This is a genomic window from Paraburkholderia franconis, assembly GCF_009362735.1.
GTDB lineage: Bacteria > Pseudomonadota > Gammaproteobacteria > Burkholderiales > Burkholderiaceae > Paraburkholderia > Paraburkholderia franconis.
The window spans coordinates 172016-228354 of record NZ_WHNP01000001.1 but is presented as its reverse complement, the minus strand read 5'-3'; the positions used below and the strand labels follow the sequence as shown (position 1 = coordinate 228354).

Genomic DNA, 56339 nt, shown 5'->3' with positions numbered 1-56339 from the left:
CATTCAGCCAGTCGAGCCTGTTCCTCGACTTCCTCGCGGGCAACCAGACCTACGAATGCACGCCGTGGGGCAACCCGGCGCGCACCGTGTTCGGCTGGCAGAAGCCGTGCTATCTGGTCGGCGAAGGTTACGTGAAGACCTTCAAGGAACTGATGGAAACCACCGACTGGGACAAGTACGGCACGGGCAACTATGAGAAGTGCGCGGACTGCATGGTCCACTGCGGCTTCGAAGCGACGGCCGTGATGGACACGGTCTCGCATCCGCTGAAAGCGTTCAAGGTCAGCCTGACGGGCGCGCGAACGACGGGCGAATTCGCGAAGGACATCCCGCTCGACAGGCAGCGTCCCGCCGAATACGTGTTTTCGCGTCACGTCGAGATCAAGCTCGAAGACATCAAGCGCGCGGGCACGGGCAAAAAGGTGCAGACGTCAGCAGCCGCGTTGAACTGAATCTGATCGAGGCCGCATGAAAAAAGAGCGCAACGGTTCAAACCGTTGCGCTCTTTTTGTTCGTGCTTCGCCGCGTGGGCCTCGCCGTGCGGCGCGCGAAGCTATGCGATCAAGGCAGTTTGTCAGCCGGCGCTGCGCGCGTTGTGCTGCGTGAGGAACTTGATCAGGCCGTCGACGCCGCCCTTCGACAGCTGCTCCTGGAACTGCGTCTGATACACCTGGATTAGCCACGCGCCCATCATGTTGATGTCGTAAATCTTCCAGCCGTTCGCCGTTTTTTCCAGGCGGTAGTCGATTGAATCGTCGCCGCCGTTGCTCAGCACATGGGACTGAACGACGGTGTCTTTTGCATCGGCCGACGCGTTCGCTGGCTGGAAGCGGAACTTCACATCCTGATCGCGCAGTTGCGACAGCGATGCGGCATAAGTACCGACAAGCAGTTTCGTGAATTGCTCATACAGTTGTTTTTGCTGTTCGGGCGTCGCCGTGCTCCAGGCTTTACCGACTGCGATGCGCGTGGTGCGCTGGAAGTTCGTCGCGGGCACGAAATGTGACTCGACCACTTGCGTGATCTTCTTCATGTCGCCACCGCGTGCCTGCGGGTCGGCCTTCATCGCATTGACCGTGCCTTCGACCGCGCTCTTCACGATCGCATCAGGCGCGCTTTGTGCGAAAGCCGCGGTGGAGACCACGGCGGCCGCCAGAAAAGCAGAGATATAACGTTTCATACGCTCATCGGGACAATTGAGAATGACCCCGCGCGGAACAGGCCGCTTCCGCCGCGGGGGTACGGGCCAGTATACCGGCTTTGACGGGCCGCACTGCGTTCGCTTACGCGACCTTGCGCCGGCCGCGTCGGTATACTTGTGCCCTCTGCCAATAACACCAATCTGACTAGGTCCCGCTCGCGTACATGCTGAAGTCCTCAATCGTTCGCCTCGTTGTCTGGTCGGTGCGCCGTCCGCTGCAGGTCATCGGGCTGTCGCTCGTGCTCGCCGTGCTGAGCGCCATCTATGTCGTTCATCACTTCAAGATCAATACCGACACCAGCCGTCTCGTTGAGAACGATGCGCAATGGTCCGCGCTGGAAAAGCAGATCGACAAGGCCTTCCCCGATCGCGGACAAACGCTGCTCGTCGTCGTCGAGGCGGGCGCGCCCGAATACGCGAACGCCGCCGCCAACACGCTCGCCACGGAACTGCAAAAGGAAACGAAGGAGTTCGTCGCGGTATCCCAACCGGGCAGCGGGCCGTTCTTCGAAAAGAACGGCTTGCTGTTTCCTTCCGTCAGCGAAGTGCAATCGACAACCGGGCAGCTCGTCAAGGCGCGTCCCCTCATCAACTCGCTCGCGCACGATCCGAGCCTGACGGGTCTTGCGGGCACGCTGACAACGAGCCTGCTGTTGCCGCTGCAGATCGGCCAGGTGAAGCTCGCCGACATGAGCAACCTGCTGTCGCGCAGCGCGACCGTGATCGACCACGTGCTCGCCAACGAGCCCGCCGTGTTCTCGTGGCGCGCGCTCGTCGACAAGGACGCGGCGAAAGTGCCCGCGCGCGCGTTCATCGTGGTGCAGCCCGTCGTCAACTATGCGGCGCTGCAAGCGGGCGCGCATGCGTCGGAAGAGATTCGCAAGACGGCCGCATCGCTCGATCTCGATGCGCAATACGGCGCGCGCATCCGGCTGACAGGCGAGCAGCCGCTCGCCGATGAAGAGTTCGCATCGGTGCAGGACGGCGCGGAGATCAACGGCATCGCGACGTTCTTCGTCGTGCTTGGCATTCTGTGGCTCGCGCTGCGCTCGGGGCGCCTGATCTTCGCCGTGTTCGTCACGCTGTTCGTGGGCCTCGCGATCACGGCCGCGCTCGGCCTGATGATGGTCGACGCACTGAACATGATTTCCGTCGCGTTCATGGTGCTGTTCGTCGGGCTCGGCGTCGACTTCGGCGTGCAGTTCGGCGTGAAGTATCGCGAGGAGCGCAATCGTGACGACCGGCTGGCGGCCGCGCTCATTCACACCGCCTACAGCATCGGCGTGCCGTTGACGCTCGCCGCCGTCGCCGTTGCCGAGAGCTTCTTTTCGTTCCTGCCGACGGCTTATCGCGGCGTGTCGGAACTGGGCAAGATCGCGGGCGTCGGCATGTTCGTCGCGTACGTGACCAACATGACGCTGCTGCCCGCGCTCATCAAGGTGCTCAATCCGCCGGGCGAACCCGAGTCGCCAGGCTTCAAGTTCCTTGCGCCTGTCGACGACTTTCTCGACCGCAATCGCACGCCCGTATTGATCGCGACGGCCTTGGCGATCATCGGCGCGTCGCCGCTGCTGCTGCATCTGCGCTTCGACTTCAATCCGCTGCACCTGAAGGACCCGAACACGGAGTCGATGGCGACGCTGATCTCGCTCAACGACGCGCCCGAAGCCGCCGTCAACAACGTGCGCGCGCTCGCGCCTTCGCTGGCGGCCGCGGACACGATCGCCGCGCGGCTCTCGAAGCTGCCGCAAGTCGGCCGCACGACGACGCTCTCCACGTACATTCCCCCCGACCAGCCGCAAAAGCTCGCGCTGATTTCGGCGGCCGCCCAGCAGCTGTTGCCCGCGCTCACGCAAAAGCCCGCGCCGCCCGCCACGGATGCCGTGCGCGTCGCCGCATTGAAGCGCTGCGCGAACCAGCTCGCGCTCGCCTCCGAGGATCACCCCGGCCCCGGTGCCGCCGAAGCGAAGCATCTGTCGGATACGCTGACCAAGCTCGCCAACGCCGACGTCTCGACACGCGACCGCGCCGAACGTGCAATGTCGGAACCGCTGAAAATCTCGCTGAACCAGCTGACGGCCCTGCTGCAGCCAGCGGAAATCACGCGCGAGAACGTGCCGAAGGACATTGCGGACAGCTGGGTATCGAAGACGGGCCAGGCGCTCGTCGAGATTTCGCCGAAGGTGCCGCCCGGCACCGATCCCGGCGACGACGTGATGCTGCGCAACTTCGCGAAGGCCGTGAAGACGGCGGAGCCCGGTGCAATCGGCGGGCCGATCTCGATCCTGCATTCGGCGAATGTGATCATTACGGCGTTCCTGCAGGCGGCCGCGTGGGCGATCCTGTCGATCACGGTGCTGCTGTGGCTCACGCTGCGCCGGTTCGGCGACGTGCTGCGCACGCTCGTGCCGCTGCTGGTGTCGGCTATCGTCACGCTGGAGTTGTGCGTCGCGTTCGACATGCCGCTGAACTTCGCGAATATCATCGCGTTGCCGCTGATGCTCGGCGTCGGCGTGGCGTTCAAGATCTACTTCGTGATGGCATGGCGCCGGGGACAGACGGGCCTGCTGCAATCGAGTCTCACGCATGCCGTGCTGTTCAGCGCGGCGACCACGGCGACGGCATTCGGCAGTCTGTGGCTGTCGCACCATCCGGGTACATCGAGCATGGGACGGCTGCTGGCGCTGTCCCTTGTCTGCACGCTGACAGGCGCTGTGGTATTTCAGCCAGTATTGATGGGCAAACCGCGCGCTCGCCGCGCACTGAAGAAACAACAAGGATAGCCGCATGAAGATGCGAACAGCCGCGCTGGCACTGGCCACCGCGAGTCTTGCGACGGGGTGTGCAACGGGACCGGACCGGAAGCCCGGCGACCCGCTCGAGCCGATGAATCGCGCGATTTTCACTTTCAACGATGCACTCGATCGCACCGTCGCGGTGCCGATCGCGAAGGGCTATCAGAAGGTCACGCCGCAGCCGCTGCGCCAGGCGATCAGCAACTTCTTCTCGAACCTCGGCGATCTGGATAACTTCGCCAACAGCCTTCTGCAATTGCACATCAAGGACGCAACGGAAAGCCTGATGCGCTTTGCGATGAACTCGACGTTCGGCATCGGCGGCCTGATCGATTTCGCGACGCCTGCCGGCCTGCCGAAGCACAAGCAGGACTTCGGCCTGACGCTCGGGCGCTGGGGCGTGCCGTCGGGTCCGTATCTGGTGCTGCCGCTCTTCGGGCCGAGTTCGTTCCGCGACGGCCTCGGCTATTTCGTCGATTTCCGCGCGAATCCGATGACGTATCTGGACGCGGAGTACAAGTACCCGCTGTACTTCCTGCAGTTCGTCAGCGTGCGTTCGGATCTGCTCGGCGCGACGACGCTGCTGGAACAGGCCGCGCTCGACAAGTACTCGTTCGTCCGCGACGCCTACACGCAGCAGCGCCGCTCGCTGCTGCGCAGCGCCGGCGCACCCGCTTCGAATCTGCCGAACTATAGCGAGCCCGAGGATTCGGGTGCGGAGGCGCCTTCGGGGGCATCGGGCGTGGCGCCGTCGACTGTTCCGGGTGCGGCGCCCACCGGCTTGCCGAACTACGAAGCCCCGGGCAATGCCGCGCCGCCGGAAGGCGCATCGGGCGCAGGCGGGGCAAAGCGGACGCCGCCCGCCAATGACGACGGCCTGCCCAACTACGAAGATCCGGGCGACACGTCCGCGCCGCCGCCCGCCTCGACGACGGCGCCCACCGACGGTACGCCCGCGCCCTCTATGTCGAACCCGTCGGGGGCAGCGCCGGGGCAAGGCGCGGCTCCCGCTGCAAAGCAGCCGGACGCGTCGCCGTCACCCTCGTCCTCACCCGATAAGTCCCCTTCGCAATAAGCCGCTTTTGTTTTTTTCCTGTGGATGCAAAAAATCCCCAGCTGGTCACGCAACCAGCCGGGGATTTCTTGTGTAATCGACTCAGCTAGCCGAGAAGGATAACGGCGATCAACCGCAACCGTCGCGCCGCGCGTCAGTGCGCTGCGTCCGCTTTCTGATCGACGGCATCGACCGCTTCGGCATCTTCCGAAGCCGCAAGCATCGCTGGTTGATGCTGCATCGCGCGCAGCTTTTCGCTGTAGCGCTCGAATGCCTCGTCGGCGTAGCGGATCTTTGTGCGGCCGTGCGGCGCCGGAAGGCCGTTTTCGTCGAGATTCACGAACACCATCTTTTCGACGGTCAGGATGCTCTTGCGCGTGATCTTGTTGCGCACTTCGCAGCGCAGCGTGATCGACGTCGTGCCGAAATGGGTCGCCTCATGCCGAGTTCGATGATGTCGCCCTGCCGCGCCGAGCTGACGAAGTTGATCTCGGACATGAACTTGATCACGACGAGCTGGTTGCCTAGGGAGACGTCTCGGTGCTCGGACTGAATCACGCTCCACGTGCTGGCCGCGCAGGACCTACACGGTATCCTGCCGATGAGAGAATCGGAGTGAATCATGACGAAAAGGAGCTTCATGCAAAGCGTCGGCGATGCGCTGGCCGGCGTTGCCGCCACCTGGCGAACGCAGCGCAGCTTTCGCATCCAGGCAGGGTTCGCGGCCGCATTACCTCTGGTATTGGTTTGGTTACGGCCGCCGCTTGTGTTTTCGGCGCTATGCCTGACGATGGCCGTGCTGGTCCTCGCGGCCGAGCTCTTCAACACAGCCCTCGAAAGACTGGCCGACCACTTGCATCCCGAGCATCATCCTGCAATCGGTGCAGCCAAAGACTGTGCTGCGGGAGCCGTGCTACTCGTCTGCGCAGGCGCCGGTCTCGTCGGAATACTCACGCTGGTTGTCGTGTTTGCGGAAGGGTAGCGCTTGTCTGCAGTCCTCTGGCACAACGAGAGCGGCTTCGTACGGAGCGGAAACGGTATTCATCGCCTTCGGCATGCTCGTGCTCATGGGGGTTGGACAAGACACTTGGCGACAGCATTGCTGGCCGCGAGTCCGGCGTGGTTGACGGCCTTCACAACGTCGCTTTAAGCAACCAGACGCGGATTTTACTGGTCCGGGCACGAAGAGGACTGTAGTTTCGGCCGTCCTCCTCCGGGCGATGGTTTGAAGCCCGTTCAACTGAAATATCCGGTTTCAGAACTCACATGCTCATGGTCAACAATGCGTGCGTTTGCGGCGTTGAGGAAATGAACGGCGAGAAGCCGTTCCGCCAACTGAACGCAAAACTATGGAGCCGACCATGAAAAACAGGAACGAGCAGTCCCTGCGCTGGCAGGTGGAAAAGTGGCTGGCACCCGTTCCTGTGGCACCGGTTCATGTCACCAGGTTCGGTCACACGGGATGGCGCGGGCGCTGTGTGCGCGTCGAGACTTCGTCGTCAGTGGGAGCGTACGCGTTGTTCTTCTTCAGGCGCGGTGACGGCAGTTGGTCAGTGCTCCCGTCCACTGCCGACATGCGGAAGTTGACCACAGAGCACTCTCTCGTGCCGGTGACGGCCGTCACCTGTTGAGGTGGCACTTCGTCCTCACTTCGTCCTTTTTGGTGCTGCACTGCACCTGCCGGACACGAGGTGGTCGACTCCCAAGCGACCACCTTCATTATCTGACCGCCTGGATACCCGACGGAACGGCCATTTCGGTTTCGGGCCCGCCAGGTCCGAGGTATAAATATGTGCCGGGCTTCGCGGAGTTTTCAGTGACGCTGTCGTCGGTGAGGTGGCCTCGCGTGAGGTGGGGTGGACCCTACCCGCCTGCATCCCGGGGGGCGCAGCGATGTTCGGGCAAAAGGGGCTCGCCTGCTTCTCCGTGCCGGCAATCTTGTGGTCGCCACCGAAATGACCTTCACCCCGGGATTGAACGAAGAGCACACGTAGTCAGCCTGCGGCTAGCTGAAAAGACGAGGCAGTAACTGCGGTCGACCGCGCATACAGCCGTTTGCAGCATTCGCTGTCCTCGGCGTGCACGGTCATCCGGAATTTCATCCTTGTGCATCTACAATTGACGATGGTCCCCCACAGTCGCACCAGAATGACCAACCGGAGAGAGTGCTTATGCATGAGCTTTCCGCATCTTTCGCCGTCAATCGCGTCCAGCGCGCGGGAGCGCTGGTGACGGAAAAGCTCGACACCCGTGCGCGTCGTTCGCCGGACCTTGCCGCGGAAATCGAGGCGCTGCACGCGCTCGCCCAGGCGCTGAACGCACCGGGTTCCGCCATGCTTCAGACGCTCGTCGGCACGGCGCTCAAACTGTGCGCTGCTGGCAGCGCCGGCATCAGCCTGCGTGACCACAACAGCGGCAATGCTTCCGCATTTCGCTGGGTAGCGGTTTCGGGCCGCTGTGCAAGCCTCGTGGGACTCCCCGTTCCATCCGACAGCCCTGCCGGGGTCACGCTTGAACTGGGTGCGCCCCAGCTGTTCGATGCTCCCAAACGCCAGTTCGACTGCCTGGCCCGCGTCGCTCCAGACGTGACGGAAGAACTGGTTGTGCCAGTTCCGGGCTCGCCCGAGCCATGGGGCGCGCTGTGGGTCATGTCCCATGACCCTGACCACCGCTTTGACGGCGAGCACCGGCGCATCCTGACGAGCCTCGCAGATTTTACGTGCGCGGCATTGACCGTCACGCAGGCCAGAGCCGACGCCGAGGCGCGGGCCAAAGAAGCCGAAGCGGCACGGAACGCATTTGCTGCCAATGAAGCGCAAAAGGACAGTTTCATTGCGACCTTGGGCCATGAGCTGCGTAATCCGCTCGGCCCGATTGACAGCGCGCTTGCGGCGGCGCAAAAACTGGCGACCGACAACCCGGCAGTGCTATCGGCGCTCGCAGTCGCCGACAGGCAGGTGCGGCAGTTGAAGCGGCTTGTCGGCGACCTGCTGGACGCGTCCCGCATCCGGCACGGCAAGCTGTCTGTCCGTCCCGCCTACGGCCTGCTTGGCGACATCGTGAAGGACGCGATGGCGGCCGTCGCAGAAGAGGCCGTGCGACGCCAGCATCAACTGCATGTGACGCTGCCGTCCTATCCGGTGACGGTCCTTGCCGACGCGGCCCGTCTGACGCAGGTTATCTCGAACCTGCTGGGGAACGCCCTGAAATACACTCCATCGGGTCACGGCGAAATCAGCCTGCAGGTCGACGCGCCCGACACTGCCACGATACCCGCACATGACTCAACGCCCCGGGAAGCCATTATCACGGTGCGAGACAACGGAATGGGCATCGAGTCCGGGCTGCTGCCCCACGTCTTCGAGATGTTTGCCCAGTCCGCGTCGGCTCGCAGGCAGGGCGGAGGCGGTCTGGGGCTTGGCCTGCCCCTCGTCCGGTATCTGGTCAATGCTCACCAGGGCCAGATTGCCATCGCCAGTGACGGCGAGGGCAAGGGTACCGAGGTCGTCGTGCGCCTGCCCATCGTCTGCCGAAGCCAGGGTGAGCATCTTGCGCCCACCAGCCACGGAATAGCACCGGCGCGCATCCTGCTGGTGGACGACAGCGCAGACACCACCGAGGCACTGGCGACCCTCCTGGCGCTCGACGGTCACGAGGTGAAACGCGCGGGCAGCGGACTGGAAGCGCTATCGCTGGTGGAATCGTTCACACCGGACGTCGCGTTGATTGACATCAGCATGCCGGGCATGAACGTGCACGAACTGGCGTGGTGCCTGCGCCAGCTCGCGCAGTGCGCGTCGACCCGGCTGGTCGCGCTGACCGGATACGCCACGGCGGACTCTGCGACCGAAGGTGTGGAAAGCGAATTTGACTGTTACCTCATCAAGCCGCCTTCGCTCGAGGACCTGGCCGACGTCCTCCGCAAATAACCCGACTGCGACTGTCATCCGTTTCCTGAAGCGTACCGGGACAGGCTGTGCCTGCATCGTGACGCGTTGCCTCGCGCAGGAGCCGAAAAAGCCAGGCGCCGCAGGCTAGCTGGAGCTCAAATTATCGCGGGCGCGTCGGGGCGAAGTGATGCCGTGCGCCTCCTGCAGTAGCCGCTCGATGGCATCAAGCAGTCGCCCTATCGGCGTGGGCTTCCTCAGGAGGACGTCCCACAGCGGTTCTGTCGGACAGGGGCGCTGCTGCGCATGTCCGCAAGCCGGCGACAGGTCGCTTTTACACACCAGCATTCGAAATCTTCAACTCGGCTATCCGGGTCCCTGTCAGCAGTCGAAAGGCAACCGGCCGAGGCACGCCAGCTCCCGTCGCGTGGCTCATCGGGAGCAGAAAATCTAGAACAGAAAGCGTCGGACATTCTTGACGTGTTTGACTCAGAATCCGAGGCCGAGCACCTCGCTCTGGAATGGACACGTGCATGGGTAGATAACCAGGGCCGAAGAAAGGAAACTGGTGTGCCGACGACAATTCCGCACCAACCTGGTAGCCCGCAATTTGGCAGTTACGTCCGCCAAAATATCTGCTGCGACCCAGCGAAATTCGCGCGATACCGAAATTGCCCGCCTCGCCTCCTCGCGGGTTCTTCACCGATGGATGGCCCGCCACTGCGGGCTTTTTTTCTCAGACCGCGGCAGTCTCGCTCACGCATCGGCAATCGCATTGGACTCTGCGAAGAGTGCACCAGGCTTCAGGGTTGCTTCGCTGACAACGTCCGGGAGAATTTCGGTCAATGCGGAGGCGCAGTGGCAATCGAGCACTACCGCTGCGAAAAGTGCAGAAGCTTCAAGGTTCGGTAACTTCGCGGGTGTTCAGCTGAACAAATCTGCACGACGACTTCCGAGGCTAGACATTGGGCACACCTCGCGACCTGACGCGTCGAGCACGCCCGACATGAGCGAGTCTCGAAGCCCGATGACGGTGGTCACACGGTCGCGGGTCAAGATACTCGAGGCGCTACTGCATAGAAATGCGCTTGGTCATACATACGGCGCTCGCTGGACATAGCATTGAGAATTGCGTCGTTTGCTTGACGGCAAGCGGCACAGATTCGCGACTGACCAACTGATACGCATTGCCCTGAAAGAATAGGCTTGCCGTGTTCGTGAGCAGGTACAGCTCTTCAATGCCCTCTTGCCTTGCAGCGTTTTCCACTGCGGTAACGAGCGCATGGCCTATCCTCGCCCCGCGAGCATCCGCCACGACAGCGAGTGAACGCAGCAGGCCAACCGGACCATATGTCTCGATTCCCACGCATCCAGCAATCGCATCCCCGTCGTTCGCGGCCACCAGAAACTGTATGGGCGCTGTGTCCGATACGTCCTCGACTGGAAGACTGCACCCAGCTAGCAGCTCTCGTATCGCCTTCATGTCTTCGGGGCGAGCACTACGAATTTTCATGTCGAGGTCATCCATTGGAATTCAATCGTTGACGAGCGTGTGAGAGCCGGGATGTTGCAGGCACACTCTAGCGCGTCGCGCAGAGCGCATGGCAAGGATAAACGCCCCTGCCGACATCGAGGACACCAGCAGAATCACCCATTCGACCGGGACGTATCTTTGCTCGATGCTCCATATGGCCGCAGCCGAAATCGGTGCAATCCCTTTCGCGATGTTTGACGGCATCGAAAGCAAACCGCTGACTCCTCCATATCCTTCTGTCCACATCACATCCTGCACAATGGTCCCGCGCAGTATCGTCATCATGCCGTTGGCGCCGCCATACAGAAGCGCAAAGAGAATCAGCAAAATCGGCGAAGTGCTCGCAAGCAGGAGTACCACCACCGATAGCGGGAACACGGTCGTCACGACGATGCCAACGACAGCAGGCCTGACATTGCGGCCAACGGTAAACCAGAGGGCTCGCGCAACCACCTGGGCCGGTCCGATGAGGGCCATCGTGGTCAGAATCACTGCGTGTGACACGCCGCGTTCTGTCATCAACGGTACGAGATGGAATGTCAAAGCCGCGAAGGTCGCGTAGTACGCAGTGAAACACACCGCGAGCCCCCAGAAGGTCGGCGTTCGCAGCGCGCGGCGCGTTGATGCCCGATTCGTCTCTTTCAGCCTGAGCCGGTCGTCGGCTGGTGTCGAATGACCGCTGCCTCCGCGTATCGCCGCCATATGTATCGGTAGCGCGATGACGATGTTGCACGCCGCGAGCGCGACCAGCGCGCCACGCCACTCGAACCAGCTGACCAGGCCCTGCGTCAACGGGATAAACACGGTACTGGCGAAGCCAGCCACCAACGTGATGAGCGTTATCTTCGTTCGGAAGGTTGCAGGATAGTCCCGCGTCACGATGGCGAACACCGGGTCATACAGCGTGGCGGCCATCGCGATACCCAGACCCGTCCAGACAATAAAGAGGGTACTCAGGGATTGCGCCTGCGACCACAACAGCAGCATTGCAGCGGACAGAAGGGAGCCGGCCACCATGATTTTCCGGCCATGACCATGGTCAATCAGGGCACCAAGAGGATACGCGGCAAGCCCCGAAACCAGCAGACCCAGTGACAGCGCTGCGTTGGTCTGCGTGCGCCCCCAGCCCATCGACTGTTCCATAGGAACAACGAAGAGCGAGAAGGCGTAATAGACCGAACCCCACGAAACCAGTTGTGCGACGGCGAGCGCCGACGTTGCAACCACGCCGCATCTTTCCGGCTTCGGCGCGCGGTTACGCCCGTCGAAATTCGTGCTGGACGTCAATTCGTCGAACTCCCGAACAGTTCCAAGTTGTACTGCTTTCAATTGTACTTGCAATTTCTCGATATTTCCATAAACTTGGAAATATCAAAGATTGACCCAGACTTTCACCAACCATGACCCTGTCCCGCTCTACCGAGTCCTCACTTCCCGCAGCCAAACCTGAATTCCTGGATACGGCAATTGCTGCGCGTCTTGGCATGCCGGACGCCGAGCCTGTGCGCATCCTGCTGCTGTACGGCTCTCTCCGCCAACGTTCGTATTCACGACTGCTTGTCGAGGAAGCCGCTCGTCTGCTTCAGCTCTTCGGCGCAGAGACGCGCGTCTTCGACCCGCGAGACCTGCCATATCCGGATGCGGTCGAAGGCAACGGCCATCCCAAAGTCAAGGAATTACGCGACCTGTCGGTGTGGTCTGAAGGACAGGTCTGGTGCAGCCCGGAACGTCACGGCACGATTTCCGGCGTCATGAAGACACAGATTGACCAGTTACCGCTGTCGATGGGCGGCATTCGTCCCACTCAGGGGCGAACGCTCGCCGTCATGCAGGTTAGCGGCGGGTCGCAGTCGTTCAACACGGTGAACCAACTGCGTCAGCTGGGCCGGTGGATGCGCATGTTCACCATCCCCAACCAGTCGTCAGTCGCGAAGGCGTACGAGGAGTTCGACGAGGAAGGCCGCATGAAGCCGTCCTCGTATTACGACCGCCTGGTCGATGTGATGGAGGAGCTTGTGAAGTTCACGTTGCTGCTGCGCGGCAGGTCGGACTATCTCATCGACCGCTACAGCGAACGTGTGGAAGCAGGACGGCCGCTTGACCCCACGACGGACCTGGCATCGCTGGCGATGGGGCTTGGCGAATCGGCTCCTTCGCAGGAAGACATTGAGTAAAACCTATGGCCACCATCGATTCGAAATCAGCAGTCAAGGCGCTTGCGGCACTGGCGCAGGAATCACGCCTTGCGACGTTCCGGCTACTGGTTACAGCAGGTCCTGTGGGCATGAGCGCGGGTGCTATCGCCGAAGCGCTTGGACTCCCGTCGCCAAGTCTTTCATTCCATCTGAAAGAGCTGAGCTACGCGGGCCTGATTGAAGGCCGGTCGCAGGGGCGACACGTTATCTACAGCGCCAGCTACAGCAACATGCAGGCGCTTATCGATTTTCTGCTCGAGAACTGTTGCGCGGCTCAACAGGAATGCGGCTGCGCATCGAACGCAACGGAGGCGTAAATGAAGCGATTCCATGTGCACGTCATAGTCCCGCAGCTCGACGAGAGCGTGCGGTTTTACAGCGGGCTCTTCGGTGCCGAGCCCACGGTGCTGAAAGACGATTACGCCAAATGGATGCTGGAAGACCCGCGTGTGAACTTCGCCATCTCCGCCCGGGACGGGGAAGTCGGGGTGAATCACCTCGGCTTCCAAGTGGATAGTGACGAAGAACTGAGTGCGTTGCACGAGCAGGTCACGGCTGCGAACGTCAACCTCATTGAGCAGCGGGGGGCGCAATGCTGCTACGCATCGTCCAACAAATACTGGAGCCAGGACCCTGCTGGTGTCCCGTGGGAGACGTATCACACGTTGGACGACATCCCGCTATTTGGCATGGATAGCCATGACGCGGCAACCACAAAGGAAGCGTGTTGTGCCCCAGCTACTGCCTCAATTCCCGCGACCATCGGTCGGTCAGTCCGCTGCGGCTAACCCGGTGATTTCGCGTTTAACGCCCGACACATAGTTGAGCGGTTGAGGGAACGTCGACAGCAGGAGGCACCGGCATGTGAATACTGCTGCCGACACGGATCGGGACAGGCTGCTTCAGGCCGTCACCGGCTTGCACTTCACCTTCTTCTTTGGTGCGCAGGCTGCAGACTCCACACCCTGGCAGCAATTCTCGGTCAGAAAGGAAACCAGGTCGTTCATCTGGTCGATTTCTGGCGCGTAGTAGACAAACCGTCCCTCCTGGCGTGAGGAAATGAGGCCGGCGTGTGTCAGTTCTTTCAGATGAAAAGACAAGGTCGCACTGGCCAAGTCGAGCTGCTCCTGAATGACACCCACGCTCAGTCCATCCGGACCGGCTGTCACGAGCAGTCGAAAGATACCGAGCCGCGTCGGCTGGGCTAACGCAGATAGGGCTTTAATGGCGTCTTTTTCCTTCATGATTCGAACGTCGTGGAAACTAAGCGACGATTCTAAACCTATTGAGATAACGGTGGCACGACGGGTTTTTTGGGTGGGATGGTGTTCTCGCCGCACGGCGATGGAATGAAGAGACGGCCTTGCCGAGCCTATGACGGCCGCCGTACGGTTATGCCGCGCTATCAATGCGTGTCGTAAGCGGCACCCGGGTCAGCCGATAGCCGCTTCCACGTACTGTCTCGATGACAGCGTCGTATCCGAACGGTCGAAGCGCTTCTCGTAGCCGCTTGACATGCACGTCGACAGTCCGCTCCTGAATGTAGGTGAGGTCACCCCAGACGTGTTCGCGAACAGTGTCCCGGCTGTGAACGCGCTCTGGGTGGCGAAGAAATGCAGAAGATTGAACTCAGTCGGGCCGAGCGGTACCTGAAGTTCGTGACCTTTATCATGCACGTACGCACGGTGCGTTGCCGGATTCAGTGTCAGCCGGTCGATTGACACCGGGTCCTCCGCAGAGGGCAATTGCCGGCGCATGACCGCCTTGATGCGCGCAACCAGTTCCTTTGGTGAGAAGGGCTTCGCCATGTAGTCGTCGGCGCGCGCATCGAGCCCGTACAACGTGTCTTCTTCCTCTGTCCGGGCAGAAAGCATGATGCAAGGCTTGTCGCACATCGACTATTCCATTATATTGGAGATGTCGATATATAAACCTGCCGGCACCGAACCCAGCTGGAGAACTCCGTGACTGAACAGCGCAAATACAACGTCCTCTTCCTGTGCACGCATAACTCTGCACGTTCCATCCTTGCGGAAGCAGCGCTCAACGCGCGTGCTGGCAACCGGTTTGTCGGGTACAGCGCCGGCAGCCACCCAGGTGCAGGACCCAATCCGTTTGCGCTGGAACTGCTGCGCTCGCTGGATATTCCGACGGACGGCCTGCACAGCAAGAGCTGGGACGAGTTTGCAAAAGATGGCGCCCCGAAAATCGACTTCGTCATCACAGTCTGTGACGACGCTGCGGGCGAGGTGTGCCCGATTTGGCCGGGGCATCCGGCAAAAGCCCACTGGGGGGTGGCGGACCCCTCAAGAGCCGAGGGTGGCGACGATGAAAAGCGTGCCGCGTTCCATCGTGCGTACGCTCAACTTTGCAGGCGGATTGACATGTTCACGAATCTGCCGCTCGACAACCTCGAGCATGGCACCTTGCAGCACGAAATGCAGAACATTGGCACGTCCCTGCGTGAGAAAGGGGAGTAACGCGTCCGCGTCTAAAACAGAGGATGACATGAACGACAAGGTCTACAACGTGCTGTTTCTCTGCACGGGCAACTCGGCGCGAAGCATACTGGCTGAGGTTCAGTTGAATGCACTGGGCGGCGGACGCTTCAAAGGCTACTCCGCTGGCAGTCATCCAAAGGGGAAAATCAATCCGCTGACGCTGAAGCTTCTGCAGCAGATGAGAATTCCGACCGAGGGACTTCGGAGCAAGTCATGGGATGAATTCGCGACCCCGGAAGCGCCCGTGATGGATTTCGTCTTTACCGTATGCGACGCCGCAGCCGGCGAGCAATGTCCAGTATGGCCGGGTCAACCCGTTACGGCACACTGGGGTGTCCCGGACCCGGCCGCCGTGGAAGGCTCCGACGACACGAAAATGCGCGCCTTCAAGGATGCTGCGGCTACGTTGCGCAAGCGAATTGAACTCTTCAAGAGCCTGCCGCTGGCATCGCTCGACCGCCTCGCCATCAAGAAGGAAGTCACTGATATCGGGAAGTCCGTGCCATGAGATTGCGTCAAGCTGTCGTCGCCGAGTTCCTTGGCTCAGCCCTGCTTCTCGCGACGGTCGTTGGTTCCGGCATCATGGGTGAGCGGCTTGCCAGTGGCAACGTCGCAATCGCCCTTCTTGCCAATACGCTGGCCACAGGCGCAGGTCTCGTAGCGTTAATCGCCACATTCATCAACATCTCGGGCGCGCACTTCAACCCGTTGGTGACGCTCGCCGAAGTCTGCCTCGGCAAACTGCGCTGGAAGCATGCGGGAGCGTATATCGCAGCACAGGCTGTCGGCGCAATCGCGGGAGTAATAGCTGCTCACGGGATGTTCAACCTGCCCCTGATAGAGACCTCGCATCATGTGCGAACGGGGCTATCGCAATGGTGGAGCGAGGTCGTCGCGTCGTTCGGCCTGCTCACCGTCATTCTTAACGTGGCGAAGCGGCGTATCGAATTTATTCCGGCAGCCGTAGGCGGCTATATCACCGCTGCCTACTGGTTCACGGCATCGACCTCGTTTGCCAATCCTACTGTCGCCATCGCGCGTTCGCTTACGGACACCTTTGCGGGCATCCGGCCCGTCGATGCGCCGGGCTTCATCGTGAGTGAACTGGTCGGCGGTGCGCTCGCAGTTCTTCTGTTTCGTTGGATGGAGCAGGCGCATGTGCTGCCGGGAACCACTGCCGCGACCGACCATAAGGCAGATGCGACCGCTGGCGCTGCGCGGCAGCATGACGAGCCGGCAAAGCAGACGGACGAGGCGTAACTCGGGTATCCGGGCTCCTGTTGACTCGGCGCAAGCGCTTTCCGTCGCGGCGCTCTAGCTTATACGGATTGACGAAGCCGCCACTGACATTCTGTGCAACGTGGATTCAAGTCACATGAGCGCGTTCGTTCGTGAACCCGGACGCAACCTGCCGCAGTTCACTGACATCTGTCCGCAGAAGCGCGCCTGTGTCTGGAGACCGCCGAATCCTCACTACCACGATGGTGCCCATCATGAAAAACCTTGAAGTATTTGACCCCGCCATGTGCTGTTCAACAGGGGTGTGCGGTATCGATGTCGACCCGGTGTTGGCGCAGTTTTCGGCAGACCTGAAATGGGTCGAAGCGCACGGCGTTTCCGTGATTCGGCACAATCTGGGCCAGGACCCGCAAGCCTTCGTGAGCAATCCGGCCGTGGTCAAGGAACTCGAAGCTGGCACGGACCGCCTACCCATCATCTCTATCGACGGGCACATCGCATCTACCGGAATGTATCCATCGCGGCAGCAGTTAGCCCAGAAACTGAGCATTACGCTGACGACGGATGAAAAGCCCCGCGTCAAGCTGGGTAGTTGCTGTTCGCCGGATTCCGGCTGCTGCTAAGGAGCATCCATGCCTCTGCCCGATACTCAGACTCGATATGTTTTCTTCACGGGAAAAGGCGGCGTCGGCAAAACGTCGCTCTCATGTGCAACCGGTCTGGCGATGGCAGATGCTGGAAAAAAGGTGCTTATCGTTAGCACCGACCCCGCTTCCAACCTCGACGAGGTGCTGGGTGTCAGCCTGAGTCAGGTCCCCAACTGCCGTGCCGGGTGCCCCCGGACTGTACGCACTGAACATCGACCCCGAGGTCGCTGCACAGGCCTATCGGGAACGTATGGTGGCGCCTTATCGGGGTGTCTTGCCGGCAGCCGCCATCCGAAGCATGGAAGAGCAGTTTTCCGGTGCGTGTACCGTCGAGATTGCTGCTTTCGACGAGTTTTCCAAACTCCTCGGTGATGCAGCAACGACGGCGGATTTCGACCATGTGATTTTCGACACGGCGCCGACCGGACACACCCTTCGCCTGTTGACCTTGCCTTCAGCGTGGAACGAATTCATCTCGTCGTCGACGGGAGGCGCGTCCTGTCTTGGGCCGCTGGCAGGTCTTGAAAAGCAGAAGTCTCTTTACGCGGCGACCGTCGAGCGCCTGTCATGCGCCGAGGACACGACAGTCATTCTGGTGAGCCGACCGGAAACCGCTTCCCTGCGAGAAGCCAACCGCACGCGCGGAGAGCTGGCAGAACTGGGGGTCCGCAACCTGATGCTGGCCATCAACGGCATATTCACAACCGACCAGCAAGACGACGCCATCGCGACAGCGATGCGCGAGCGCGCGAAATCGGCGCTCGCGGATATGCCCCGGGGGCTGGCCGTTTTGCGGCAGACACGGATACCTTTTCTCCCTCGTGGCGCGGTTGGCCTGGACGCATTGCGTGAGATGGCGCACCCCGAAACTGTTGAGCTACCGACTCTCCACCGAATGCCCGAAACGGCTGTGCCGCCGGGGCTCGGCGGTTTCGTTGAGGAGATGTCGAAGATTGGCCATGGCGTCATCATGACCATGGGCAAAGGCGGTGTGGGGAAAACCACTGTTGCCGCCGCGATTGCGGTTGCGCTTGCCAGAAAAGGACATAAGGTCGTTTTGTCGACAACCGACCCGGCCTCTCACGTGGCCGACGCAATTGACGGCGCGGTGCCTGGGCTAACCGTCACCCGTATCGACCCATCACTGGAAGTCAGGCAATACACGGAAGAAGTGCTGGAGAAAGCCGGCCATCACCTCGATGCTGGCGGTCGGGCCATGCTTGAAGAGGACCTGCGCTCACCATGCACTGAGGAAATTGCGGTTTTCAGGGCGTTCGCGCGAACGGTAGACGAAGGCACGACGGGATTCGTCGTACTGGATACGGCACCCACAGGGCACACCATTCTGTTGCTAGACGCAGCGGAGGCATTCCATCGGGAAGTGATGCGAACGCAAGGCGATATGCCCGAGGCAGTCCGTCAGCTGCTTCCCCGTTTGCGCGACCGGGACTACACGCGAATTCTCATCGTCACCCTGCCAGAAGCGACTCCGGTTCACGAGGCTGAACGCCTGAGAGCTGATTTGGCACGAGCGGGCATTGAGCCTTACGCATGGGTCATTAACCAATCCCTGTTGGCAAGCGGCACCACAAATCCGATTTTGTGCCAGCGTGGAACTTATGAGGTTCCTTTCATTCGCCGCGTCGCGGACACCTTGTCGCGACGGACCGCCTTGATCCCGTGGCTTGCCGAGGCGCCCGTCGGCGAAGTCGGTCTGAAGCACATGATTCGCTAGCGCGCGCAGCTGAAATCGTTAGCGTTACTCAAGGAGAAACGCCATGAAGAAGCTCCCTATTGTCTGGCAACGACTTGTCACCGGTGGGACCACATGCCCGCGTTGCGCAGGGACTGGGGAACAGGTCGAGCGAGCACTCGAGGAGTTGCGCACGACGTTACTGCCACTCGGCATCGAACCGGCATTGGAAACACGGTCCATTGACGAAGCGACATTCAAGGCCAATCCTTCCGAATCCAATCGTATCTGGATTGCCGGAAAGCCAATGGAAGAATGGCTGAAGGGCTCAGCGGGCACCAGCCGTTGCTGTTCTGTTTGCGGAGATTCCGAATGTCGCACCGTCAACATCGAGGGCACTGCCTACGAGGTCATTCCGGAGGCTCTACTTGTTAAAGCCGGCTTGATAGCCGCGTTGACCACAAGTCTTTAGCAAACCAGTAGTGTCGGCGCTTAATAGCGGCTGTGACTTTGTTTCGCAAACCGAATATTGGCAGGCCCGGCGCCAGGTCCAATGTGCCCTCGGATTTCAAGCGCTGCACCGTCCCCATCCACACTCGTACAAGGTCCTTTAGGCGCTTGCCGCTACTTTGACGCGAGGATGTGCGGTTCAGCCGCTATCGCATGCCGTCGCATCTTTTCCCACAGGCTTTTCCTGGAAATACCCAAGGCGTTGGCGGTCTCCGAGATGTGACCCTGATGCTGCAACAGCGCTGCGCGAATGAACGCGCTCTCGCATGCAGCCATATAGCCCTCGAGCGGGGTATCCATGTTGGGTGGCGGCACAGCCTGAGCACCGTCCTCTTCGAAAATGTCCGAAGAAAAGAGCATGTTCCCTGAGCAGACAATGCACGCCCGCTCGAGGCGATTCTGCAGTTCCCGGACGTTGCCCGGCCATCCGTAGGTAGCAAGTCGGGCCTCGGCTGACGGATGGAAAAGCTTTATAGGCTCCCCCAGACGGCCCGCGATGTCACGCACGAACCGGTGCGCAAACCACAGGACATCGTCCGGCCGGTCGCGTAGCGCCGGCACGCGTAACTGCAAGATATTGATGCGGTAAAACAGGTCTTCCCTGAATTTCCCAAGACGGACCAGCTCCGCCAGGTCGCGATTCGTCGCGCAGATGAGGAGGAAGGTGGTTTCAACCTCCCGCTCGCCCCCGACCCTGGTGATACGACGCTCCTGAAGAGCACGCAGCAGCTTGACCTGCATCGACAACGGCAGGTCGCCAATTTCGTCAAGAAAGAGCGTGCCGCCTTCGGCCTGTTCGAAGTAGCCCTTCTTCTGCCGCTCGGCACCAGTGAACGCACCTCGCTCATGACCGAAGAATTCGGATTCAAGGAGCGTATCAGGAACCGCGCCACAGTTGACGGCAACAAACGGCAGCGTTTCGCCCGGCGAATGACGGTGTACGAACCTTGCCACGACCTCTTTTCCAACACCGGACTCGCCAGTAATCAGAATCGACCTCGCTCTGCCGGCAATCCGGGGGACCATTTCGGCTAGTCGCCTCATCGCTTCCGATACGCCGAGTTCGCTCTGCGCCGGCATGGCCTGGTCGGGGATGCCCGTACCAGTGAGAAGTCGGACCTTCTCGACAAGCGCCCCAATATCGAACGGCTTGGTGACGTAGTCGGCGGCGCCGCTTTTCAGGACAGAAACAGCGGTTTCCACCGAGGCGTACGCAGTGATGAACACGAATGGCGGTACGCCCACGCGCGTCGCCTTCGCCCGGGAAAACAGCTCTTCGCCTGAGATATCAGGTAGCCGGATGTCACTGATGACAGCCTGATACGGCCTGCTACCAAAGGCATCCAATGCCGATTCCCCGTCGATGTGCCAATCGACCTCAAATCCCTCCAGCCGGAAACGGTCCGCGAGCGACTCGCCCATGATGGGGTCATCCTCGACAACACAGATGAGCGTGGTCCCCATGACTGCTCCCATTCTTATGATGAACTCACCGGTATCAGCACGAAGATGCACGTCTTCCCCGGTGCGCTATCGACCGAAATTGTGCCGCGAAGCTGGGTAACTATCTGATAGCTAACCCACAGCCCAAGGCTGTATGACCGTCGGCCTTCGGTCCTGGTGACAGCGCCAAAGGGCTCAAACAGATGCTCCATCGCGGCGCCGCAGATATGCTGGCCGGTGTTCGCCACTCTTATTTCGAGTCCCGCGACGCTTACTGCTGCGAGGCAGTCGACCCGTCCTCCGACCTCAACCGCCTTGGCAGCGTTAAGCAGCAGGTTGAGGACCAGCTGGCGCACAAGATGTCCCGGTAGCGAGATAGCTTCGTCCAGGTCGACTTCCCAGTGAAACACGGCCTGCTTTGCCTGAATCTGTGGTGCTATCAGCAGTTTCAGGTCCTGCCAGTCGGATACGCTCATTGCCGGAGAGTCAAGGCGCGCCTCGAATAGCAGCGCGCCCACCGTCGAGCGGATTTGGGCAAGGCCGCGCTCCAGGAGCCCAAGGGTCTTCCTGGTCTGTGCATCGGGTTCGCCGTGGGTGTTGAGGGTGTCGATAGCGTTGAGCATCCCGCCAAGCGGATTGTTAATCTCATGTGCGATGCCGGCGGCAACTTGTCCCACAGCCGCCAATCGCTCCGACACGACGACCTCACGCTCCAGTTCCTGTTTTTGCGCGAGTTCACCGAGCATTGCCTGGAACTGCTGTTCCAGTTGCCCGATTTCGTCGTTGCTCTGCCCGGTAATGCCCGCACCCAACTTTGCCGGATGCTCTTTTCCAACGCGAGCCATGGCAGCCGCAAGGCGAAGTAACGGCTTGGCCATCCGGTCACCCCATATCCAGCCCAGGGGGATGAGTAGCAGCAACGCGGGAACAGTCGCTGCCCCAAGCTTGAGCAGCGTTGACCGCATCCGGCCATAGTACGCATTGGCGTCATACACGAGGACAACGTAGCCCAGCCTGCTACTGTCATCGGAATTGACCTGCATGCCGGCGGTCACGTCGCGGTCCGCGAACAGTCCGGGAAAGTCGAAAAAGAACGAAGCACCATCATTGCGTAAGCGTGAAATGGCCATAGCAAATTGAGGCTGAAGTTTCGCGACTGGCGTCTGAATGGGGTCTTTGCGCGGCGAGGTGGACACGTAGACGCGCGACCGTGCATCGAAGACAACGATTTCCTTCAGTGCGTTCGTCGGCTCCCTGACCGCCACTGGCGTGCGAATCACTTCAAATGCCCGCCACAGGTCGTCTTTCATCATGGGGTCGCGCACGGACAACGCGAGCACGCGACAGAGATTTTCTGCACTGCTCTCCAGGTCACGACGGGCATCCGAGACCGCGACACTAACGAGAGCCACGGTCACGAGCAACTCGGTCAACAGAATGACGCCGCTGAGTGCCAGCGGAATCTTGTAGCGGTAACTGACACGAGTGAGCATCTGTGCGGCCCTACACCGGTCCGGTGTTGAGGATGGATACCAGACGGCGAATGCCGTCAAACACCTTGTCGTCGTCAGGGAAAAAGCCTTCCAGATTCAACCGTCGCAGGACCGCCTGACCGTCGGCGCGCTCTTTCATCCCGAGCAGCGCGCGTTGGATTCGAAGGAATGATTCTTCGTCGAGCGAACGACGCGCGACAATCGGCGGGAAACCATAGTGCGGAGAACGCCACGCCACGCGCACGTCGCGCGTGCGCTCCGGATATTGCTTCTCGATAGTGTCGTAGACGTATCCGTCTATCTCGCCAGCGTCTGCAAGACCTGAGGTCACTGCATCTACGACCTTCCTGTGCGCATACGTGAAGAAGAATTTCCTGAAAAAGCGCGTCGGCCGGATACCCGCGCGCATGAGTTCGGTAGCAGGCACGAGAAAGCCCGAGTTGGACTCCGGGTCGCTAAAAGCAAACACGCGGTCGCGGAGCTGCGTGATGTGGGTCGTATGCGTATCGCTCTTCGGGACTATCAGGTATGACTGATAGAGCGGCTGCCCTGCGTAGTCCGGTATCGCCATCAGGCGCATCGTCTGCAAATGCGTCACGTAGGGGAAACCACATACCCACGCGACGTCAAGCCGGCCGTCGGCGAGCAGGTCGTCGATATCGCGGTAGGCATTGCGCTGCACAAACCGCACTTCGGCGCTGCACGGTTCCTCGAGTTCACGACTCCATTCGTTGAGCAGGTTGATTTCGTTATCGAGGATGACTCCCGTCGTGCCAAAGGCCACAAGAGGATTTTCGCTACCGCTCGCGAAGCGGAGTGACGAAAGAAACGGCAAGCCCAGCGCAAACCGCAGAACCTGTCGCCGCCGGGTGTTACGAAGTGGTGACATAACGGCCCACTCCCCGTTGGGAACCGTTACCGGACGGTAATGGTGAATAGCAGCAAAACCATGGCAATCCTCAAGGCACGCGCCCCTTGGCAGATAGCGAAGCGCTTGGCATATGTCTTGCCGTTGCATTCGATGCTAATGACAACAGCAGCAAGATTCAAGCGAGGAGATGACCATGGCCGAACTCAAAATCCAGCGCCGCACATTCCTGAAACTCAGCGGCGGTTCGATTGCCGCGACCGCAGTGTCTGCGCTGGCATCGAACGTAGCGACTGCCGCGAATCCCGTCGATACCAGCCGTACGACACTTCCTTATCCGAAGAAGGCATTGGCACAACTGGGGCACATGACTGTCAACAGCCCGGTCGCTTTCACCTATCCCGACGCGTCTTCGCCGTGTACGGCCGTCAAGCTCGGCAGTCGTGTGCCGGGCGGTGTCGGCCCGGATGGAGACATCGTGGCTTACAGCGCGATGTGTACCCACATGGGCTGCCCGGTGGCGTACGAGCCCACGACGAAGATATTCAAGTGCCCTTGCCACTTCAGTATGTTCGACGCCGAGAAGGGCGGACAGATGATTGCCGGGCAGGCAACAGAAAACCTTCCACGCGTGCGTCTTCACTACGACGAGAAGACTGGCACTGTGTCGGCCGTCGGAATGGACGGTCTGATTTACGGCCGCCAGGCTAACGTTCTTTGAGTTCGAGGAGCTGAAAATGGCTAAGGACAACGACCGCATTGTGCTACCGCCGGTCACGGCCCAGCGAACGAACATGACGTGCCACTTCTGCATCGTTGGCTGCGGGTATCACGTGTACAAGTGGCCCGAAGGCGAAGAAGGTGGACGCGCGCCAAACCAGAATGCGCTAGGCGTCGATTTCCGGAAGCAGGTTCCGCCGATGCAGCTCATCATGACGCCGGCGATGGAAAACGTAGTCACTGACCGCGACGGCTCCCGCAAGACCATCATGATTGTCCCGGACAAGAGCTGTGTCGTGAACAGCGGCCTGAGCTCGACACGCGGCGGCAAGATGGCAACCTACATGTATGCGCCGGATGGCCTCACACAGGAACGCCTGAAGAATCCGCGCATCTACGTCAGCGACCAGTGGGTCGACACGACCTGGGACGAGGCGATGGCCCTCTATGCTGGTCTGATGAAAAAGGTGCTCGACAAGGATGGACCGAACGGCATCGTGTTCTCCGCCTTCGACCATGGCGGAGCAGGCGGTGGATTCGAGAATACCTGGGGCAGTGGCAAGTTGATGTTCACGGCGCTGCAGACGCCGATGGTGCGTATCCACAACCGGCCGGCCTACAACTCGGAATGCCATGCCACTCGCGAGATGGGCATCGGCGAGCTGAACAACTCGTACGAGGACGCGGAACTGGCCGATGTCATCTGGTCCATCGGCGCGAATTCCTACGAGACCCAGACGAACTACTTCCTCAATCACTGGGTGCCCAACCTGCAAGGTTCGACCGTCGACAAGAAGAGGAAGTGGTTCCCCGGCGAATCAACACCGAAGACCCGAGTAGTATTTGTCGACCCGAGACGTACGCCCACCATCGCAATCGCCGAGCAGGTCGCGGGCAAGGACAACGTTCTTCATCTCGACATCCAGCCAGGCACCGACATCGCGCTGTTCAACGGCATCTTCACGTACGTGGTCCAGCAAGGGTGGATTGACCGCGATTTCATTGCGGCGCATACGAATGGCTTCAACGATGCGGTGAAGGCGAACAACCTGTCGCTCGACGAAAGCAGCAGGATTACGGGTGTGTCCGTCGACAAAATCAGGACAGCGGCAGAATGGTCCTATAAGCCCAAGGCACCCGGCCAGATGCCCAGAACGATGCATACGTATGAAAAAGGCATCATCTGGGGCAACGACAACTACCTGATTCAGTCATCTCTCGTTGACGTCGTTCTTGCGACCCACAACGTCGGTCGGCGCGGCACAGGGTGCGTCCGCATGGGCGGCCACCAGGAAGGCTACACGAGGCCGCCATATCCGGGAAACACGAAGATATACATCGACCAGGAACTCATTAACGGTAAAGGCCGGATGATGACCTGGTGGGGATGCAACAACTTTCAGACGAGCAACAACGCGCAAGGACTGCGCGAAGTGGTTCTGCGTCGCTCGCAAACCGTGAAGGATGCAATGCAGAAGGCGCGTGGCGCGAGCACGGAACAGATGGTTGATGTCATCTATGACGCGACGTCCAAGGGCGGGCTATTCGTCACCAGCATCAACCTCTATCCGACGAAACTCGCCGAAGCCGCTCATCTGATGTTGCCCGCTGCGCATCCTGGCGAAATGAACCTGACCTCCATGAACGGCGAGCGGCGGATGCGTCTGTCCGAGCGGTTCATGGACCCGCCCGGAACCGCAATGCCAGACTGCCTTATCGCGGCGCGGGTGGCTAACTCATTGCGCGACATGTACACGAAGGAGGGCAACACGAAGATGGCGTCGCGGTTTAACGGCTTTGACTGGAAGACTGAGGAAGATGCCTTTAACGACGGTTTCCGCCGGGCCGGACAGCCCGGTGTAGAGAAGATTGACAGCCAGGGTGGCAGCACCGGCAATCTCGTGACCTATGAACGTCTGCGCATCATGGCCAACAACGGTGTTCAGTTGCCGACCAAGGCGTGGGAAGGCGGAAAACTCGTCGGCACGGAGATGCTCTACATGGATGGCAAGTTCGACACGCCCGACGGCAAGGCGCAGTTCAAGCCGTCACCGTGGCCGGGCCTGCCGAAAACCGTGGCGGACCAGAAAGCGAAATACCGATTCTGGATTAACAACGGCCGGACCAACGAGGTGTGGCAGACGGTCTATCACGACCAGTACAACGAGTTCGTGCGCGCGCGAGACCCGATGGCCTATATCGAGCTGAATCCGGGCGATGCGCAGGGACTCGGCATCAGTGCCGGCGACATCGTTGAGGTTTTCAACGATTTCGGGTCGACGTATGCGATGGCGTATCCGGCAGCCGAAATCAAGCATGACCAGACGTTCATGGTGTTCGGTCACATCAACGGCATCCAGGACAACGTGACGACTACGTGGACCGACCGCAACATCGTTCCGTACTACAAGGGCACGTGGGCGAACATCCGGCGTGTCGGCTCGATGGAGGACTACAAGCGAACCGTCAGCTTCAAGAGCCGCCGCTACGTTTAGGGTGGGAAGCGGCCGGCGTCATGCCGGCCGTCCAATCTTGCTCAGTTCGACGGGCAATTTGTCCCGATTTCGCAAGCCTCCAACAGGAGGTAATTCGAATACTGACGAGAGCATTTGAGCTACCAATTTCGCAACGGAAAACGTGGTTTACTGCATCGTCATATTGTGGGCACCATGATGATGCTCATCGCCTTCCCTTGCATTAGGTCCGTGGTCGGACAGCTGCGCATCAAACCATTCATGCAACGCGTTCACGAGCTTCTTGTCCGCAGAGCGGTAAGTCAATTCTGCCCCCGCATGGACGTCCTTGTATTCAATCTCGATTTGCCCGGGCTTGGCTGCCTTCAGTTCGACAAGGCCCGGCATCGCCTGACCGTGGATGTGCGTGGGCCCCGAAAAGTCCCCATTGCGAAATTGCTGCTGTATGGTGCGTAGATGTCCACGCACCAACGCAATTTGCCGTGCATCGGACACGTCCTTGACGAGGATACTCTGGACGCCTCCGTCCCTCGTCTTGGTGAAGAAGTGCGTCGTCGCGTTCAGGCTGAACGGCATCACGTCTGTACTCCGTTCAGCTATCTGGGCCTGGCGCTGGACATCCAATGAATGAGCTCCGTCCGCATTCGTAACCAATGCGAAGACGACAGTTGCGAGCAGAATGTGCTTACGGGTTTTCAAGTGAGCTCTCCAATCTCAAGGCTATTGCATCATCCGCCGAAATCGTTTCCTATGGATGCTCGGTCACAGGTTGCTTATGCCTGCCCGCACGAATGCAGCGCGGCGACCGGACTTCGGTGTTCAGTCGACGGGGTTCAAACGCGGGTGAGTCTCTTCGCCCCAGATGTAAAGTAAGAGCCCTGACAGAAACATGGCTCCCGCGACAAACCAGAACGCGCTTTGAACGCCACCGCCCAGCGCAGCGGTAAGGCCCAGGCCCATCCCTCCGATGCCGTACCCCAGGTCACGCCAGAAGCGATACATGCCGATGGCCGAAGCACGCCAGTTCGGATGTGCGATGTCGGCAACCGCCGCGCTCAGGTTCGGATACAGCATTGCCATTCCAAGTCCCGCTATCGCCGCCGAACCGCTCCACCAGGTGGAGCCCGTTCGGAGCGGCATAAGGGCGACATCCACCCCGCAAATCCACATGCCAAAGGTAATCAGCAGATGACGTCCCACGCGGTCGGATAGTTTTCCGGTGAACAACTGGGCCGCGCACCACGTAAAGCCGTAGACGCCCACAATCCAGCCAATGCCTGGCAGGCTCACGCCACGTTGGTGCAGATAAACCGGCCAGAACGCCCAGACTAGCGCATCCACGAACTTCTCAACCATTCCAGCCAGGCTGAGCGCTGCCATGCGACGGTCACGCCAGGACATGAGCGCAAACATTTCTGCCGTATCAGGCTGAGGCACCACGGTTGTGGGGTATCTCGGTCGCAACGATGCCGGAGTCAGGCTCCGATGGCGCTTCATTTCATCGTGCGCCCAGGGAAGCGTTTCAACGACCGACAGCCAGGCCAGCATCGTCGCAAGGCCGATGACCGCACTGCCAAACCAAAGCAGTCCCTGACGCGGGCCAAGCATCGATGCAAGGTAACCTGTTGCGACGCCCGCCAGCGCAACACCAACGTAACCAGAAAATTCATTGAGCCCGATGACAAGCCCGCGCTGGTCAGCTCGCGTCATGTCGAGCTTCGCCGTTTGCGTCATGGACCAGGTGAGCCCCTGATTGATACCCAGCAGAATGGTGGCGAGCACGACCCATGACCAGCTCGTTGCGAAATACACCAGGAGAGGGATAGGCAGCGCAACGAGCCACCCGAGCACCAGGACGCGCTTGCGCCCCATCACTTCCGCCATGCGTCCTGCGACGAAATTCATCGCGCCCTTCACGAAACCAAATGCGACGACGAACGCCACCAGCAGCATGAACGACCCGCGCGGCACGCCGAATTCGGACTCTGCCAATGCGGGAACCACGTTTCGCATCATGCCAATGGTCATGCCGACCAGCAGCACCTGAAGCAGCAGCTGCAGGAACTGTGTCAGATTTATTCGGATGCCGAATTGCATGGTACGACTCACGAGAAACAGGAGACTTCGAACTTCAGCTGGTGCCGCAGGCGGTTTGTCTGACTAAGCGGAATCGATGAAAACGACAAATCGACTCATCGTCGCTCCTGGCTCGCCGCACGCGCAGGCGACGCGCCGGTCCGGTATCGCCGTGCATACCCGGTCACTCATCAGATGGTATTAAGCGGAATTTTGAGGTACCGCACTCCGTTCGCTTCCGGCGGGGGAAACTCTCCGGCCCGGATGTTGACCTGCACCGAAGGCAATATCAGGGTGGGCATCGCAAGCGTCGCATCCCGCGCCTGTCGCATCGCCACGAACTGGTCCTCACTCACGCCGTTGTGCACGTGAATGTTGCCTTCGCGCTCAGCACGAACCGTCGTTTCCCACGCAGGTTCACGTCCTTCGGGCGGATAGTCGTGGCACATGTACAGGCGCGTGTCTGCTGGCAGGTCCAGCAGCTTGTGGATGGAGCGATAAAGTTCGTGAGCATCGCCGCCCGGAAAGTCACAACGCGCGGTGCCGACATCCGGCATGAAGAGCGTGTCGCCGACAAATACGGCATCCCCAATCTGGTACGCCATGTCGGCTGGCGTGTGCCCCGGCACATGAATCGCCTTTCCGGTAAGGTCGCCGATGGCGAACGTCTCGCCGTCTTCGAACAGGTGGTTGAACTACGACCCCTCCAGCCGGAACTCCGGTTCGAGATTGAAGAGCTTTCTGAACACGCCTTGCACACGACGAATATTCTCACCGGTAGCGATACGGCCACCCAGCCGACGCTTCAGATACCGCGCGGCAGAGAGATGGTCGGCGTGGGCGTGCGTCTCCAGAATCCACTCGACGCGCAGTTCATGCTCGCGCACGAAAGCGATGACCTTGTCGGCGCTTGTCCTCGACGTGCGCCCCGCCTTGGGGTCGTAGTCAAGAACTGAATCAATGATGGCGCACTCGGGACGCCCCGTCTCATAGACCACATAGGTCACCGTCCACGTTGCAGGGTCGAAAAACGGGTGAATGGTCGATGAACGTCTCCTCAGATGCAAACATTCTATTCACACACATTATATTTTTCAATATACTATCGTTGTGTATATTGTGAGCATCCTATGAAACCGTCCCATCCGACCATTGACCTGACCACGATGCAGGCGGCCGCGTCAAGCGCATGCGCCTTGCTAAAAGTGCTCGCCAATCCGGACCGTCTGCTGCTGATGTGCCAGCTTTCTCAAGGGGAGTTGTCCGTCGGCGAGCTGGAAGAACAGCTGGGCATCCGGCAGCCGACCCTTTCGCAGCAGTTGGGCGTGCTCCGTGAAAACGGTCTCGTGGCGACGCGCCGTGAAGGCAAGAGCATTTTTTATTCGGTGGCGAGCCCGCAGGCACTTGCCGTCATGGCCGTGCTGTATGAACAGTTCTGCGCCAATCATTCAGGGGCAAATCATGCTGATTGACCTCACCCATTTCACGCCCGGCCTGTCGCTGACGGGAGGCCTCCTCATCGGCTTGGCGGTGGCCATGCTGGTGCTGTTCAACGGCCGCATTGCCGGCATCAGCGGCATCTTCGGTGGCCTGCTGACCTGGCCGCGCAATGACGTCGGCTGGCGCCTTGCATTTCTCGCCGGTCTCGTTGGTGCCCCTGTGATTGCTGGCCTGCTCGGCAAGCCGGCACATGCGGATATCGAGGCGACCTGGGGCGAAATCCTGGTCGCCGGATTTCTCGTGGGCATCGGCACGCGCTACGCCAGCGGCTGCACCAGCGGCCACGGCGTGTGCGGCCTCTCGCGCGGGTCCATCCGCTCGCTGGTCGCAACCGCGACCTTCATGGTAGCGGGTTTCCTGACCGTCTTCGTGCACCGACATCTGATTGGAGGCTGACATGGCGACCCTCATCGCACTTCTCGCAGGCCTGCTTTTCGGGTTGGGTCTGATGCTTTCCGGCATGGCCAATCCGTCCAAGGTGCTGGGTTTTCTCGACCTTGCAGGCCGCTGGGACCCATCTTTGGCGTTTGTGATGGCTGGCGCCATCGTAGTCGGGTCGCTTGCATTCTTCTTCGCCGGGCGCACCAGGAAGTCGTTCCTTGGGTTACCGATGCAGCTCCCAGCCAGCACAACCATCACGCCGAGGCTCGTACTGGGCAGCGCCGCCTTTGGTACCGGCTGGGGTCTGGCTGGTTTCTGCCCAGGTCCCGCACTGGTGGCGTTCGGTGCGGGCTATCCGAAGGCCGTCGGCTTTGTCGCGGCCATGGTTGCGGGCATGGCCGTCTTCGAGCTCGTCGAGCGCGCGAAGTCAACCATGCAGCAAGCGTAAAAACGCATCAAGAGACCTGCCATTGCCTGGATGTCGCCGTCTTCCTTACCCTGCACACGGCCAAAGTGGAAGACGAGTCCATCGGTCTGACCGACATAAGGAGGACATAAGGAGGCACGCCAGTCGTCGTCGAGCGCACCGGGGTAACCATTTCGCGCTACTTTGCGCTAAATCATAACCACGCACACAGCGACGAGCAGAAGTACATCAGTACAGGCAGATGCCTGCATCTGGACCGGTGCATCCCGATTGTGACTGGATTGACATTGACTGGTCAGACCGTTGCCCGACGCCCTGGCGACCAGGGCTGTGCAGCGTAGTCCGGGAACGGGTGCGCTTTTCTGGACCGAGGAGGATTTATGAGCGGCATTCTGGCATTCAAGGAAGCGGTCAAAGATGTCTCTGAGCACATGCGCAGTCTGCGTGAGACCCAGCCTGACTTGATGACGGCATTCGGCCAACTGGCAGCCGCCGGTACGAGGGAAGGTGCGCTGAACAAGAAGACGCGCGAACTGGTGTCGCTAGGAATTGCGGTCGCTTGCCGCTGCGATGACTGCATTGCCTTTCATGTGCAGGCCCTTGTCAAGCTGGGCACCTCGCGAGCCGAACTGGAGGACGTGCTCGGCACAGCCGTGTACATGGGAGGCGGACCTTCCATGATGTACGCCACGCACGCCCTCGCGGCTTTTGACGAGTTCTCTTCTTGATGCAGTTTTGCTTCACCGATACTGCGGGGTGTCGTCGGTAGTTGGCCAACGACTTAGGGCGTCCCAAGAAGCGGACTGGACACAAGCACTGCGGCTGCGACGAGCACGCCTGCCAAAACAACAGACTCGACATGGAGAACAGCTGCGAACCGTTTCAATGGTCGTGCTGTGATTTCAGTCCGCGCTTCTTTAAGAGACGAGAGCAGCCGGGGCATTCCAAAGAAACGATTGTGTCCGCCAAGTGCGGCCGCTATGACCACGAGCGCGAGCTTGAGCAGCAATATCTGACCGTATGACAGAAGGCAAACCGCGTGTTCAAAAGGTAGTTGCTCTCGAATCAGCGCAGGAATCGGCAATACTCGGTTATGCGGCGAGCCTGGAGGGCGCCAGCGAGCATCCCCTCGCACAGGCAATCACAACCTACGCGAAGGAAGCAGGTGCAGCGACATCGCAGGTTGAAGCGTTCGACTCTGTTCCCGGAAAGGGCGTGACCGGAAAAGGTTGATGACGGCGCGTTGCTGATTGTCGCGAAGAACGACCGCTCGCTGCGCATCGAGGTCGGATACGGCCTTGAAGGCGCACTCAACGACGCGACCATTAGCCGGATTATTCGGGAAGTAATTGTTCCGAGGTCAAGCAGGGCGACTTCTATGGTGGCATCGCCGCCGACGTCGAGAGCATCATGAACGTGGTCAGCGGCGAGCCACTACCCGCTCCGACACCACGTTGCGGCGAATCGGACGGTACTGGACGGCTACTGCCGGTATTGTTTGTGATGGCAGTCGTCGCTGGTGGCTTGCTACGCGCCTTGCTCGGCCGGTTGCCCGGCGCCGTTGTGACGTGGCGTGCTGGCGTGGGTTCTTTCTGGCGCAATCGTCGTCGCGGTCGTTGCCGGAGCAATCGCGCTCATTTTCACGCTTGTCGGCAGCGGGATGGGTGCCTACGTTGGCGGACGGTACATTGGTGGCGGGTCAGGCGGGTTTGGTGGCCGCTCAAACCGCGATATCTTCAGAGGCGGCGGCGGATTCGGCGGCGGTGGCGCCTCGGGAAGGTGGTAGCCATGGACCTGAAACGAATCATCCGGCATCTCTTGATGACCCGCTGGCGGGTCAGGGCGGCGTTTCCACCGCGTACCCTGTTGGCCATCGAGGAAGCCATTCGCGACAGTCACAAAATCCACATTGGCCAGGTGATGTCTGTCGTCGAGGGTGCGCTGCACAGCGCGGCACTCTTCGATGGTCTGACCGCACGCGAACGCGCAATTGACGTGTTCTTGCAGCTCCGGGTATGGGACACGGAGCACAATAACGGCGTTCTCATCTATCTGCTATTGGCGGACCGCGACGTTGAAATCATTGCGGACAGAGGGATTCATTCGCGGGTCTCGGGCGATGAATGGGAAGCTGTCTGCCGGATGATGGAGGCGGCGTTTCAGCGCGGAAAATACCAGACGGGCGCCGTACGGGGTATCGAGCAGGTCACCGCACTGCTCAAGAAACACTTCCCGGCCCATAGGCCACCACGAGAAGAGTTGCCAAGCTCTCCTGTCGTGATGTAGGACGGCCACTCCTTTCTTTAATGGCCTCCACATCAGCCCAGTGCCGCCAGCAACTTCATAAAATTGCGTTTCGCACGATAGCTTTCCCGGATACTCTCCAGCTCATCAGCAAACTCGGCGTGCTCATTCAGTTGCGCCCGCAGCTTTCCAATGGTCCGCACAATGCCGAATGCTTCATCATAACGGGCGTTCCGTGTGCCACTGTCGGCGGCAACGGGCAGCAACCGGTGATAAAGCGCAATGGCGTCGTGTGGATGAGTTTTCGCGCGAACGGACGCCATCGTTGCCCACATATGTGTCGCCACCGGACCGCCGCAAAAGGCTTCCCAGGCCGCATCGGGGTCGCGTCCGTCGAGAAATATTCTGACCAGTTCCGTGCGCGTCATCGAATGCCAGACACTGCGCTTCGTTTTGGTCGGCGCCTCCTCTGTGCGAACGAGCGACCAGAGATGATTGAGCGCACGTTCGCGTGTCGCATCAGGATGGCCGGTTGCCTTAGCGACATCCATCAATGCGACGAATGCGTCTGCAACCGGGCGCATCTCGAAGCGCTGCCACGCGAACGCATCGGCTTTTGCGAACTCGCCACGGCGCCGGTATTCCTGAATGCAAAAGTCCAGCAGGCGCTGGTCCACATTCTTCCCCGATTCCGAAAGACCGCGCACTGCCCACGACAAGGCGTCGTCGAAGCGGTCATGCTTCGCGCACAGTTCTGCCACATGCAGGAAGCGGTAAGGGCTCGACAGGTCCTTCGAACGGATGCGAATCAGTGCGCCGAGGTCGCCGTCGCGCTCCGCCAGCGATGTCATTGCATGTTCCAGTCGCATGCGCAGGGGTTCGAACGACCTGCGGTATTCGTTGCCCGGTGGCAGTGCGGGCAGACCGTCCCATCCGTCTTCTACAAGCTCGCGGTACCTGCGAAGCCCCTGGTCGCCGAACGCCTCCTCGTAAGCCGGCAGCACATCGTAGAACGTGTCCCACACGCTTGCGGTCTGAGCGCGGAACAGGCGCTCCGCCAACTTCGTCGGGTCGGGCCGTGTCTGCAGACACCCTTCGAGATGTACTGCGGCAAGCTCGATGATGGCTGGCATCACATCGCCCCCGGAGTCATCAATCTGTTCAAGACTCTTTTCAGCGCCGGCAATGGCCAGTTCAGCGAGTTCCACGACCTGGCCGGCGTGTGGACTTGCAAGACGCTGTCGCAGCATGTCCGCTAGCGACATCAGGCCATCGCCATACGCGCCCGCCTCACGCCAGTCGAGCGGACGCGAGATGCGCGTCGCCTGTCGCACCGCTATCTTCATGCTCTGCAAGTCACCGGCGGCCGCTGCGCGCGCCGCGAAAAGCAGCTTGTCGCGCAGCGTCCTATCGTGCTCGGCGGCCTCTAGCAACAGGTCGCGCACGGCTTTCTCGTTGAGCGTCTCCACGTATTCGCGAATCAGCTCTTCATACGTCTTGCGCTTCCTGCGGGGCTTCGCCGACTCCACGTCCTCGTCATGGAACACTTCTTCGCCAGTGTTCTCGAGCCACGACAGCGCGACCGCCACGGCATGCTTGCAGAAGACGCCGTCGTCGCCGACCGGACAGTCGCATTCGTACGTCAGCTCGCCGTCGTCGCCCACACCAAGCTCGACGCTGTATCGATGAGTGCCACGAACATGCGCGCGAAGCACGCCATCCCGCTCCTCAAGCCGCGATACCGCGCCTTCGTGGAAATAGGCCTTGCCTCGGGCAAACGTCTTCGCATCAGCGAGCAAATGGACTTCGGCAAGCCTGAGGACGCCCTGAAGCGGTGACTGGGTTGACATAGCGAGCATCCATCTATGCGAGTCGACGGAGAATTGTAGCCCGCCCGCCATGCGGCGCCGTATTCGCGTTGCCGCCAGCGGTAGTACGATATTCGTCTGCACGCCACGCGCGATGCTTCGCCAGGCGCCGGCGTGACCTTCCGTACAAGGAGGAGCCATGCGCGTACTGATAGTCGGCGCAACGGGACTGCTCGGCAAGGAAGTTGTGCGACTGCTCTCCCCCGAACATCAGGTCATTAGTGCCAGCCGCAACGGACCTGACCTGTCCGTGGACCTCACAGACAAGCCATCCATCGTCTCAATGTTCCAGCAGGTCGGAACTGTCGATGCCGTGATTTGCGTCGCCGGTGCGGCGAAATTCGCACCGCTCGAATCGCTCACGGATGACGATTTTGCGTTCAGCCTGGCCAACAAGCTGATGGGACAGGTCAATCTCGTCCGATGCTCGGTTGGTCACGTTACCCAAGGAGGGTCCTTGACGCTTACCAGCGGCATTCTCTCCTTGCATCCGGTCACAGGGAGTGCCGTCGTGGGCATCGTGAATGCAGGGGTCGAAGCGTTCGTGCGGTCCGCGGCACTTGAGCTGAAGGGTAAGGCGCGGGTCAATGTCGTCAGCCCAGGCTGGGTTTCTGAAACACTTGCCGCAATGGGACAAGCCTATTCGGCAGGTATTCCCGCTGCGGTGGTGGCCCAGGCGTACAAGCGAAGCCTGGTCGAGGACATCACGGGACAGGTCATTCCAGTCAAGAAGTCGTGAAAGCGGCGCCGCGGTCGCTAAATGCAGCGCTGCCGCAGCAACGGCGTTCGATTTCAGTCTTGCCGTTTTAACTCGTAGCAACGCCGCGTTTCGTACTTAACCGCAGCCAGGCGAAGTATTGAGGAGACGACCATGAACCTCGCCGGCAAGACGCTGTTCATGTCAGGAGGCAGTCGCGGTATCGGACTTACCATTGCACTCCGTGCGGCACGTGACGGCGCGAACATTGTGATTGCAACGAAGACGGCCAACCCGGCCCCGCGGTTTGAGGGCACCGTGCATACGGCGGCAGTCGCCGTGGAAGCTGCGGGTGGAAAGGCGCTTGCGCTGGTCGTCGACATTCGCGATGAGGAACGCGTAAAAGGGCGCGGTTGCCCGGGCCGTTGAGGTGTTCGGCGGCATGGACATACTCGTGAACAATGCCAGCGCCATCCGACTGACGGGAACACTGGATACGCCCGTCAAGCGGTACGACCTGATGCACGGGGTGAACGGCAGAGGCAACGTTTGTCTGTGCCCAGGCCTGTACATTTAGAAATGTAACAAAACCCAACACCCTTCCCTCCGCTTTGACGAATCTTGAAGTCAGTCTGGAAAAGTACCGTTGGGATTCAGGTCTTCGGGCTTGACCCATTTGCGTGTGTGCAAATTCATTCGGCCTCTTCGGAATAGCGCGGCCGCGCTCATCGGCGCGAACCTAGGGTTAACACCTGGTACTATGTCAGGTTGTCAAGACCAGCACACTGTTTCGTTCGTTTTCTCGCCGGGCAGCGTGCGGCTTGCGGCTGGATGCGTCAGGGAAAGAGCAGCGCGCCCGAGCGTTCCAAAGCATGCCGCGCAGCGACGAGCGTGCTACGGGCAGCGCGGGCGTCGGCGGCAACCTGCAGCAGGCCGCCGAGTTGCGACGGCTGGCGTGCCAGTTCGCGCAGAATCGGGCCGATAGCCGTGGTGCCGTCGTCGCGCAAGCCCGCCGTCGCGGCGGACGGCAGCGTGCGCCACGCCGGATCGACGACGGCGCGGCAGACCGCGAACGGCAAACCGTTCGCCTCGGCGATCGCGCCCGCGAGGTGAGATTCCATGTCGACGGCGAGCGCGCCCGTCGACGCATACAGCGCCGCCTTGTCCGCTGCGCCGACGAGCGGCGCGCCGACGCCCGCCATCGGCCCGCGCCGCAGTTTTGCGCTCAGCGGTGTCGCGCCGAGCGCGGTGACGATACGCGCCGACCAGCGCAGATCGGTATTGACCTGGCCAAGCGGACTCTGCACGCTGCTCGCGACAATTAGCGTGCCTGGCGCGAGTTCCGGCGCGAGTCCCCCCGCCGTGCCGAAGCTGACGATGCCCGCGCAGCCGCGCGCGACGGCTTCGTTGAGCGCGCGTTCGAGCAGATCGGCGCGCGCCGCGAACACGGCCTCGACGCCCTTGCCGCGCGCGATGCGCGCCTCGAACGCCATGCCTGTGACGGCGATGACGGGCAGGCTCGCGTTCATGCGATCGGGCCGAGCCGCCATCACATGCCGACGGTGACGCGCTTCTCGCCCGCGCGCGTCATGTTGCGGTAGCGCGCGAGCGCCCACAGCGGGAAGAACTTGCGATAGCCGTGGTAGCGCAGATAGAACACGCGCGGGAAGCCCGTCGCGGAGAAGCGCTCTTCGTCCCACAGGCCGTGGTCGCGCTGCTCGCTCTTCAGGTATTCGATGCCGCGCGCGACAGCGGGATGATCGACGTAGCCGGCCGCCATCAGCCCGAGCAGCGCCCACGACGTCTGCGACGGAATGCTCCGCGCCTTTTCGTAGCCGCGATAGTCGAGCTTGTAGCTGGTGCCGTCTTCGCCCCAGCCGCCGTCCGGGTTCTGGATCGACACGAGCCATTGCGCAGCGCGTTTGATGCGCGCGTCTTCCAGCGAGATGCCCGCCGCGTTGAGCGCGCACAGCGCCGTCCACGTGCCGTAGATGTAGTTCATGCCCCAGCGGCCGTACCAGCTGCCGTCGTCTTCCTGCTCCTTCAGCAGATAGTCGTACGCGCGGCGCGCCGGCTCGCTCGTCGCAGGCATTTCGCCGAGTTGCGCGAGCATCGACAGGCAGCGGCCCGACACGTCCGCCGTCGGCGGATCGAGCAATGCGCCGTGATCGGAGAACGGAATGTTGTTCAGGTAGTACTGCGTGTTTTCCGGCTCGAACGCGCCCCAACCGCCGTCGCTGCTCTGCATGCCGACCACCCACTCGCGGGCGCGCGCAATCGCGTTGCTGTCGACATCCGATTTCGTCAGCGCCGCCGCGCGATGCATCGCCATCGCAACCACGGCCGTGTCGTCGACGTCGGGATAATGGGCATTGTTGTACTGGAACGCCCAGCCGCCGGGACGCGTATCCGGACGGCGCGAAATCCAGTCGCCGCGTACGTCAAGTATCTGCAGCGGACGCAGCCATTCGAGGCCGCGCAGCACGGCCTCTTCGGCGCGCTCGTCGCCCGTTTCGAGCAGCGCATGCGCCGCGAGCGACGTATCCCACACAGGCGACAAGCACGGCTGGCAATACGCTTCGTCTTCGTGGACGACGAGCAGCTTGTCGATCGACTTGCGGGCGATCGCGCGATTCGGATGATCGGCGGGATAGCCGAGCACGTCGTACATCATCACCGAGTTCGCCATCGCCGGGAAAATCGCACCGAGGCCGTCTTCGCCGTTCAGGCGTTCATCGACGAACGCTACGGCCGCCTTGGTCGCGCGCTCGCGCGACGCCTTCGGGAACAGGCCGTCCGTCACGCGCAGCACGCTGTCGACGGTACGGAAAAAGCCGAACCAGCCTTTGCTCTGATGGCCCGAGCGCGGCAGCAGGCCCGTCGTGACGGGCGCGCCGCGGAACAGTTCGTCGATGCGCACGCCGCGCGGATTGCGCGCGACGGGGCGCTTCGCGTTCAGCACGAGCAGCGGCACGATCACGGTGCGCGCCCAGTACGACACCTTCGACAGATGGAACGGGAACCACTTGGGCAGCAGCATGATTTCGACGGGCATCATCGGCACTGCGTACCACGTCACCACGCCGAAGAGCGCCAGCAGAACGCGCGTGAACACGTTCGACGCCTCGGCGCCACCGTTCGCGAGAATTGCCTCGCGTGCGCGGATCATGTGCTCGGCGTCTTCCGGATCGCCGATCATTTTCAGCGCGAAGTACGCCTTCACGCTCGCGCTGATGTCGAGCGCGCCATCGGTGAAGAGCGGCCAGCCGCCGTTGGGCAGCTGGATGCGGCGCAGATAGCGCGCGATCTTCTGTTCGAGTTCGACGTCGGGCGTCTCGCCGAGGTAATGGACGAGCAGTACGTATTCGGCGGGAATCGTCGCGTCGGCTTCGAGTTCGTAGACCCAGTGGCCGTCGTCCTTTTGCGCAGCGAGGATCGCATCGGTTGCGCGCGTGACGGCGGCGTCGAGCGCGTCGACGGGCGCCGCGCCCGTCGCCAGCGCGGCCGCGACGGGGGCGTGATCGTCGATCAGCGTTTGAGGCAGTGCATCGCCCAGCGTCTGGGTCATGGATAGGTCGTTCATCGGCGTTCCATCAGTTCATTCAACAGCGTATCCGCGGCCTTCCGGCCCGAGCGGATCGCTCCTTCGATGCCCGCTGGCAGGCCGGTTGCCGTCCAGTCGCCTGCAAGCATCAGATTGTTCCAGCGAGTGCGCGTAGCGGGACGGCGCATCTCGTCTTCGGGCCGCGCGGCGATCGTCGCGCGCGGCTCGACCGTCAGCTGCCACTTCAGCGGCAGATCGTCTGACAGACCCGTCGCTCTCGCGACGTCCTTCCACAGCATGCGCGCGAGTTCGTCACGCTGCGTATCGACAAGACTCGCGGCGTCATACGCCGTCACCGACAGACGCCCGTCGGATGCGATCAGCCAGTCCGCTGTCGCGTTGACGAGGCCCGTCAGCGGCGGGTGGCCGAGCGGCGGCTCGACGGCGTAATGCGCGGTCACGACGGCGGAGAACCGGCCCGGCGCCTGCACGCCCGGCAGCAGCGCTTGCGCGACATCCGGCGTCACGGCCAGCACGACGGCCTCGTTCGCGCCGATTTCGACGCGCTCGTCGCCGAAGCGCAGCGCGCTCACGCGGCTCTCCGACGCGTGCGCAAGCTCCAGCGCGTCGAGCCGCGTGCAGAGCCGGATTGCCGCGCCGCCGTGCTGCAACAGGCGCAGCGCCGGTTCGACGAAGGCCGAGCCCAGCCCGTTGCGCGCGATCAGCGGCCGGCTCGCGGCCCCGCCCGCCGCAAGCGTGTCGCGCAGCGCCGCGCCCGCGAGTTCGGCCGTCGCGTGGCGCGGCTCGATGTTCGTCATCGCGAGCAGCAACGGCCGCAGCATGCGGTCCCACAGCACGCCGTTGCTGCGCATCGTCTGCGCGACGGTGCGGCCGGGCTTCGCGAACAGCAGCGGCACGATGGACAGATAGTCCGACCACACGGTCTCCGGCACGCGCGCGCCGGCCTCGAAAATCCACGCCGGAAAACGTCCCGGCGATATCCGGACGGTCCAGCGCCGGTTCGTCGCGAGATCGACGAACGGGTATTCGGGCTGGATCGGCCCGACGAGTTCGTCGGCGGAACCGATTGCGCGCAAGTAGTTCAGCGTCGCTTGCTGGCCCGACAGCATCAGGTGATTGCCGCTGTCGACGGTGCCCGCGAGCACGCGGTCGTAATACGAACGGCAACGGCCGCCCGCCTGTTCGGCCGCTTCGTACAGGATCACCTGCGCGCCGCGCCGCTGCAGCTGCACGCCAGCCGCCAGACCGGCCAGCCCCGCGCCGATCACGTGGACCAGCTTGCGCATCAAAAGAAAGCGTAACGCGCGACGATGGCCAGCATCCGCAGCTTCGGCTTGCTGATCTTCGTGCGCGGAATGTCGAAGCCGCGATCCAGCGTGCGATCGAGCAGCACGCGATAGACGCCCGACATGATGCGCGGCGCGCGAACCTGCGCGCGCGGCTGCGCATCCATGATCGCGTCGGCGGCGGCGAAGTGCTGCTTCGCGCGCTCGGCGAGCGTCGCGCATACGTGCGGCAGCGACGGATCGTCGGCGACAGTGAGCGGATTCGACGTCGCGATGCCTTCCCGCGCGAGCAGCTCGTACGGCAGATAGCAGCGATTGATCGCGGCGTCTTCGTCGATATCGCGCAGGATGTTCGTCAGTTGCAGCGCGCGTCCCAGGTGATGCGACAGTTCGATGCCGGGCTGCTCCTGCATCCCGAAAATTCTCACCGACAGCCGGCCGGCCGCGCTCGCGACGCGGTCGCAGTACAGATCGAGCGTCGCTTCGTCCGGCGCGCAGATGTCGGCGGCGGCGTCCATCGCCATGCCGTCGATCATCGCGTGGAAGTCTTCGCGCTGCAGGTGAAACGTGTGGATGTGCCGGGTCAGCTCGCGCAGCGACGCGCGCGGCGAGCCCGCGTAGCACGCGTCGATGTCCGCCCGCCAGCGCTCCAGACCCGCGGCGCGTTCGGCGCGCGGCAGGTCGCTGTCGGCGATGTCGTCGACGGCGCGGCAGAAGGCGTAGACCTGGTACATCGCGTCGCGCTGCGCCGGCGGCAGGATGCGCATCGCGAGATAAAACGAGCTGCCCGAACTTGCGGCGGCTGCGTCAGTTTGTGTGTCGTCCACGACGAGGTTGGAAACGGCCAAGACGATCTCCGCTGAGACACCCACGACGGGGCGATCAAGAAGTCATGCCTACCCGCAGGGCAAGCCGCCCGCGCGCGCGGACACGCGCGAAACTCCAGCCGCAAAGGCCGGAAAACGGCGAAAAGTATACCAACCTTTGACAGGCGCCGCAGAAACAGCGAGCAATCGCGCGAGTGCGGCGAGCGCGCAGCCGCGCGGTTAATCGGCATGGGATGTCGATCGGATAATGCCGGCGGCATTTGACGCAAGGTCAATCAAAATCGCTTGGTCGCCGTCTGATTATGGCGTTGAATGGCGGGCTATCTCAAATTAGGACTTGTCTGAGATATCGCGAGGCAAATCGCGATTACATTTGTCGTCGCTATGAACGCCGAAGGACGGCTCGCAAGCCGAACCGCTGTCTGCCGGGAAGACGCGGACATCGAATAGTCGACATTTTCCTGGCGTCGATTTTCCGATTGATTATTTCCAGCGCTAATTGGTGAATTATTTTTTTGCATCCAACGCTAATTAATTTAAAAAATCCGTCAATTCCATTTGATTCAACGAATATCATGAAATCCCATATGTTTTTTGCAGCACCTCTTCTCGCCGCTTTTGCGTTTTCGGCGCCCGTCTTCGCGACGCAAAACGACGAAGCCGTGATCCGCCAGATGGAGGAAACGTGGCTGCAGGCAAGCATGCATCGCGATCGCGACACGCTCAAAGCGCTGCTCGACGACTCATATCGCGAGATCACGCCGGCAGGCATGGCGCGTACCAAAAGCGATGTGCTGAGCGCGCCGCCTTTGCCCGCGGGCTCGACGCAGACGCTGCAGAATGTGGTGGTTCATGTGGACGGCGATCGGGCCGTCGCAGTCGGCGAGGATCACTTCATGGCGCCGAACGGTCAGTCCGCCGTGTTCGCATTCAAGGCGACTTCCTGCGTCGCGACGGCCAGTGGCGCATCATCGGCTCGTCGATGAGCCGCAAGTGAATCGGCACAGCGGGCGTCGGACACGCGCGGCTCGTGCCGGCGGGCGCCCGGCCCGCGCCGCCAAAACAACTCAGATGAACGCCACCGAGCGGTTGCGCCCCTGCCGCTTCGCGCTATAGAGCGCGGCGTCCGCCTCGTTGATGAGCGCTTCGTAAGCCGGCACGCCCACCCGCGCCGACGCGCCGCCGACGCTCGCAGTCACCGGCACGTTCACGCCTTGCACATCGACGGCTGATTCGCCGATCGTGTTCCGGATCTTCTCCGCGACCTGCATCGCATCTTCAAGCGGCGTGCACGGCAGCAGCAACGCGAACTCCTCGCCGCCGAAACGCCCGAACGTATCCTGCGCACGCACGACATGCGACACGCGCCGCGCCATCTCGCGCAGCACGGTATCGCCGACCATGTGGCCGAACTGGTCGTTGATCTTCTTGAAGTGGTCGAGATCGAACAGCAGGATCGACAGATTGCCGCCGTAGCGCTGCCAGCGCGTATATTCGTCGCGCAGCCGCGCTTCGAAGAAACGGCGGTTCGCGATGCCCGTCAGACCGTCGCGGTCCGCGTATTCCTGCAGTTTCGCGACAGCCTCTTCGCGCTCGCGCTGCACGATGCTCACGTGCGTCACGTCGCACACCGTCACGCAGACAGCCTCCACTTCGCGCTCGCGCATGATCGGCATGAACGTGCAGTCCTGCTGCATGTAATCGACGCCGCCCGTGATCGGCCGGTCATGATCGAACCTGAACAGATATGGGCGCTGCTCCCACGAACTGAACGCAAAGCTACCGAGCTGGAAAACGCTTTCGACCTTGCGCGTGAGCCACACGCGCGGCAGTTCCGGAAAGCTCGCGAAAATCGACTTGCCGACTACCTGCTGCGCCGACAGTCCGCTGTGATCGTGCATGAAGCGGTTCCACATCAGCACGTTCATCTGACGGTCGAGCACGAAAATGCCGAATCCGACCCGTTCGACGACCAGGTCGCTCAGCGTTGGAAGCGGGGCATTCATAGGCTGGAAAGCAATGCATCCAGCGCGGTGCTCAGATGACGGATCGAGTCTTCCGCCATCAGCATCACGAGGTGGGCGCGGAAACTCTGGTCCTCCAGCGCGAAGTTCACTTCGACCAACAGCGCGGCTTCCCAGGCGAGCACTTTCGGCTGGAATACGTCGTCGAGCGACATCGCCGAACCGAGCAGGCCCGGCGGCGAAAACACCGGCGTGCGCCCGAGCTGGTCGAGGATGCACGACACGCACGCGCCCGTCAGGATGTTCGCGACGTCGAACATGAGTTCTTCCTGCGACGTCGCCTCATACGTGGACTTCGAGTACGGGTCGCTCACGAGCGCGCACAGCTGCTCGATGCTGCCCGTGCGGCAGATCACGAGCGCCTCGCCCTTGATGTCGGACCGGAAGCCCTGCCGGACAGCGCTGACGGGCTCGTTGATGCCCGTCATGTCACGCAGCGCCTGCGCCGCCTCGCGCACGGCGACCACGCGCACGCGCGGCACGGAAAGTTCGATGAACGCATCGAGCAGGAGCGCGAGGCGCGTCGCGGCCTGGCCCATCGCCAGATTGGCGATTTCCTGCAGCGCGTCGCGCTGCTCTTCGTTTAGGACTGGCTCAGACATACAACCCGTACTCCTTCAGGATGGGAAGCAGCGCCTCCGGGGTCACGGGCTTGGCGATAAAGGCAATCGCGCCAAGCGCGCGCACGCGTTCCCTTGCCATCGGCTGGACATCGGCGGACACGACGATCACGAACGTATTGAGGTCCTCGTGCTGCAGAGCCTCAAGAACCTGATAGCCCGTCATATCGGGCATCGTCAGATCGAGAAACATCACCGATGCGCGGCCCTTGCGATAATGTTCAAGCGCTTCGCGGCCGTTCGACGCATAGGTAATGTCGACTTTCCAATCCTCCGGCAATGCCTTGGTGAGCACCTTGCGGGCAAGCAGCGAATCGTCGGCGATCACAATGGGCAAAGACATGGCAGTGGACGGGAAACGGAGTGGGCTCGTACGTGTTAACGGCGGCGCGAATTCAATCTTTAGTGGCCGCTCGCGCAGTTGCGCAACGGAACCGCACGGACGAGGAGTAAGCGGCAAGGAGAAGCGCTCGGCACGAGCGATGCTCGATACCGATGGCGGCCCGACGGACGCGCCGTACGGCGCTGCTGCACGCGCGGCGCGCGGCCGATGCAGTGTGCACGCAATGGACAACGTCAATGACCGGCATTTTCGAAGCCTACCCCGTTGATCATGCTGCGGCGGCAAGACGGCGTTCATGGCTCCGTGGTGCCCCGCTGGTCTCCGCGAGGGTTTGGCGGGACTTGCACGGCATGCAATGCCCGGGCCCTCGCGCGGATTTCGCCCGATCATGGCGGGCTGAGTATTTATCGTTGCGCAATTTTCGAAGTAAATTGGCGAAAAGGCAACTCGCCAACGCGCATTCGTCGAACGAAATCCGCTCAAATCCGTCTCATATTAGAATGAACATCGTCACCAGCCGAACCGGAGATCGTTTTTTTACTTTTGTGTACGTTTGCGCTTCCGGATTCGTCGCTGATTTGCAAACGTGTCCGGAGTACGCGTTCAAGCCTCGATGGGTCGCGGCCGTTGCGCGCATAGTTGCATTGCGCGCGAATAAGCCGCGCACCGAACCTATGATGAGAGTTCTTCCGCTTGCCACCCGCCGCCTGCGCGGCCTGCGCCATGACGAAACCTGATCGGCCCGATTCCGTCGACGTCAAGGCTTCCGACGGGCGCATGCGCGCCGCGCGGCCGGACGAGGCCCTGTTTCCCGCCGTGCCCGAGCACAACTTCGCCGTGCGACGCATGACGCTGATTGCGCTGCTGGTGGCGGCCGTCGTGCTGCCGTGCGTGTTCGTCGCCGCGATGGCGTTCAGCGACCTGCGCTCGCGCGAAGCTGACGCGACCGATGTGACGCTGCGCACCGTGCGCGTCGCCGAAGAGCATGCGCTGAAGGTGTTCGACATGAACGAGGCGCTCGATGCGCGCGTCGTCGATCTCGTCCAGGGTCTCGACGACGACGGCATCCATCAGCGCGAAGCCTCGATCCACGAAAAGCTGCAAACGATGGGCGGCGGCTATCCGCAGATCGCGGCCATGTCGATCTTCGGCCGGGACGGCACCCTGCTCGCGAGCAGCCGCTTCTATCCGGCGCCCTCCGTGTCGATCAGCCAGCGCGAAGATTTCGTCGGCATCCGCGACGGCCAGGTGCTCGAGCATGTGTCGAAGGTGATGGTCGGACATGTCGCGGGGGAAATCGTGTTCAACACGGGCGTCGCGCGGCGCGCGGACGACGGGTCGTTCGCGGGCATCGTATCCGTCGCGTTGCGGCCCAGCTACTTCAACGCGTTCTATCGCGAACTGCTCGGCGGCAGCGATTCGCCGATGACAATGGCGCTGACGCGCGCCGACGCTTCGCTGCTTGCGCACTACCCCATCACACCGCTGTCGAAAGTCGAGGCGCCGACGCGCCACAACGCCTATACCGATGCGCTCGCCGAAGGCCGTCGCGCGGGCGTCGTGCGCGTGCGTTCGACGCTCGACGGCGAAGGCCTGATCGTCGCGTTTCGCCGCGTCGGCTCGTACCCCGTCTATGTGACGTGCGGCTATCGCACATCGGCGATCTGGGCCGCGTGGTATCGCCATCTGAGCGTGCTGATCCTGTCGATGTTCGTGCCGTCGATCGTGCTGTGGTGTGTGATCTGGCTGTCGCTCAAGCGGCTCGCCGCAGAGGAAGAAGCGTGGGAGCGCTGGCAGGCGGAAGCATCGATGCGCCGTTCGATCGAATCCGCGTACCGGCAGTCGCGCAAGATGGAAGCGCTCGGCAACCTCGTCGGCAGCGTCGCGCACGATTTCAACAATCTGCTGATGATCGTCTCGGCCAACGTGCAGATTCTGCGCCGGCGCGGCGCGGCCACGTTCGACCGCGAGCTGGCCGCGATCGAGCGCGCGTTGAAAAGCGGCCAGTCGCTCACGCGGCAATTGCTCGGCGTCGCGCGCAAGCAGCCGTTGCGCAGCGAAACGCTCGACGTCGCGCGCTGGCTGCCCGGCTGCCACGATCTGCTGCGCGCGTCGCTCGGCGCGAAGGTCGCGCTGGTGATGGACGTCGGCGTCGGCGTGTGGCCGATGCACGTCGATGTGGCCGAACTCGAGCTGGCGCTGATCAACGTCGCCGTCAATGCGCGCGATGCAATGCCGAACGGCGGCCGCTTCACGGTGCGCACGAACAACGTCAGTTTCCGTCATGAAGACGGCTTTCCGATCACGGGCGATTTCGTGCAGCTGTCGCTGGAAGATACGGGCGTCGGCATGCCGCCCGACGTGCTGTCACGCGCGTTCGAACCGCTTTTCACGACCAAGCCGAAGGGCATGGGCACGGGTCTCGGCTTGCCCCAGGTGTTCGCGTTCTGCGAGCGCTCGGGCGGCCTCGCCGCGATCGACAGCGCGATCGGCGCGGGCACGTCGGTGCGGCTCTATTTGCCGCGCGCGACGCAGACGCCGGAAGTCGAGCGCCCCGCCGAACCCGTCGCCGAGCAACGGCACGCGCCGCATGGACTGCGCATTCTGCTCGTCGAGGATAACGACGAAGTCGCTGCGGGCACGGAAGCGCTGCTGCAGATGATGGGCCACGAGGTCACGTGCACATTCAACGCCGACGTCGCGGTCGAGGCGCTCGACTCCGCACGCGCGGCGCAGAAGCGCACGGGCGAACCGCTGCCGTTCGATCTCGTGATCTCCGACATCCACATGCCGGGCAAGCTGAACGGCATCGATCTCGCCGAGCATATTCAGACCTTCGAGACCAGGCTCCCGGTGATTCTCGTGACGGGCTATGCGGAAGAACTGGAGCGCGCGCGCCACGTCGACGCGCGCATGCTGTCGAAACCCTTCGATATCGCGCTGCTCGACAAATACCTGCAGACGCTGCAGCGGGAAATCGCGCAATCGCCGACGCATCCGGCCGGTTCGAACGCACTTCCGGGGATTACCAGCTAGTTGTAAAAGCGCGCCACGCACGCGTCGATTGACGACAGTTTCGACACTGTCGCAGGTTCGGTGTCCCGTCCTTCGTCGTTCCGGCTGGCTGCTCAACCGCGCAATCCGGCATGAACGTTGCGCGTTTCACGGCATCGACGAACGAGCGGCCTCGGCGGCACCGCGGGTCCGTTCAGAAAGCCGCAGGAGACAGACATGCGACACACCGTGATTGGTCTTTTCGACAGCTATGCGCAAGCCGAGAGCGCGCGCAACATGCTCGTGCAGAGCGGCTTCGCCTCCACCGACATCGAATTGCAGGCGAACCCCGAAACGCCCGCCGATGTCGCCACCGCACATACGCCCGGCGTGATCGCCAATATCGAACGATTTCTGTCGAGCCTTTTCCAGACTTCGGGCACGACGGCGCCCGAGGCCGAGCGCTACACGGACGCCGTGCGTCGCGGCGCGGTGCTGGTGGCCGTGAACGCTGCGAGCGAGTCGCACGCGGAGCTCGCGCGCAATTCGCTGGCGCGGCTTGGCGCGATCGAGGTCAATGAACGTCCGGCTGACGGCACGCGCGCACAGGCATCGCGCGACGACGCGGCGCAAGCACGTCGCGAGCATTCGGTGATGGATGAGCTCGGCATCGGCACGCCGGCTGCAGTGCCGACGGCGGCCCAGGCGTCGAGCGATGCGCTGCTCGCCGAAGAAGCGCGCAAGCGTGCCCAGATGGATGCGCTGCACGGCGTGCCGCCCGTCGACGATCCGTCGGCGCAGGCACTCGCCGCAGCGAGCGCGCCGGGCGCCGGCGCGGTGATGCGACCCGAAACGCCGCTGCCGGAACAGCAGGCCTCGACGCGGTCACGAACACCGGAACAGCAGAAGACGCAGTCGGGCCAGTATCCGGACTACGCGGCGCCGACCAGCACCCAACCCGTCACGCCGCCGGGCGAAACACCCGGGGCGGCGGCCGTTGCATCGGCGGGCGTCGCCGGCTCAGGCGCCGTGATGACGCCCGATACGGCCGAGCCCGCGCGCGCGATGCCTCAACAGGTGCCCGACGAATTCCTCGAGTACGAGGAAGATTTCCGCGCTCACTACGACGCCCAGTACGCGGACGAAGGCTTGCGCTTCGACGAGTACGTACCCGCCTATCATCACGGCGCGACGATGGCGCGTGAAACCCGCTACCACGACCGGCAGTGGGAAGAAGTCGAGCCCGAGGTCCGCGAGCACTGGGAGCGGGACAGGCCGGAGGGCAGCTGGGAGCGGTTCAAGGCCGCCGTGCGGCACGGCTGGGATCGCGTGACGGGGCATCGTCACACGTAGCCTGAGTGCTCAGCGTGCTCCGAGAATCGCGTTCGGAAAGCGAGGCGGCGCCCGTTGCCGGGCGCTGCCGCGCGGTGTGTCGACGCGCAGCGTTAGCCGACGTGCCGCTTCACCCAATCCACATAGCGATCGACAAACTTTTGCAGGAACTTGCGCGTGTCGTCGCTTGCGATATTGCCGTTTTCGTCGATCTGGCCAGCCGTGTGTTTGATGAACATTTCCGGCTGGCCGAGCGTCGCCACATCGAGATACGCCAGCACGTTGCGCAAGTGCTGTTGCGACAACGCCGTGCCCGTCGCAGCCGGCGACGTGCCGATCACCGCGCCCGGCTTGCCGGCCCATGCACTATGTCCCCATGGGCGCGAGCCCCAGTCGAGCGCGTTCTTCAGCACGCCGGGGATCGACCGGTTGTATTCAGGCGTCACGAACAGCAATGCGTTGGCAGCGTGGATCCGCTGCTTAAAGTTGCGAGCCGCTCCTGGGAAATCGTGGTCGTAATCCTGGCTGTAAAGCGGAAGCGAGCCGATGTCCAGAAACTCAAAAGAAAAGTCTGAAGGCGCGAGCGAAATCAACGCCTTCGCCAGATGGCGATTGGTCGAGTCGCGGCGCAAGCTGCCAACGACGACTGCAATGTGATAGGCCATGTCTTCCTTCCTCGGTTGGCGCGGAATGCGCGAAAAAAAGATGCGGCCGGACAATCATAGTGGCCGACGCGTTGAACGATAGCGCCAATTTCGGCAAGCGATATGACACGCTAATCGCGCAGTGGATAAATCGGAGGACGCACAAGTTATCCACAGATTTTCTGGATAACCCTGTGGATAGGTGGAATCTTTGCCTTATCAATCAAGCGAGTTGCCGGGCGGTCGCAAAGCGCGACAAACGGTTAGCGACAAGGCCTGCGGTTACAGCTTCGATCTGAACTTGTGGACAAACGATTTCTCGAACTTTGTGTGTGAGAGGCGTCCGGGAGCGGTGTGTGCTCGGATGACATTTCTGGAGAGTTTATTGGGAGGATCACATCATGAGCCTGGATCATTCTGGAAAGTCCCATGACGAGGCGATCGCCGCGAGAAAGCAGCAGAAGCCTCGCTCGCTTGAACAACCGGGAGGCGATATGGCCGTCGACGGTACGCAGGCCGACGAGACGCATAGCTGCGGTGAGTTGTCCGAGCGCGGGAAGCAGGTCTGGCGCACGGGAAGCGGTATCGATGGAGGCGGGAAAGCGTGAAGTCGCCGGGCCTATGCGGGACGAAGAGACGGCGCCTCGGTTCTTCTTATAAGGCGCCTCTTTTGCACTTTTCGGCCAGCGTTCGATATCTAGCGGTGCGATGGCGGTGTATCGCGATAACGCGCAAAAAATGCGTTATGTGACGTCTCGTCGATGTTGACAGGGTGCCGTTCCGTCGCGGCGGGATGTTTCGCGAGCATTACGGCCGGACGGATCGGACGATGTTGGAAATTCCCGCCACAGTTAGGGCATACGTTGCGCAACTTCGTCAGCGCGCAGACTTCGCAAAACGTGCATTCGAAGCTGCAGATCATCGCATCGGTGGCGTTTGGCGGAAGCGCCTTGCCACATCCTTCGCATAACTGTCTAAGTTCCAGCATGTCGGTCCTCGCGCACGGGATTGAGTTTCGAGCGCTCCGCGATGACGCTTTGCGCGGCTTTTACCGAAGTCTATTGGGATGCGCACCAGCAAGAGTGCCAGCGATGCGTCAATTGCTGCCATGCTTTGGTCTAGGTTATCGACGAAGGCGGAGATCGGCTCAGCATCTCTTGCTAGCAACGCATTGCTGATGCGTTTGCCGTGCTCCGTATCGCTCCAGCGTGATGACGGAGCAGGCGCGGCGCGGGTTACTCAATATAAGGCGTCGCGATGCGGATAGCTTGTTTGATGCGGGTCGGCCTAATTCGCGAATTCGGGAAATAGGGCTTTCACGTTCTCCGGCGGTCGACCGACGACGGCTCGTCCGTTGCGAACGACGATCGGACGTTGAAGAAGGATCGGATGAGCGGCGATTGCTTCGTATAACTGAGCGTCGCTCAATGACATGTCGGCGAGCCCTAGTTCTTTATAGACCCGTTCCGAATCGCGGATCATTTCGCGTACCGGGCAGCCAAGCAATCGGTTGAGTTGCTCTAACTGCGTTACGGATAGCGGAGTATGAAGGTACTCGACGATCTCGACGGGTTCATTCGACGGATTGTAGATGTCGCTAATGAGTTCGCATGCGCCACGGGATTTCGAGCAGCGGCGATTGTGGTAGATGGTGATCATGGCGCCTTAGCAGGATCGGGAGGAAACGGAGGATTTTACGACCATGCTGCGCGAATCGCTTGGGCGTAACTGGGCGCGCGGTGAATCTTGAGCGGGGATCGCTCGCAAGGGGTAAGTCGTATTAGCGTTGAGGAGCGCGGCCCGTTCACTCGGTAGTCGGGTCGCGACGGATCGGTAAGGAACCCTCCGTTGAATTTATTCGGCCTGGGCGTGGCGTGTTATCTCGGCTGCGGCTGCCACAACATCTAGCCATCGGTTTGCGGACAAGCGCTGCTGGTAATGGGGCTGCCGGCCCTTCGATAAGGACCTACCACCTGGGGAACATAAAGTCCCGTGCGCGGTACATCAACGACAGCGTTTCCGTTGAATTGGAGCGTGGTTGTTCAAACCAAGGGACGATTGCGCGTCCGCATGGGCCTGCTTTATCGATCCGCGAGTCCAACATCACCAGAGGTTGAGTGCCGCAATCTGACGAGCGCGACTCTCGTATTGCTTAGCCTGGTTTGCACGCAGGCGCCCGATTGCTTCATCCCGCAAGTAGTGTCGCCAAGCGCCCCCGGTTTATGCGCATAAACAATTCACGCCTCGCACCGCAAACCGGTTGCCGCGCCGTTCTGCTCGCCGCAGACATCTTCACGATCTCGATTGGCTTTATGCGCATAAACCGGCGGTGCGCATGAAGACATGATCGACATTCGTCGCCTATCGCATTCGCGGCGAATGCATTCAATATCACCGTCTCCCACACCAACGCCGGCGGAACCTTAGTCACATCTGCAACGTCCCAACGAGCCGATCCTGTCCATACGCGATACACGGAACGCATGGCCGATTAGTCACGCAGCCTTTATGCGCATAAACCCATACCGAACGGCCTATAACCGTTGGATCTGGGCAAAATTGATTGAATTACAAATTCAACAAGGTAAAATTCAGCGGCGTACAAAAAGAGGAGGTGAACGTTGGCAGCAGAAATCATCGCAGTTACACAGCAGAAGGGCGGCGTCGGTAAGAGCACAATTGCGATGCACATCGGCGCAGCCTTTCACGAACGAGGCAAGCGCGTTCTTGTTGTGGACGCTGACGGTCAAAACACCCTCATCCATTGGGCCAGCGCATCCTCAGATAGCGAGTCCGGTATCCCGTTTGCCGTCGTCAACCTCTCCGAAGCCGGTGCGCAGATTCATCGTGAGATCAAGAAGTTCGTTGCCGACTACGACCTGATCGTCGTCGATTGCCCACCGTCCATCACTGAGAAAGTCTCCGGCGTCGTTCTGCTAGCTGCGACCGTTGCCGTCATTCCCACGTCCTCGTCTCCAGCGGATTACTGGTCGAGCGTCGGTCTCGTGAAGCTGGTGCAGCAGGCGCAGGTCATGAATGAAGACCTGCGCGCAGTCTTTCTTCTCAATAAGACCGAAGAGAAGCGAATGCTGACGCGCGAACTCAAGCGCGCATTGGAAGAACTCGGTTTCCCGCTTTTGCGAACCCAGATTCCGACGCGAGAGGCGTACAAGCAGGCAATGGCGCTTGGCCAGACGGTCCTGCAGATGAACGACCGAGGCGCCAAGCTTGCCAGCATCGAAATCCGCGCGTGCGCCGACGAGATCGCCGCTCTGCTTCCCTGAATTTATGCGCATAAAGGTACCGGAATGAAACCGTCCCAATTCGCCAAAGGCTTCCAGGCACGCCCCGATACGACGAGCAGCGAAAAGCGCACAGCACTCGATCGGCTCAACGCGATCGACGGACTTGTGCAGAATGCACCCAAGGCCTCGAACATCGCGGCTTTCACGAGCGCGCCCGCATCGTCGTCCACGATCAACGACGCCGAGCCAGCGGAAGCGGCAAACGAATCGGTCGAATACCGCAACTGGCGAGCCGAGCACGGCTACCGCCCAGGCCAGATCATTGAACTTCCGCTGAAGGCGATCAAGCCGAGTCCGTTCAATCCGCGGTACTTCTATCTGAAATCGTCGATTGCCGAACTTGCCGTCAACCTCGCGAAGCAAGGACAGCAGCAGGCCATTCACGTCATTCCTGATTACAACAATCCTGGGAGTTATTTCGTCAGCGACGGTGGTCGACGTGTTCGCGCATTGAAGGAGGCGAACAACGAGACGGTAAAGGCGATCGTGATCGATCTGCCGATCGGCATCCAGAGCTACAAACTCGGCTACGACCTCAACGTCCAGCGCGATTCGCAGACGGTGTTCGACAACGCCGTCGTATGGCGCCGCTTCCTGGACGAACAGCACTTCCAGAGCCAAAAGGAACTCGCCGAACATCTCGGTCTGGATGAGTCGACCATCGCCGTCGCACTGTCGATTTCGAAGCTGCCGGAAACCGTGATGCAGGAGATGGTGGCGCGGACAGATCGATTCGGTTCGAACATGGCGTACCAGGTTGGCCGGTATCATTCGGCGCGCGGAACTGATTCAACACTGCGTCTGATCAACAAGATTCTTTCGGATGATCTGAGCACTCGGCAGGTCGCGGACATCGTCAAGGGAAGGGCGACTGCGCAGGAAAGTGCGAAACCGGCTGGCCGTCAGCGTTACGCCCAACGGCTCGATATCAAGCTCGGTGGTGTGTCCGTCGGCGATCTGAAGTCGTACGGGGATGATCGGCTCGAACTGAAATTGCGTGGACTCACGCGTGAGAAGCGCGACGAGATACTCCGGCAAATCGAACAGATGTTATCGGAGCACTAAAGGAAAGCAACTGGCGCGCAGTGCGTGCGCGCCACGTTGCGCTCAGGCGGCTCGCGACTGACTCAATGTGAATGCAAGCAGATCGCCATCTGTCGGCTCGCCCCAGGTTCTGCGCGCGAGCCAGTCGAAGAACGCCGTTTCCGTCAGCTTCGACTCCAGCCCGCGTCGACGCCAATCGTCGCGCATATGGGTACCCAGACCTGGCAGTTCATCTTCCTCGAACGAGTGACGCGCCAGCTCACGCTCCGCTTCACCTTGCTCATCGTACAGCGCCTGTGCCTCCTTACGCCGGTACGCCACGTATTCGCCGAGAAGACGCGCTTTCAGATCATCTGCGGGTGCAGCGGCGGCGCCTTTGCCGGCAGGGGTTGAAGGCAATGCGTCGACGGGCGGGGCATAGCCCTTCTTCAAGGCGTCCTTGAACAGCGCTGGCGCGCTGCGCACGGGCGGCAGCGTCGTGCTGCGCATCCGCTGCTCCGTCATTTGCAACGCGGCGCGGATACGGTTTTCCTCGCTGTCCGCGTACAGCGTCTGCGCTTCCTTGAGCGGGATGCCGATCTTCACCATGCGATCGACAAGCGTACTGTCGAAGACGTTCGGATGCTCGTCGAGCGCAAGCATCGGCTGCTTGCGCTCGGTCACGCGAAACTGGATTTCCGCGACCCGGCGGCCTTCACGATGTTCGATCAGTTCGACAAAGATATTCGTAACGGCATTGACTTCCGCAATTGCCGGGCGCAGATAGTCGCGCTTGAAATATTTGTACTCGCGCTTGGCTTCATCGCCGGCTTCCATGTCGGGTGTGCCCGACAGGATCGGCCGCCACCACTCCCACGCCTCACGCATCGTCAGATGGCTGGGATTGGTCAGGTAGCGCACGCAGATTTCGTACAGCGCCAAACCCGCGCTGCTGCGCAACTGGCTTTGGAACTGGAGGCTCAGCCGCGCGTATTGCACCGGATCGAGCAGTTTCTTTTTGATTTTCGGCGCGAACGAGAACTCCACCCAGACGCGCCGCGTCGCGGGGTCCTCGAGAATTTCGGCGTCGGCGATCAGCGTCGAGATACCCCACTTACGCCCTGGCTTCTGGCTCGACGTGCCCTGGCTCCACTCGACCTGCACCGACACCATCCGCCGCAGGTGCTCCTTGACGAGTGCAGTATCGTTGGAATCGAAGGCGGAGTTGGCGACGATGTCGGAAAGCAGCGCGCGATAGGTGTCGCCCGATTCGTCTGCCTGCTGGGCGACTGCGAGCAACACATTGAACAGCTTGCGGGTCAGCAGCGTGATCTTGCCGCTCTTGGGCTGAATGGCAATCGCCTCGACGGCTTTGCGCAATTCAGCGGAGCTTGGGCTCACCACATCGGTTTTTTTCGCGCGCTTCGTGGCCATGCGTCGAGTCGAGAAGAGATTTTCGCGAAAGGATACCGGCTGTGGTGATGCACGTCTATAGCGGTTATCTCACCTACTTGGGGTGAAATGCGTTTACAGCCGCCAACTCACCCAGAACCACTCCCGAAAAGCCTCACCTTTTGAATTCGCACGCATTTTGTCATGGCATTGATGGTCGTGGGATTGCCTGACATGCGGTCGCCTCGCGCGCACGGCGACCGCCCAAACCGCTTCCCGTGACGGCTCACCTTTGTGCAAGTCGCAAATAAACGACGCGTGCAGATACTGCCGCTCGTGGTAGCGACGGGACCGCGAACGGCCATTTTGCCGGCGCGCTTTGTGGCTGTTTGGCCAGCCATCCAGGTCTCGTGTGTCGGTATCGGTGGGAGGCGGCCGTCCACGCCATATCCGCGGGTGCTACGACTAGGTCGGTGGATCAGTAAATGGCCGGCGGAACCCCGAAAGGTCGTGCTTTACCGGCCGATCAGCCCGCCGAAAGGAGAAATTCGCCGGCCAGAACCGATGTAGACACAAACGCGGAGACATACACGCGGACTAGCGGCTTTCCGTAAGCGGTGGGCCTCGGTCAAACCGCGAATACGTTCCCGAATGTTCTCACCTTTGCGAACGCCCGATCCGATACCGGACAGGCTTCCTGGCTCCATAGACAAATCGGGTGCGCAAAAAACCTCCTGAAAACACTCACCTGTGACCGGTTAAGACCCACCTTTTGTTTCGCCGCGGATCGACGGCCCGGCGTCCCGAAGAAGCTCACCTTTGGGGAACCACGAAGTGGAAAACCCGTAAATTTAGATACTTAGATATGCACCGCCCCTAGTTGAGTACAGTGTGTGACTCCCGGAAACTCTCACCTCAGCCCTAATCAGTAACGCAGTGATGCCTAAAATCCGACAGGCCGATTCTCCCGAAAATCTTCACCTTCGAGCAATCAACCAAATTGTGATGCCGTTGTCCAACCCGCACTGATACGACGTCTCAGCGCGATTGCGGCTTCAATGCTCCTGCATTGCCTCACCTTTGGGCCAAAACCGGTCGCGCATGATTCCCGCAAAGCCTCACCTTTCCGATTCACGAGCGGAAAAACTGGCGCAAGATATGCGTGCGGCTTTCTCTCCTGAATCCGCTCACCTTCGGGCTGATGCTCGCAACAGCCGCTCGTTTTTGCGCGCCTGCCGATCGAAACGGACGGCGGGCAGCTCCCGAAAAAGCTCACTTATCGAGATTGCGCGGCCCAAACACGAGCGCAAGAGCCCTTTGAGTCCCGAAAATTCTCACCCTGATGTGCCGTTTTCTCCCGCGAGTGCTCACCGACCCTATGAGATGCCCAGGAAATCAGTTCAATGCCCGTTGGAATTGCCGTCCTGAATCCGCTCACCCGCTTCTGCCGACGACGGAAAAGCGCCAACCAGCGTTGACGCGCCATTGATCGACCTAACCTCCCGAAAACGCTCACCTCTAGCAGATTGGCCAATCA

At 61.2% G+C, this 56339-nt stretch carries 49 protein-coding genes and 8 pseudogenes (1 of these 57 cut by a window edge); 32 read left to right on the top strand and 25 right to left on the bottom strand.

The genetic code is table 11. The annotated features are described in order from the left end of the window. Positions 1-452 carry the 3' portion of an adenosyl-hopene transferase HpnH gene (gene hpnH / locus GCT13_RS01060; protein ID WP_152754921.1) on the top strand. Its footprint begins 706 nt before the window's first position, so the window shows 452 of its 1158 coding nt (coding positions 707-1158); its start codon lies off the left edge, out of view; it ends in the stop codon at positions 450-452. A 122-nt stretch (positions 453-574) separates the two neighbouring features. Here hpnH and GCT13_RS01055 read toward each other — a convergent pair whose 3' ends face one another. Continuing rightward, positions 575-1180 carry an MlaC/ttg2D family ABC transporter substrate-binding protein gene (locus GCT13_RS01055; protein WP_152754920.1) on the bottom strand — a complete coding sequence of 202 codons (606 nt, stop codon included), beginning with the start codon at positions 1178-1180 and terminating at the stop codon, positions 575-577. 185 nt (positions 1181-1365) lie between these two features. Between GCT13_RS01055 and hpnN the strand changes: the two genes are divergently transcribed. Together hpnN and GCT13_RS01045 are read left to right on the top strand one after the other, a co-directional pair. After that, on the top strand, positions 1366-3984 hold the full coding sequence (gene hpnN, locus GCT13_RS01050) for a hopanoid transporter HpnN (RefSeq protein WP_152754919.1): 2619 nt from the start codon (positions 1366-1368) through the stop codon (positions 3982-3984). A 4-nt stretch (positions 3985-3988) separates the two neighbouring features. After that, positions 3989-5071 carry an MlaA family lipoprotein gene (locus tag GCT13_RS01045; RefSeq protein ID WP_152754918.1) on the top strand — a complete coding sequence of 361 codons (1083 nt, stop codon included), beginning with the start codon at positions 3989-3991 and terminating at the stop codon, positions 5069-5071. A 133-nt stretch (positions 5072-5204) separates the two neighbouring features. Here the strand turns inward: GCT13_RS01045 and GCT13_RS01040 are convergent. Continuing rightward, positions 5205-5578, bottom strand: a pseudogene (locus GCT13_RS01040) (hotdog domain-containing protein); the annotation flags it as partial. 112 nt (positions 5579-5690) lie between these two features. On the opposite strand from GCT13_RS01040, the gene GCT13_RS01035 reads away from it, so the two are divergent. Then, positions 5691-6032, top strand: a complete 342-nt coding sequence (locus tag GCT13_RS01035) for a diacylglycerol kinase (RefSeq protein WP_227746689.1) — start codon at positions 5691-5693, stop codon at positions 6030-6032. Between the two features lie 1189 nt (positions 6033-7221). Then, positions 7222-8979 (top strand): hybrid sensor histidine kinase/response regulator, encoded by a 1758-nt coding sequence (locus GCT13_RS01025; RefSeq protein ID WP_152754915.1) that lies wholly within the window; start codon positions 7222-7224, stop codon positions 8977-8979. A 1027-nt stretch (positions 8980-10006) separates the two neighbouring features. Here GCT13_RS01025 and arsN2 read toward each other — a convergent pair. Further along, positions 10007-10465: an arsenic resistance N-acetyltransferase ArsN2 gene (gene arsN2, locus GCT13_RS01015; protein WP_152754913.1), complete on the bottom strand. Its 459-nt coding sequence runs from the start codon at positions 10463-10465 to the stop codon at positions 10007-10009. 6 nt (positions 10466-10471) lie between these two features. Further along, positions 10472-11698 carry an MFS transporter gene (locus tag GCT13_RS01010; protein ID WP_321574144.1) on the bottom strand — a complete coding sequence of 409 codons (1227 nt, stop codon included), beginning with the start codon at positions 11696-11698 and terminating at the stop codon, positions 10472-10474. 173 nt (positions 11699-11871) lie between these two features. Between GCT13_RS01010 and arsH the strand changes: the two genes are divergently transcribed. From arsH to GCT13_RS00995, 3 genes are read left to right on the top strand one after another with little or no spacing between them, the layout of a single operon-like run. Further along, positions 11872-12645, top strand: a complete 774-nt coding sequence (gene arsH, locus GCT13_RS01005) for an arsenical resistance protein ArsH (RefSeq protein WP_152754912.1) — start codon at positions 11872-11874, stop codon at positions 12643-12645. 5 nt (positions 12646-12650) lie between these two features. Beyond that, positions 12651-12983 carry an ArsR/SmtB family transcription factor gene (locus tag GCT13_RS01000; RefSeq protein WP_152754911.1) on the top strand — a complete coding sequence of 111 codons (333 nt, stop codon included), beginning with the start codon at positions 12651-12653 and terminating at the stop codon, positions 12981-12983. Further along, entirely contained in the window at positions 12984-13454 is a 471-nt protein-coding gene (locus GCT13_RS00995) for an ArsI/CadI family heavy metal resistance metalloenzyme (protein WP_152754910.1), read from the top strand. 114 nt (positions 13455-13568) lie between these two features. On the opposite strand, the gene GCT13_RS00990 is transcribed toward GCT13_RS00995, so the two are convergent. Continuing rightward, positions 13569-13910, bottom strand: a complete 342-nt coding sequence (locus GCT13_RS00990; protein ID WP_152754909.1) for an ArsR/SmtB family transcription factor — start codon at positions 13908-13910, stop codon at positions 13569-13571. A gap of 148 nt (positions 13911-14058) precedes the next feature. Then, positions 14059-14549 (bottom strand): annotated as a pseudogene (locus GCT13_RS00985) (winged helix-turn-helix domain-containing protein); the annotation flags it as partial. Between the two features lie 81 nt (positions 14550-14630). Here GCT13_RS00985 and GCT13_RS00980 point away from each other — a divergent pair. The 6 genes and pseudogenes from GCT13_RS00980 (at position 14631) to GCT13_RS00955 (ending at position 19218) form a co-directional block, all read left to right on the top strand. Next, positions 14631-15146 (top strand): arsenate reductase ArsC, encoded by a 516-nt coding sequence (locus tag GCT13_RS00980; protein WP_321574125.1) that lies wholly within the window; start codon positions 14631-14633, stop codon positions 15144-15146. A 28-nt stretch (positions 15147-15174) separates the two neighbouring features. After that, positions 15175-15675, top strand: a complete 501-nt coding sequence (locus GCT13_RS00975; protein ID WP_152754907.1) for an arsenate reductase ArsC — start codon at positions 15175-15177, stop codon at positions 15673-15675. Further along, complete coding sequence (locus tag GCT13_RS00970) at positions 15672-16427, top strand: aquaporin (protein ID WP_152754906.1); 756 nt, start codon at positions 15672-15674, stop codon at positions 16425-16427. Before GCT13_RS00975 ends, GCT13_RS00970 begins: the two co-directional genes overlap by 4 nt. A 233-nt stretch (positions 16428-16660) precedes the next feature. Beyond that, positions 16661-17029 carry an arsenite efflux transporter metallochaperone ArsD gene (arsD, locus tag GCT13_RS00965; RefSeq protein ID WP_152754905.1) on the top strand — a complete coding sequence of 123 codons (369 nt, stop codon included), beginning with the start codon at positions 16661-16663 and terminating at the stop codon, positions 17027-17029. A 9-nt stretch (positions 17030-17038) separates the two neighbouring features. After that, a pseudogene (gene arsA, locus GCT13_RS00960) lies at positions 17039-18788 on the top strand (arsenical pump-driving ATPase). A gap of 43 nt (positions 18789-18831) precedes the next feature. After that, positions 18832-19218 (top strand): DUF2703 domain-containing protein, encoded by a 387-nt coding sequence (locus tag GCT13_RS00955; RefSeq protein ID WP_152754904.1) that lies wholly within the window; start codon positions 18832-18834, stop codon positions 19216-19218. A gap of 152 nt (positions 19219-19370) precedes the next feature. Here the strand turns inward: GCT13_RS00955 and GCT13_RS00950 are convergent, their stop codons facing one another. Genes GCT13_RS00950 through GCT13_RS00940 form a run of 3 tightly spaced genes read right to left on the bottom strand, consistent with a single transcriptional unit; the run spans position 19371 to position 23210 of the window. Beyond that, complete coding sequence (locus GCT13_RS00950) at positions 19371-20720, bottom strand: sigma-54-dependent transcriptional regulator (protein ID WP_152754903.1); 1350 nt, start codon at positions 20718-20720, stop codon at positions 19371-19373. Between the two features lie 14 nt (positions 20721-20734). After that, the gene (locus tag GCT13_RS00945; RefSeq protein ID WP_152754902.1) at positions 20735-22192 is read right to left on the bottom strand and encodes a sensor histidine kinase; all 1458 of its coding nucleotides are present in this window, start codon (positions 22190-22192) and stop codon (positions 20735-20737) included. A gap of 10 nt (positions 22193-22202) precedes the next feature. After that, positions 22203-23210 (bottom strand): PhnD/SsuA/transferrin family substrate-binding protein, encoded by a 1008-nt coding sequence (locus GCT13_RS00940; RefSeq protein WP_227746687.1) that lies wholly within the window; start codon positions 23208-23210, stop codon positions 22203-22205. A gap of 46 nt (positions 23211-23256) precedes the next feature. Here GCT13_RS00940 and GCT13_RS00935 point away from each other — a divergent pair, with 46 nt between their 5' ends. Further along, positions 23257-23781: an arsenate reductase (azurin) small subunit gene (locus GCT13_RS00935; protein ID WP_152754901.1), complete on the top strand. Its 525-nt coding sequence runs from the start codon at positions 23257-23259 to the stop codon at positions 23779-23781. Positions 23782-23797: 16 nt separating this feature from the next. Next, a complete protein-coding gene (locus GCT13_RS00930; RefSeq protein ID WP_152754900.1) occupies positions 23798-26275 on the top strand; it encodes an arsenate reductase (azurin) large subunit in 2478 nt (825 codons plus the stop codon). A gap of 147 nt (positions 26276-26422) precedes the next feature. Here GCT13_RS00930 and GCT13_RS00925 read toward each other — a convergent pair whose 3' ends face one another. From GCT13_RS00925 to GCT13_RS00915, 3 genes and pseudogenes are all read right to left on the bottom strand, one after another. Next, a complete protein-coding gene (locus tag GCT13_RS00925) occupies positions 26423-26953 on the bottom strand; it encodes an aspartate carbamoyltransferase (RefSeq protein ID WP_227746686.1) in 531 nt (176 codons plus the stop codon). Between the two features lie 120 nt (positions 26954-27073). Next, entirely contained in the window at positions 27074-28351 is a 1278-nt protein-coding gene (locus GCT13_RS00920) for an MFS transporter (protein ID WP_152754899.1), read from the bottom strand. 170 nt (positions 28352-28521) lie between these two features. Further along, positions 28522-29391 (bottom strand): annotated as a pseudogene (locus GCT13_RS00915) (MBL fold metallo-hydrolase). A 69-nt stretch (positions 29392-29460) separates the two neighbouring features. Between GCT13_RS00915 and GCT13_RS00910 the strand changes: the two are divergent. The 4 genes from GCT13_RS00910 to GCT13_RS00895 all read left to right on the top strand — a co-directional run bounded on the left by GCT13_RS00910 (position 29461) and on the right by GCT13_RS00895 (position 31366). Then, on the top strand, positions 29461-29802 hold the full coding sequence (locus GCT13_RS00910) for an ArsR/SmtB family transcription factor (protein WP_152754898.1): 342 nt from the start codon (positions 29461-29463) through the stop codon (positions 29800-29802). Continuing rightward, positions 29792-30226: a YeeE/YedE family protein gene (locus GCT13_RS00905; protein WP_152754897.1), complete on the top strand. Its 435-nt coding sequence runs from the start codon at positions 29792-29794 to the stop codon at positions 30224-30226. The genes GCT13_RS00910 and GCT13_RS00905 overlap by 11 nt, the downstream gene beginning before the upstream one ends. Before the next feature lies 1 nt (position 30227). Then, complete coding sequence (locus tag GCT13_RS00900; RefSeq protein ID WP_152754896.1) at positions 30228-30659, top strand: DUF6691 family protein; 432 nt, start codon at positions 30228-30230, stop codon at positions 30657-30659. A 359-nt stretch (positions 30660-31018) separates the two neighbouring features. Beyond that, positions 31019-31366 (top strand): carboxymuconolactone decarboxylase family protein, encoded by a 348-nt coding sequence (locus GCT13_RS00895; protein WP_152754895.1) that lies wholly within the window; start codon positions 31019-31021, stop codon positions 31364-31366. 53 nt (positions 31367-31419) lie between these two features. Here the strand turns inward: GCT13_RS00895 and GCT13_RS00890 are convergent. Beyond that, positions 31420-31659, bottom strand: a pseudogene (locus tag GCT13_RS00890) (CopD family protein); the annotation flags it as partial. On the opposite strand from GCT13_RS00890, the pseudogene GCT13_RS49030 reads away from it, so the two are divergent. From GCT13_RS49030 to GCT13_RS00880, 3 genes and pseudogenes are all read left to right on the top strand, one after another. Continuing rightward, positions 31659-31862, top strand: a pseudogene (locus tag GCT13_RS49030) (hypothetical protein); the annotation flags it as partial. The pseudogenes GCT13_RS00890 and GCT13_RS49030 overlap by 1 nt on opposite strands. Next, positions 31861-32424, top strand: a pseudogene (locus GCT13_RS00885) (TPM domain-containing protein); the annotation flags it as partial. The pseudogenes GCT13_RS49030 and GCT13_RS00885, both read left to right, overlap by 2 nt. 2 nt (positions 32425-32426) lie before the next feature. Next, on the top strand, positions 32427-32924 hold the full coding sequence (locus GCT13_RS00880; protein WP_152754893.1) for a TPM domain-containing protein: 498 nt from the start codon (positions 32427-32429) through the stop codon (positions 32922-32924). A 32-nt stretch (positions 32925-32956) separates the two neighbouring features. Here GCT13_RS00880 and GCT13_RS00875 read toward each other — a convergent pair whose 3' ends face one another. Further along, a complete protein-coding gene (locus tag GCT13_RS00875) occupies positions 32957-34732 on the bottom strand; it encodes an SWIM zinc finger family protein (RefSeq protein ID WP_152754892.1) in 1776 nt (591 codons plus the stop codon). A 157-nt stretch (positions 34733-34889) separates the two neighbouring features. On the opposite strand from GCT13_RS00875, the gene GCT13_RS00870 reads away from it, so the two are divergent. Both GCT13_RS00870 and GCT13_RS00865 read left to right on the top strand, forming a co-directional pair. Continuing rightward, entirely contained in the window at positions 34890-35489 is a 600-nt protein-coding gene (locus GCT13_RS00870; RefSeq protein WP_152754891.1) for a short chain dehydrogenase, read from the top strand. Positions 35490-35621: 132 nt separating this feature from the next. Continuing rightward, positions 35622-36016: pseudogene (locus GCT13_RS00865) on the top strand (SDR family NAD(P)-dependent oxidoreductase); the annotation flags it as partial. A gap of 267 nt (positions 36017-36283) precedes the next feature. Here the strand turns inward: GCT13_RS00865 and GCT13_RS00860 are convergent. Genes GCT13_RS00860 through hpnD form a run of 4 tightly spaced genes read right to left on the bottom strand, consistent with a single transcriptional unit; the run spans position 36284 to position 41146 of the window. After that, positions 36284-36997 carry a phosphorylase gene (locus GCT13_RS00860; protein ID WP_152754890.1) on the bottom strand — a complete coding sequence of 238 codons (714 nt, stop codon included), beginning with the start codon at positions 36995-36997 and terminating at the stop codon, positions 36284-36286. Then, the gene (gene shc / locus GCT13_RS00855) at positions 36997-39030 is read right to left on the bottom strand and encodes a squalene--hopene cyclase (RefSeq protein ID WP_152754889.1); all 2034 of its coding nucleotides are present in this window, start codon (positions 39028-39030) and stop codon (positions 36997-36999) included. The genes GCT13_RS00860 and shc overlap by 1 nt, the downstream gene beginning before the upstream one ends. Continuing rightward, positions 39027-40298 (bottom strand): hydroxysqualene dehydroxylase HpnE, encoded by a 1272-nt coding sequence (gene hpnE / locus GCT13_RS00850; RefSeq protein ID WP_152754888.1) that lies wholly within the window; start codon positions 40296-40298, stop codon positions 39027-39029. The genes shc and hpnE overlap by 4 nt, the downstream gene beginning before the upstream one ends. Continuing rightward, positions 40298-41146 (bottom strand): presqualene diphosphate synthase HpnD, encoded by an 849-nt coding sequence (gene hpnD / locus GCT13_RS00845; RefSeq protein WP_152754887.1) that lies wholly within the window; start codon positions 41144-41146, stop codon positions 40298-40300. The genes hpnE and hpnD overlap by 1 nt, the downstream gene beginning before the upstream one ends. Before the next feature lie 566 nt (positions 41147-41712). Between hpnD and GCT13_RS00840 the strand changes: the two genes are divergently transcribed. After that, complete coding sequence (locus tag GCT13_RS00840; RefSeq protein WP_227746685.1) at positions 41713-42111, top strand: nuclear transport factor 2 family protein; 399 nt, start codon at positions 41713-41715, stop codon at positions 42109-42111. Between the two features lie 81 nt (positions 42112-42192). On the opposite strand, the gene GCT13_RS00835 is transcribed toward GCT13_RS00840, so the two are convergent. From GCT13_RS00835 to GCT13_RS00825, 3 genes are read right to left on the bottom strand one after another with little or no spacing between them, the layout of a single operon-like run. Further along, a complete protein-coding gene (locus GCT13_RS00835; RefSeq protein ID WP_152754886.1) occupies positions 42193-43131 on the bottom strand; it encodes a GGDEF domain-containing protein in 939 nt (312 codons plus the stop codon). After that, positions 43128-43751 (bottom strand): chemotaxis protein CheC, encoded by a 624-nt coding sequence (locus GCT13_RS00830; RefSeq protein WP_152754885.1) that lies wholly within the window; start codon positions 43749-43751, stop codon positions 43128-43130. Before GCT13_RS00830 ends, GCT13_RS00835 begins: the two co-directional genes overlap by 4 nt. Next, entirely contained in the window at positions 43744-44112 is a 369-nt protein-coding gene (locus tag GCT13_RS00825; protein WP_090863753.1) for a response regulator, read from the bottom strand. Before GCT13_RS00825 ends, GCT13_RS00830 begins: the two co-directional genes overlap by 8 nt. 236 nt (positions 44113-44348) lie before the next feature. Between GCT13_RS00825 and GCT13_RS00820 the strand changes: the two genes are divergently transcribed. The 3 genes from GCT13_RS00820 to GCT13_RS00810 all read left to right on the top strand — a co-directional run bounded on the left by GCT13_RS00820 (position 44349) and on the right by GCT13_RS00810 (position 48459). Then, entirely contained in the window at positions 44349-44849 is a 501-nt protein-coding gene (locus GCT13_RS00820) for a hypothetical protein (protein WP_152754884.1), read from the top strand. Between the two features lie 40 nt (positions 44850-44889). Then, positions 44890-47148, top strand: a complete 2259-nt coding sequence (locus GCT13_RS00815; protein ID WP_407670725.1) for a hybrid sensor histidine kinase/response regulator — start codon at positions 44890-44892, stop codon at positions 47146-47148. Between the two features lie 195 nt (positions 47149-47343). Beyond that, positions 47344-48459, top strand: coding sequence for a hypothetical protein (locus tag GCT13_RS00810; RefSeq protein ID WP_152754882.1), 1116 nt, complete (start codon positions 47344-47346; stop codon positions 48457-48459). Between the two features lie 92 nt (positions 48460-48551). On the opposite strand, the gene GCT13_RS00805 is transcribed toward GCT13_RS00810, so the two are convergent. Beyond that, complete coding sequence (locus tag GCT13_RS00805) at positions 48552-49103, bottom strand: NADPH-dependent FMN reductase (RefSeq protein WP_152754881.1); 552 nt, start codon at positions 49101-49103, stop codon at positions 48552-48554. Positions 49104-49483: 380 nt separating this feature from the next. Here GCT13_RS00805 and GCT13_RS00800 point away from each other — a divergent pair, with 380 nt between their 5' ends. Then, complete coding sequence (locus tag GCT13_RS00800; protein ID WP_152754880.1) at positions 49484-49690, top strand: hypothetical protein; 207 nt, start codon at positions 49484-49486, stop codon at positions 49688-49690. Positions 49691-49779: 89 nt separating this feature from the next. Here the strand turns inward: GCT13_RS00800 and GCT13_RS00795 are convergent, their stop codons facing one another. After that, positions 49780-50070 (bottom strand): DUF1272 domain-containing protein, encoded by a 291-nt coding sequence (locus tag GCT13_RS00795; RefSeq protein ID WP_152754879.1) that lies wholly within the window; start codon positions 50068-50070, stop codon positions 49780-49782. Between the two features lie 299 nt (positions 50071-50369). Then, positions 50370-50741, bottom strand: coding sequence for an arsenate reductase (glutaredoxin) (gene arsC, locus GCT13_RS00790; RefSeq protein WP_152754878.1), 372 nt, complete (start codon positions 50739-50741; stop codon positions 50370-50372). Positions 50742-51703: 962 nt separating this feature from the next. On the opposite strand from arsC, the gene parA reads away from it, so the two are divergent. Next, positions 51704-52366, top strand: a complete 663-nt coding sequence (gene parA / locus GCT13_RS00785; RefSeq protein ID WP_152754877.1) for a ParA family partition ATPase — start codon at positions 51704-51706, stop codon at positions 52364-52366. Positions 52367-52390: 24 nt separating this feature from the next. After that, the gene (locus GCT13_RS00780) at positions 52391-53452 is read left to right on the top strand and encodes a ParB/RepB/Spo0J family partition protein (protein ID WP_152754876.1); all 1062 of its coding nucleotides are present in this window, start codon (positions 52391-52393) and stop codon (positions 53450-53452) included. A gap of 42 nt (positions 53453-53494) precedes the next feature. On the opposite strand, the gene GCT13_RS00775 is transcribed toward GCT13_RS00780, so the two are convergent. Then, complete coding sequence (locus tag GCT13_RS00775; protein ID WP_152754875.1) at positions 53495-54844, bottom strand: replication initiation protein; 1350 nt, start codon at positions 54842-54844, stop codon at positions 53495-53497. Positions 54845-56339 lie beyond the last annotated feature (1495 nt).

What these genes read in the sequence shown, in the direction of transcription:
- GCT13_RS00950 (WP_152754903.1), bottom strand. Translation starts at nt 20,720, where the DNA reads ATGGGGACCACGCTCATCTGTGTTGTCGAGGATGACCCCATCATGGGC.
- arsD (WP_152754905.1), top strand. Translation starts at nt 16,661, where the DNA reads ATGAAAAACCTTGAAGTATTTGACCCCGCCATGTGCTGTTCAACAGGG.
- hpnE (WP_152754888.1), bottom strand. Translation starts at nt 40,298, where the DNA reads ATGCGCAAGCTGGTCCACGTGATCGGCGCGGGGCTGGCCGGTCTGGCG.
- GCT13_RS00895 (WP_152754895.1), top strand. Translation starts at nt 31,019, where the DNA reads ATGAGCGGCATTCTGGCATTCAAGGAAGCGGTCAAAGATGTCTCTGAG.
- GCT13_RS00930 (WP_152754900.1), top strand. Translation starts at nt 23,798, where the DNA reads ATGGCTAAGGACAACGACCGCATTGTGCTACCGCCGGTCACGGCCCAG.
- GCT13_RS00880 (WP_152754893.1), top strand. Translation starts at nt 32,427, where the DNA reads ATGGACCTGAAACGAATCATCCGGCATCTCTTGATGACCCGCTGGCGG.
- GCT13_RS00840 (WP_227746685.1), top strand. Translation starts at nt 41,713, where the DNA reads ATGTTTTTTGCAGCACCTCTTCTCGCCGCTTTTGCGTTTTCGGCGCCC.
- GCT13_RS01000 (WP_152754911.1), top strand. Translation starts at nt 12,651, where the DNA reads ATGGCCACCATCGATTCGAAATCAGCAGTCAAGGCGCTTGCGGCACTG.
- GCT13_RS00835 (WP_152754886.1), bottom strand. Translation starts at nt 43,131, where the DNA reads ATGAATGCCCCGCTTCCAACGCTGAGCGACCTGGTCGTCGAACGGGTC.
- GCT13_RS00900 (WP_152754896.1), top strand. Translation starts at nt 30,228, where the DNA reads ATGGCGACCCTCATCGCACTTCTCGCAGGCCTGCTTTTCGGGTTGGGT.
- GCT13_RS00830 (WP_152754885.1), bottom strand. Translation starts at nt 43,751, where the DNA reads ATGTCTGAGCCAGTCCTAAACGAAGAGCAGCGCGACGCGCTGCAGGAA.
- GCT13_RS00940 (WP_227746687.1), bottom strand. Translation starts at nt 23,210, where the DNA reads ATGCAACGGCAAGACATATGCCAAGCGCTTCGCTATCTGCCAAGGGGC.
- GCT13_RS00795 (WP_152754879.1), bottom strand. Translation starts at nt 50,070, where the DNA reads ATGCTGGAACTTAGACAGTTATGCGAAGGATGTGGCAAGGCGCTTCCG.
- arsH (WP_152754912.1), top strand. Translation starts at nt 11,872, where the DNA reads ATGACCCTGTCCCGCTCTACCGAGTCCTCACTTCCCGCAGCCAAACCT.
- GCT13_RS01055 (WP_152754920.1), bottom strand. Translation starts at nt 1,180, where the DNA reads ATGAAACGTTATATCTCTGCTTTTCTGGCGGCCGCCGTGGTCTCCACC.
- GCT13_RS00780 (WP_152754876.1), top strand. Translation starts at nt 52,391, where the DNA reads ATGAAACCGTCCCAATTCGCCAAAGGCTTCCAGGCACGCCCCGATACG.
- GCT13_RS00815 (WP_407670725.1), top strand. Translation starts at nt 44,890, where the DNA reads ATGCGCGCCGCGCGGCCGGACGAGGCCCTGTTTCCCGCCGTGCCCGAG.
- GCT13_RS00920 (WP_152754899.1), bottom strand. Translation starts at nt 28,351, where the DNA reads ATGCAATTCGGCATCCGAATAAATCTGACACAGTTCCTGCAGCTGCTG.
- GCT13_RS00975 (WP_152754907.1), top strand. Translation starts at nt 15,175, where the DNA reads ATGAACGACAAGGTCTACAACGTGCTGTTTCTCTGCACGGGCAACTCG.
- GCT13_RS00805 (WP_152754881.1), bottom strand. Translation starts at nt 49,103, where the DNA reads ATGGCCTATCACATTGCAGTCGTCGTTGGCAGCTTGCGCCGCGACTCG.
- GCT13_RS00995 (WP_152754910.1), top strand. Translation starts at nt 12,984, where the DNA reads ATGAAGCGATTCCATGTGCACGTCATAGTCCCGCAGCTCGACGAGAGC.
- GCT13_RS00825 (WP_090863753.1), bottom strand. Translation starts at nt 44,112, where the DNA reads ATGTCTTTGCCCATTGTGATCGCCGACGATTCGCTGCTTGCCCGCAAG.
- GCT13_RS01025 (WP_152754915.1), top strand. Translation starts at nt 7,222, where the DNA reads ATGCATGAGCTTTCCGCATCTTTCGCCGTCAATCGCGTCCAGCGCGCG.
- GCT13_RS00990 (WP_152754909.1), bottom strand. Translation starts at nt 13,910, where the DNA reads ATGAAGGAAAAAGACGCCATTAAAGCCCTATCTGCGTTAGCCCAGCCG.
- GCT13_RS00970 (WP_152754906.1), top strand. Translation starts at nt 15,672, where the DNA reads ATGAGATTGCGTCAAGCTGTCGTCGCCGAGTTCCTTGGCTCAGCCCTG.
- hpnN (WP_152754919.1), top strand. Translation starts at nt 1,366, where the DNA reads ATGCTGAAGTCCTCAATCGTTCGCCTCGTTGTCTGGTCGGTGCGCCGT.
- arsC (WP_152754878.1), bottom strand. Translation starts at nt 50,741, where the DNA reads ATGATCACCATCTACCACAATCGCCGCTGCTCGAAATCCCGTGGCGCA.
- GCT13_RS00800 (WP_152754880.1), top strand. Translation starts at nt 49,484, where the DNA reads ATGAGCCTGGATCATTCTGGAAAGTCCCATGACGAGGCGATCGCCGCG.
- GCT13_RS00810 (WP_152754882.1), top strand. Translation starts at nt 47,344, where the DNA reads ATGCGACACACCGTGATTGGTCTTTTCGACAGCTATGCGCAAGCCGAG.
- GCT13_RS00870 (WP_152754891.1), top strand. Translation starts at nt 34,890, where the DNA reads ATGCGCGTACTGATAGTCGGCGCAACGGGACTGCTCGGCAAGGAAGTT.
- GCT13_RS00910 (WP_152754898.1), top strand. Translation starts at nt 29,461, where the DNA reads ATGAAACCGTCCCATCCGACCATTGACCTGACCACGATGCAGGCGGCC.
- GCT13_RS00860 (WP_152754890.1), bottom strand. Translation starts at nt 36,997, where the DNA reads ATGGCGGCTCGGCCCGATCGCATGAACGCGAGCCTGCCCGTCATCGCC.
- GCT13_RS00905 (WP_152754897.1), top strand. Translation starts at nt 29,792, where the DNA reads ATGCTGATTGACCTCACCCATTTCACGCCCGGCCTGTCGCTGACGGGA.
- shc (WP_152754889.1), bottom strand. Translation starts at nt 39,030, where the DNA reads ATGAACGACCTATCCATGACCCAGACGCTGGGCGATGCACTGCCTCAA.
- GCT13_RS00775 (WP_152754875.1), bottom strand. Translation starts at nt 54,844, where the DNA reads ATGGCCACGAAGCGCGCGAAAAAAACCGATGTGGTGAGCCCAAGCTCC.
- arsN2 (WP_152754913.1), bottom strand. Translation starts at nt 10,465, where the DNA reads ATGGATGACCTCGACATGAAAATTCGTAGTGCTCGCCCCGAAGACATG.
- GCT13_RS00820 (WP_152754884.1), top strand. Translation starts at nt 44,349, where the DNA reads ATGACCGGCATTTTCGAAGCCTACCCCGTTGATCATGCTGCGGCGGCA.
- GCT13_RS00875 (WP_152754892.1), bottom strand. Translation starts at nt 34,732, where the DNA reads ATGTCAACCCAGTCACCGCTTCAGGGCGTCCTCAGGCTTGCCGAAGTC.
- GCT13_RS00935 (WP_152754901.1), top strand. Translation starts at nt 23,257, where the DNA reads ATGGCCGAACTCAAAATCCAGCGCCGCACATTCCTGAAACTCAGCGGC.
- GCT13_RS00955 (WP_152754904.1), top strand. Translation starts at nt 18,832, where the DNA reads ATGAAGAAGCTCCCTATTGTCTGGCAACGACTTGTCACCGGTGGGACC.
- GCT13_RS00945 (WP_152754902.1), bottom strand. Translation starts at nt 22,192, where the DNA reads ATGCTCACTCGTGTCAGTTACCGCTACAAGATTCCGCTGGCACTCAGC.
- GCT13_RS01035 (WP_227746689.1), top strand. Translation starts at nt 5,691, where the DNA reads ATGCAAAGCGTCGGCGATGCGCTGGCCGGCGTTGCCGCCACCTGGCGA.
- GCT13_RS01045 (WP_152754918.1), top strand. Translation starts at nt 3,989, where the DNA reads ATGAAGATGCGAACAGCCGCGCTGGCACTGGCCACCGCGAGTCTTGCG.